Origin of the sequence: Streptomyces sp. NPDC059850 (assembly GCF_042731515.1) — a bacterium.
Taxonomy (GTDB): domain Bacteria; phylum Actinomycetota; class Actinomycetes; order Streptomycetales; family Streptomycetaceae; genus Streptomyces.
The window spans coordinates 57,023-108,017 of the sequence record NZ_JBHWJI010000029.1 but is presented as its reverse complement, the minus strand read 5'-3'; the positions used below and the strand labels follow the sequence as shown (position 1 = coordinate 108,017).

Here is a 50,995-nt window from a genome sequence, read left to right as displayed (position 1 = left end):
ACCGCGATGCGGTCGGGGCCTTCCCTCTGTGCCGTGTGGGCGCTTCGGTCAGCGGTTGCTGAGCCGGAAGGCGGTGCCGGCGGCGGCCGCCGGGGAGAGGATCATGAAGATCCAGGTGATCGCGTCGGCGTCTTCCTTCCAGCCGTCGAAGAGGTCGCCGAAGTGATCGAAGAAGATCTCGTTCGCGGACGGGACGCTGGCGGAGGACGCGGCGGCACCACCGATCTTGTCCACGTAGTTGGAGGCCGCCTCGTTCATGATCATGGCGTAGCCGTACAGCTCACCGAGGAACACGGCGGCGAGTGCCAGAACCGCGCCGACGACCCACAGCGCCACGTTGCGGCCGCCGAGCTTGAAGACCACGAAGCCGACGAGCGCGCCGAGCGCGATACCGGCGTACGCGAACTTCGTGACCTCCGGCGGGTTCGAGTCGGTGTCCGCGAGCGAGCTGAGCAGGAACGCGTACGCCAGCGCGCCGACGAGAGCGGCCACGATGGCGGCGCCGACCGCGGCGAGCGGGTTGCCCTGGCGGCCCACCTGCGGTGCGGGCGGCGGGAATCCGCCGCCGTACTGCGGCTGGGGCGCCTGCGGCTGCTGGGCCTGGCCCTGCGGGTAGCCGTAGCCGGGCTGCGGCGCGGCGGGCTGCTGCGGGTAACCGGGCTGCTGCTGCGGGTAACCGCCTTGCTGCTGCGGCTGCTGCCAGTTCTGGCTCATTCAAATCCCCCGGGGGTGCTAGTGATTCGCGTCCAGGGACAGCCGTGGCCCAGGTGCGGCGCCGACGGGAGAACGCGAACGATTCGAGCCATAAAAGTAACAGGAGTGCATGACAACCAGACAAGTCACGTCTGGGGTCCGTGACATGCCTGGGACCAGACGGAGACATGAGGTCCCGGTAAAAGCGGATATTGATCCGCTATCCGGTGACGCGCGGGTGACGCGCGGGCGGCAGTGCCGATCCGCACGGTGGAGCGAATCTTGGCGGCGACAGGACAGAATCCGGCATAAGCAATAATGTCAACTTATGGCGCAGAACAAGTCGTTCACTGGGCGAGACATGGGTATCGACCTCGGCACCGCGAATACGCTGGTGTACCTGCGGGGCAAGGGCATCGTGCTCAACGAACCGTCGGTCGTGGCGGTCAACACGGTCGACGGCAATGTGCTGTCGGTGGGTTCGGCAGCGAAGGAGACCATGGGGCGGACTCCGACGAACATTGTCGCTGTTCGACCGCTCCGGGATGGGGTCATCGCCGATTTTGAGGTCGCCGAGCGCATGCTGCGGTACTTCATCAAGAAGGTGATGGGCAGCCGTCGGCTGGCCCGGCCCCGCGTCGTCGTCTGTGTGCCGTCCGGCATCACCGGTGTCGAGCGGCGCGCGGTGATGGAGGCCGCCACGCAGGCCGGAGCGCGGCAGGTGCATCTGGTCGAGGAGCCGATCGCGGCGGCGATCGGCGCGGGGCTGCCGGTGAGCGAGCCGACCGGTTCGATGGTCGTCGACATCGGCGGCGGTACGACGGAAGTGGCCGTTGTCTCGTTGGGAGGAATCGTCACGGCGCGCTCGGTGCGCACGGCGGGCGACGCGATGGACGTGGCGATCAGCACGTACGTCAAGAAGCAGTACGCGCTGGCCATCGGGGAGCGCACCGCCGAGGAGATCAAGGTCTCCATCGGCTCCGCCTCACCGACCGGCTCCTGGTCGGCGCCGCGCGCCGGAGCGGCCGTGCGGATGACGGAGCGCAACGTCGAGGTGCTCGACAGCGGGGACAACGAGGACACCCAGGCCCTGCTGCCGCCCGACCGCTGCACCATTCGCGGCCGGGACCAGGCCACCGGGCTGCCCAAGGTCCTCGAACTCACCGCGGACGAGGTGCGGCACGCGCTCGCCGAGCCGGTGGACAGCATCGTCGCCGCCGTCCGGTCCACGCTGGACGAGACCCCGCCGGAGCTGGCGGGCGACATCATGGACCGAGGCATCGTGCTCACCGGCGGCGGCGCGCTGCTGCGCGGTCTGGACGTACGGCTCGGCCGCGAGCTGGACATCCCGGTGCTGGTCGCCGACGACCCGCTGGACTGTGTCGCGGTGGGCACCGGGCGCTGTGTCGAGGACTTCGCGTCCCTGCGCGCCGCGATGGAAGCCAGCCCGCGCCGCTCCGACACCGTGCGGGTCTGACGTCGCCGGTCCCTCACCATCGGGCCGCCCCGGCGTGCGGCCCGGGGGCCGCCGTGGTGCGCTGGTGACCGGACCGGTGCGTCGGACCGGTGCGTCAGTGCGTCAGGCGGGAGGTACGGCGGCGAGGTGACGGCAGGAGCACGGGCGTACGGGTGGACGATCGCCGTGGCGGTCGCGCTGCTCCTGCCCGGCGGGCCCGCAACCGCCGCCCCTGTCCCTGCCCCCGTCCGGGTCGCCCCTCGGAACGCGCCCGCCCCGCGCCCGTACCCCCTCGCCGTCGAACTGCGGTCGCTGAGCCCCGCCGTGGTCCGCCACGACGGCGAGATCAGGATCAGCGGCACCGTCACCAACACCTCCGGGCGGCGGATCACCGGCGCCCACATCGGCCTGCGCATCGGCGCGGCCGGGGCCGCCGACACCCGTGGCGCCCTCGCCGTCCACGCCGCGCGCACCGCCCTGACCCGCGCCGACGGCCCCGAACTCGCCGACCACACCGCCCGCCTCGCCCGGCTCGACGCCCACGCCGGGCGCCGCTTCGACCTCACCGTGCCCGTCTCCGGCCTGGGGCTGGAGGGCGCCGGCGCGTATCCGCTCACCGTGACCGCCGCCGGTGCGGACGGCACGGTGCTCGGCCTGACCCGTGGCCAGCTGCCCGTCTACCCCGACGGCAGCGGCCTGCGGCGGATGCGCACCACCGTCCTGTGGCCCCTCACCGACGTCCCGCACATGGAGGCGCTGACCCGGCGCACCGGCGACGACAGCGTGCTGCCGGTCTTCCGCGACGACGCGCTGACCGCCGCGTTCGGCCCCGGCGGGCGGCTGCGGCGGCTGGTCGAACTCGGCGAGGACGAGCCGGTGACCTGGGCGATCGACCCCGATCTGATCGTCCAGGCGCAGGCCATGGCGCGCGGCTACCGGGTGGCCCGTACGCCCGGCAGCAGCGATCCGCAGGAGGCCGGTCCCGGCCGGGGCGGCAAGGCGGCGGCCGGGTGGCTGGCCGCGCTGCGCAAGGCGGTACGCGGCCGGGACGTCGTCGTCCTGCCGTACGCGGACCCCGATCTGGCCTCGCTCGCCCGCGTCGGCGACCCCGCGCTCGTCGCGCTGCTGCGCCGCGCGTCCGCCACTGGCACCTCGGTGGTGAACCGGGCGCTGGATGTCCGCGCCCGCGACGGGCTGGCCTGGCCCGCGCGCGGCGCGCTCGACACCGGGATCGCCGGATACGCGCGGCGGCTCGGCCTGGACACGGTGCTCGCCTCCGGCCAGGGGCCCGGCCCGTACGGCGCGTCGCTCGTCGCCGGGGGCGCCACGGACGACGGGGCCGTCGCCATCGGCGGCGGGAGCACCGCGCTGACGTACGACGCGACCATCGCCTCCCTGCTGTTCGACAGCCACCCCGCCGAGGGCGCCGCCGGTGAGCCCGCCCGGCTCGCGCTGCGGCAGCGGCTGCTGGCCGAGACCCTGACGGCCGTACGGGAGCTGCCGTACGCGGCGCGCGACCTGGTCGTCGTACCGCCGCGCCGGATGCCCGCCGGGGTCGCGCGGACGCTGCTCTCGGCGCTGGCCACGGGTCAGGAGGCGGGCTGGCTGGAGCCGTCGCGGTTCGAGGTGGCGCTGCGGGATCCGGAGCCGGGGGAGTTGCGGGACGGCGGCGGCCACCCGGCCGCGCCGCACGCCTCCGAGCTGCCGCCGGAGCGGCTGGCGGCGGTCGCCCGGAACCGGCGGGCGCTGCGCGCGCTGGCGAAGGTGCTGTCCGACGCGCGGGCCACGGTGGCGTCGGTGCGCGCGGCACTGGCCCGGTCGGTGTCCACGGCGTGGCGGGGCGACGCGGCGGGGGCGCGCGCCTACCAGGAGGGCGTGGCCCGCTATCTGACCGCGTCGATCGCCTCGGTGCGGCTGGTGCCCAAGTCGCGGGTGGTGGTGACCGGGGGCTCCGCGACCATCCCGGTCACGGTCGCCAACGGGCTGCAGCAGGACCTCACCGGGGTCGAGCTGCGGGTGCTCTCCAGCCGCCCGGAGCGGGCCCGCGCGGTCGACGGCGCGGTGGCGGTACGGGCGTCGCGGGCGGTGAGCCGTACGGTACGGGTCCGGGTGAGCGCCCACGCGAACGGCCCGGTCCGGCTCACCGCCCAGCTCCACACCCGCGCCGACGGCCGCCCGTGGGGCGCGCCGATGACCTTCACCGCCGAGGTGCGCTCGGTGCCGTCGGGCGCGGTCGCGTTCGTGGCGGGCGGAGTGGCACTGATCGCCCTGGCGGCAGCCCTGCGCCTGCGGACGGCGCGGCGGCGGGACGCGAGAAGGCCGCCCGGCGGCCCCGGCGGGCGGTGACCCCTACAGCCGGTGGGCGGTGCCTGCTGGGCTGGCGCCTCGGGTGTCCAGGAGCAGCTGGGCCTTGGCCGCCAGGCCCTGGAGGTCGTACGTGCGGTGGTGCTGCAGCAGGACGGTCAGGTCGGCCTCGGCCGCCGCCTCGTACACCGCGTCCGCGCGCGGCACCGGGCGGCCGAGGACCCGCCAGCCCGGCACGTACGGATCGTGGTAGCCCAGCTGGGCGCCCAGCTCCATCAGGCGGGCGGCGATCTCGCGCGCCGGGGAGCCCTCCTCGTCCGCCACGTCCGGCTTGTAGCTGACGCCGAGCAGCAGCACGTGGGCGCCGCGCGCGGACTTGCCGTGCTCGTTGAGGAGCGCCGTACAGCGCCGGGTGACATAGCCCGGCATCCGCCCGTTGACCTGCTGCGCCAGCTCGACCATGCGCAGCGGGAGGCCGAGGCCGCGCTGCGGGTGGGTCATCCGGTCGCATTCGATGGGCGCGCCGTGGCCGCCGACGCCGGGGCCGGGGCGGAAGGACTGGAAGCCGAACGGCTTGGTCTCGGCGCAGCGCACCACGTCCCACAGGTCGACGCCGTTGTCGTGGCAGAACGCCGCCATCTCGTTGACCAGGGCGATGTTGACGTGCCGGTAGTTGGTCTCCAGGACCTTCACGGTCTCGGCCTCGCGCGGTCCGCGCGCGCGGACGACCTTCTCGGTGAGGCGGCCGTAGAACGCGGCGGCCGCCTCGGTGCAGGCGGGGGTGAGGCCGCCGATGACCTTGGGGGTGTTGGCGTAGCCGTAGACGCGGTTGCCGGGGTCGAGGCGGCCGGGGGAGTACGCGAGGTGGAAGTCGCGCCCGGCCCGCAGCCCGGACCCCTCCTCCAGCAGCGGGCGCAGGAATTCCTCGGTGGTGCCGGGGTACACGGTGGATTCCAGCAGAACAGTGGTGTGCGGGCGCAGCCGCCCCGCCAGGGTGCGGGCCGCCTCGCCGACCGCGGACAGGTCGAGCCTGCGGTCCTCGCCGAGCGGGGTGGGGGAGCAGATCACGGCGGTGCGGACCCGGCCCAGGTCGGCCGGGTCGGTGGTGGTCCGGAAGCCGCCGGAGATCATCCGGCGCAGTTCGGCGGCGGTCAGCGAACCGTCGCCCGCCCCGGTGGGCAGCCGCCCGGCCCGCAGCTCGTCGGCGGCCCGGGAGTCCGGGTCGTAGCCGACCGTACGGATTCCGGCGGCGGTGGCGGCCTGGGCGAGCGGGAGGCCGAGATGGCCGAGTCCGACGACGGCGAGATCTGCGGGCATGACTTCGAGCCGTCCTTCCCGAGACGGTTCCGGAGACGGTTCCGGATGGCGCAAAGGCAGACTAAGCGGAAATATGACTCGTATTCAGTATTGACGGAGGATGGCGACGCGGTGTTGCGGTCACCAGCAGGGCAGCGGCATGGCACGGCGAGGAGAAAGCCAGGAAAATCGGCAGGCGAGCGTCGTGACGTCGATCACTACGGGAGGCAGCGGTGAACACACCGGCACTGGGACCGGCCGAGCGCGGTCAGGCGCTGGCCCGGATGGCGGACCGTGAGCTGGACGTGCTGGTCGTGGGCGGTGGCGTGGTCGGCGCGGGCACCGCGCTCGACGCCGCGACCCGCGGCCTGGAGACCGGGCTGGTCGAGTCCAGGGACTGGGCCTCCGGCACCTCCAGCCGCTCCAGCAAACTGGTCCACGGGGGCTTGCGCTACCTGGAGATGCTCGACTTCGCCCTCGTCAGAGAGGCGCTGAAGGAGCGCGGGCTGCTGCTGGAGCGGATCGCCCCGCACCTGGTCAAGCCCGTCCCGTTCCTCTATCCGCTCAAGCACCGGGGCTGGGAGCGGGCGTACGCCGGGGCGGGCGTCGCGCTCTACGACGCCATGTCGATCTCCTCCGGGCACGGCCGCGGGCTCCCCGTCCACCGCCATCTCTCGCGCACCCGCGCGCTGCGCGTCGCCCCCTGCCTCCGTAAGGACGCGCTGGTCGGCGCGCTCCAGTACTACGACGCGCAGGTGGACGACGCGCGCTTCGTCACCTCCCTGGTGCGCACCGCCGCCCGGTACGGCGCGCAGGTCGCCAACCGGGCCCGGGTGGTCGGCTTCCTGCGCGAGGGGGCGCGCGTCGTCGGGGCCCGGGTGCACGATCTGGAGCAGGGCGGCGAGTTCGAGGTCCGGGCCCGTCAGGTGGTGAACGCCAGCGGGGTGTGGACGGACGAGACGCAGGCGCTGATCGGGGAGCGGGGCCAGTTCCACGTACGCGCGTCCAAGGGCATCCACTTGGTCGTGCCCCGGGACCGCGTCCACTCCACGACCGGGCTGATCCTGCGCACCGAGAAGAGCGTCCTGTTCGTGATCCCGTGGGGGCGGCACTGGATCATCGGCACCACCGACACCGGCTGGGACCTCGACAAGGCGCACCCGGCCGCGTCCAGCGCCGACATCGACTATCTGCTGGAGCACGTCAACGAGGTGCTCGCGGTGCCGCTGACCCGCGACGACGTCGAGGGTGTGTACGCCGGGCTGCGCCCGCTGCTGGCCGGGGAGTCGGACGCGACCAGCAAGCTCTCGCGCGAGCACACGGTCGCCCATCCGGCGCCGGGCCTGGTGGTGGTCGCGGGCGGCAAGTACACGACGTACCGGATCATGGCCAAGGACGCCGTGGACGAGGCGGTGCACGGCCTCGACCGGCGGGTCGGGCCGTGCGTCACCGAGGAGGTGCCGCTCGTCGGCGCCGTCGGCTACACGGCGCTGTGGAACGCGCGGGCGCGCATGGCCAAGCGCGCCGGGCTGCACGTCGCCCGCGTCGAACACCTGCTGAACCGGTACGGCGCGCTCGCCGAGGAGGTCCTGGAGCTGATCGCCGCCGATCCGTCGCTCGCCGAACCGCTCACCGCCGCCGACGACTACCTGCGCGCCGAGGTCGTCTACGCCGCCTCCCACGAGGGCGCCCGCCACCTGGACGACGTCCTCACCCGGCGCACCCGCATCTCCATCGAGACCTTCGACCGGGGCACCCGGGGCGCCCGCGAGGCGGCCGAGCTGATGGCGCCGGTGCTGGGCTGGGGGCCGGAGCAGATCGACAAGGAGGTCGAGCACTACGAGAAGCGGGTGCAGGCGGAGCGCGAATCGCAGCGGCAGCCGGACGACCTGACGGCGGACGCGGCCCGGCTGGGCGCCCCGGACATCGTGCCGCTGTAGGGCGGTACCCGTGGCGGGGCTAGGCGGGGCTATCGGCCCGCGCAGAACTCCGCCGTGAGCAGGGCCGTCTCGGCGTCCGGGTCCGGCGGCCCGGCGCTGTTGAGGCGGTAGACGAGGGTGCGGCGGCCGTCGCTGGTGGCCACGGCCAGCGCGTACGAGCCGTTGACCTGCCCGTTGTGCCCCCAGACCGTCGTCCCGCACGACAGCCGCACCGGGAACAGGCCCATCCCGTACCGGCCGCCGGACGCCGAGGTGTCCTCCATCCGCCGCAGTTGGGCCTGCGGCACCGCCCGGCCGCGCAGCAGCGAGCCGAGCAGCCGGGACAGATCGTCCAGCGTGGATATCATCTCGCCCGCGGCACTGGCGGACGACGGATCCAGGTCGGTGACATCGCGCCAGGCCCCGCCCCGCCGGGCGTCGTACCCGTGGCCGTGCGGGGCCGGGAGGGTGGTGCGGGTGCCGGGGAACGAGGTGTCGCGCAGCGCGAGCGGGGCGAGCACCCGGCGCCGGGCCTCGGCGGCGTACGGGCGCCCGGTGACCCGCTCGACGACCATGCCCAGCAGCACGTAGTTGGTGTTGGAGTACCGCCACGTCGCCCCGGGCGCGAAGGCGGGCCGGTGGGTGAGGGCGGTCCGTACGAGGGAGGCGGGGCTGTGGGCCGTCGCATCGGTCCTCGTGCCGTTCGCGGCCGACAGCTGACGGGCCAGCACCGGGTCCTCTGTGTAGTCGAACAGCCCGCTGGTGTGGGTGAGGAGCTGGCGCAGGGTGATTTTTCGGCCATTGTTGCCCTGGCCGCGTATCAGCCCCGGCAGATGTTTCTCGACGGGATCGGACAGGTCGAGCCTGCCCTTGGCGGCCAGCCGCAGCGTCAGCGCCGCGATGACGGTCTTGGTGACGCTGCCCGCGCGGAAGTGATCGTCCCGCTCGATGCGCCGCCCGCTCCGGGTGTCCGCGACTCCCGCCGCGGCGAACCGGGCCGCGCCCCCGTCCCGGACCAGCGCCGCGGCGCCGGGCGCCGCGCCGTCGGTCACCAGCCGCCGCAGGGCGGCTGTGAGGGTGCGGTGCTCCTGGCGCGCGGCGGACTTCCGGCGGTCACCGCTCACGCTCGCGCGGGCGTCCGTGTTCGCCGTACAGCCCGTCAGCGCGACGCCCATGGCCGCGACCAGCGCCACGGCGGTCGGCATCCGGCCTCGCCTGTGCCATCGTATGGCGGAGATGGGCATGACACGGGCCTTTCCGTTCCCTGCGGACCCTCCGATGTTCGCAGGTGCCGGGACGGCCGCCGCACCGTGCCCGCTCCGCGCCCGGACCCCGGGCTTTCCCGGGGTCGTGGATGAGAGACAATGGGGGCTCTCCCAGGGTGGGTTCAGGGTGGGTTGATTCGCAGAGGGGTCGCATGTCGGAGGCTGAGAAGACGCAGGGTTCGACTGGGCGCCTCCTCGCCGGGCGTTACCGGCTGGGGGAGATCCTCGGTCAGGGCGGCATGGGCACCGTCTGGCGCGCGAGCGACCAGACCCTCGGCCGTACGGTCGCGGTCAAGGAGCTGCGCTTCCCGTCCAGCGTCGAGGAAGACGAGAAGAGACGGCTCATCACCCGCACGCTGCGCGAGGCGAAGGCGATCGCCCGGATCCGCAGCAACGGTGCCGTCACCGTCTACGACGTGGTCGACGAGGACGACCGCCCGTGGATCGTCATGGAGCTGATCGAGGGCCGTTCGCTCGCCGATGCCGTCCGGGACGACGGGCCGCTCACCCCGCAGCGCGCCGCCGAGGTCGGGCTCGCCGTCCTCGACGTGCTGCGCGCCGCGCACCAGTCGGGCATCCTGCACCGCGACGTGAAGCCGTCCAACGTGCTGATCTCGGACGACGGCCGCGTCGTCCTCACCGACTTCGGCATCGCCCAGGTCGAGGGCGACCCGTCCGTCACCTCCACCGGCATGCTCGTCGGCGCGCCCTCCTACATCTCCCCGGAGCGGGCCCGCGGCCACAAGCCCGGCCCGCCGTCCGACCTGTGGTCGCTGGGCGGCCTGCTGTACGCGTCGGTCGAGGGCGTACCGCCGTACGACAAGAGCACGGCCATAGCGACCCTCACCGCCGTGATGACCGAGCCGGTCGAGCCGCCGAAGAACGCGGGCCCGCTGGAGGAGGTCATCTACGGCCTGCTCAACAAGGACCCCGACCAGCGGCTGGACGACGCGGGGGCGCGGGCGCTGCTGGAGCACGCGCTGAGCGCGCCGGAGGACACGGCCAAGGCGGTCCCCGCCGACGCGACCCGCACGATGACCTTGCCGCCCGCCCCCTCGGCGGAGGACGAGGTGGCTGCGGGGGGCAAGTCCGCGGCGGTCGCGGAGCGCGCCCGGGGTGCGCTGAAGTCCGTACGGAACGCGAAGGCCGACCAGAAGGCGGCCCCGGCGAAGAAGCCGGAGACGGCGAAGAAGGCCGAGTCCTCCTCGACGTCCGCCGCGTCCACGAAGTCCTCCTCTGGGGCCGCCGGGTCCTCGACGGCCGCGAAGGACGCGGAGCCCTCAGAGCCCTCGAAGCCCTCGAAGCCCTCGAAGCCTTCGCTGTCCTGGCCGACCGCTGGGTCTTCTGAGTTCTCCGGGTCCTCTGAGCCGTCCGGGTCCTCGAAGAAGGGAGCGGCCGCCGCCGGTTCGGCTGCTTCCGGTTCCGCTTCCGCCTCCTCTTCGTCCTCCGCTTCCGGTTCCGGGCAGCCCGACGGCGGGTCGAGCCCGTATCGTCCGGTGCCGCCGCGCGCCCCGATCACCGATGTGGTGTCCAAGCGGACGCTGATCATCATCGCGGTGGTCGTGGTCGTCATCGTGGGCACCGTGCTCGCCATCGCCTTCAGCGGTGACGACGGCGACAAGTCCAAGGGCGCGTCCGGTGCCAAGGCGTCGGCCTCCGCCGGTGCGTCGGACGACCGGCAGAGCGGCAAGGACGCCGGTGCGTCCGGCGGGACGAACAGCACGGCCCCGGACGGCAAGACGTCCGGCGGCTCGACGGAGCAGACCGACGCCGAGAAGTCCAAGGGCGGCGACGCGGACGACGACGGCGGCAAGGGCAAGGACGAGGGCAAGGGCGGCAGCGGGGACGACGGCGGGAGCGGCGGCAAGGAGGAGGGCAAGGGCGCCTCCGTGCCGGGCGGTTACGAGACCGTCAAAAGCTCCGACTTCCCCTTCACCATGGCGATGCCCAAGGGATGGTCGGTGCACTCGGGGAGCTACAGCGGCAGCCGAACGTACTACGGCGGCTCCAGCATCCCGCGTATTCAGATCGACTTCACCTCCTCCCCGAAGTCGGACGCGGCGGCCGAGTGGCGCAAGGGCGAGGCCTACGCGCGGAGCAGCATGTCCGGGTACAAGGGCCTCGGTATCAAGTCGGTCCAGTGGCGCGGCTACCCGACCGTCGCGGACTGGCAGTTCGAGCGTGACCAGGACGGTAAGCACGTACGGGTGCTCAACCGCGGCTTCAAGGTGGACGGCAGCCACGGCTTCTCCATCATGATCACGTGCGAGGCGAGCAAGTGGGACGAGAAGGAGTGCCGGACGCTGCGCGACACCGCCTTCAAAACCTTCGACATCACGGACTGAGCACTCCTGACGGCGAAGCGTCGCGCAGGCCCGTATCGTGAGTGCCCGTAGACCGTGCGCAGTCGCATGAACCCGCCAAAACGACCATAATTGACGGCTTGGTGCTGTGCTGATCGCATAAGGGACGTTGAACGCGCTGATCGTGCGCGAGGGGAGGCGTCGTGGACGAGTACGCGGGCCGGGTGCTGGCCGACCGGTATCGCCTGCCCGTGCCGTCCGCCGACGAGTACGAGTTCACCGAGACCCGCGCCTTCGACACCTACAGCGGACAGCCGGTTCATCTGCGGCAGATACCGCTTCCGGAGGTCGTCGACGCCGAAGTCGTCGACGACGACGGCCACCCGGGCGGGGCGCTCAACGGAGCGTCCCGTACCGCCCGGGGCGCGGGCGACCCCGCCGTACGGCGCGCCCTGGAGGCGGCGACCGCGGCGGCGCAGGTCCCCGACCACCCGGCGCTCGGCCAGGTCTTCCACGTCTTCACGGAGGCCGGAAGCCTGTGGATCGTCAGCGAACTCGTCGCCGGGCGCCCGCTCGCCGCGCTGCTCGCCGAGCAGAATCTGTCCCCGCACCGCGCCGCCGAGGTCGCCAGCGACGTCCTGACGGCGCTCCGCGCGCTCCACGCCCACGGCTGGACGCACCGCAACATCACCGCCCGCACGGTGCTGTTGTGCGACGACGGCCGGGCGATGCTGACGGGCCTGGCGGCGGGCGCGGCGGAGGAGGCGCTGTGCGGCTACGACCCGGTGCCGAGGCCGATGGACGGCGGCGCGGCCGCTGAGGCCGAGGGCTACGGCGGCGCGCCCCCCGCCGCCCCTACCCCGGCGCTGCCGCACGGCTACGAGAGCGCCCCGGCCGATCAGCGTCCGGGCGGCGAGTGGCCCGGGGGCGAGCGCCCTGGCGACGAGTGGTCCGGCGGCCAGGGCCCGGCGGCGTCGCCGGGGCCGCGTACCGGCGCGCAGGGGCCCGCCTACCGCGACCAGGGCCCGGTCTACCGCGACCAGGGCGCGGCGGGCGGCTTCGCCGCTCCGCGCGGCGCGGGCGACGGCGACCATGAGGCCGGGGCGTACGGCTATCCGGAGTCGGCCGGGTCGGCCGGACCGCATGAACACCACGGCCGCCGCCCGGACTTCAACGGACTGGGCAGCGGTACCGGCAGCGGTACCGGCTTCGGCACCGGCTTCGGCACCGCGCCAGGCGGCTGGGACGGGCCGGAACCGGAAGCCGAATGGGCCGCCGACGGGACCGGGCACATCCCGGCGCAGGGCGCCGGAGACGACGTACAGGGCGGCGCCACGGACGACGCGCAGGGGGCGGCCGCGCGCGCGGCGCGGGCGAAGGCCATCGCCGCGTACGCGGCGGGAGCCCGCGCGGCCGCCGCACGGGCCAACGCCGACGCACCCCAGCACCCCGCCTCCGCCCAGGAGCCGGGGCCGGGACCGCTCACCGGGGGCGCGCCCTGGCCCGGCACCACTGCCTCCGGTTTCGATTCCGCTTCTGGTTCCGCTGCCGCTTCGGTTTCCGCTTCCCCCACGCCGGAGGGCGCCACGGTGCCCCGGCAGCCGAACGGCGAGGGCGGCGGCGGTTCCTGGGACAGCGGCGGCACGGCGGACGGCGGCCCGCCGCGCGGTCCCGCCACCGCGCTCGCCGCCGAACGGGCCCGGCAGGCGCGGATCGTCGTGGTCGGCGCCGTCACCGAGCGCTGGGCGCCCGAGCAGGCCGGACCCGTACACGAGAACTGGCAGCTGGCGCCGCCCGTCGGCCCGGCCGCCGACCTGTGGGCGCTCGGCGTGCTGCTCTTCCGCGCCGTCCAGGGCCACGCCCCGTACCCGGAGGAGAACGCCGCCGAGCTGGTGCAGATGGTGTGCGCGGAGGCGCCCGCGTACGCGGAGGAGTGCGGTCCGCTGCGCCCCGTCGTCGAGTCGCTGATGCGCCAGGACCCCACCGAGCGGCCCGGCTTCGAGGAGCTGCGCGGCTGGCTGCGCTCGCTGATCAGGTCGGCGCCGGAGCCGGACGTCGGCAGCAGTACGGTCACCGTTCCGTCGATCGGTCCGGGCGGGGGGTCCGACCCCAGCCGGCTGCCGATCGTGCGCCGCCGTGGCTGGCTGGTGCGCAAGGGCCGGGGCCGTCCCGAGCGGGTGCGCCCGGACCGGGTGCGCCCGGAGCGGACGGCGGCCGCGCACGGGCGGCACAAGAGGGCGAAGCCCGCGCGCGAACCGGGCCCGGCCCCGCGAGCGGAGCAGCCCTCGGGCCGCAAGCCGCGCAGGCTGGGGCGGATGCTGCTCCTGCTGATACTGCTGGGCCTGGCGGCGGCGGTGCTGTACGCGATGATGTTCATGCCGCGCGCCGACGACACCGGCAGCCAGGACCGTACGGGCTCGGCGGGCGCCGGGAGCCCGGCGCCCAGCGCCCCCCACGACCCGGCGTCACCGTCGTCTGGCGCGGGCGGCGAGGCCGACCAGGGCGGCGGCACGGCGGAAACGGGCTCCGACGAGCCCCAGTCCACCGAACCGGCCGGTCTCGCCAAGGGCTTCGAGGTCCGCAAGGACCCCAAGGGCTTCACCGTCGCCGTCGACGAGGACTGGACCCGGCGCGGGGAGAACGCGCGCGGGCAGGTCCGCTACATCGGCGGCGACATCGAGCTGGTGATCGTGGCCGGGCGCGACAAGGTGTCCGACTACGGCGCCGACCCGATGGCGTACCAGCAGAACCGGGAGGCCGAACTGGCCGCCTTCCGCGACTCGGCGTGGGCGTCGTCCTCGGGGCTGAAGCGGATCGACGTCGGGCGGACGGCGATGGCCGAGGGGCAGTTCAGCTGGCGGGACAGCAGCGGCCGCGATGTGTACGCGCGCAACTCGGCGATGCTGATCGGCGGGCGCTATCACGTGGTCCTGGCGATAGGCCCGGCCGATGAGCGCCGCGCGGTGAACCAGCACTTCGAGCAGGCGACGGCCACCTACAGCACATCGGGCTGACACCCCCTAACGGACCGCGCCCCCGAACCGCTCCCGCAGCCGGTACTTCAGCACCTTCCGCAGCGTCTCGTTGCGCGGCAGCGCGTCCACCACCTCCACCCTCTCCGGCACCTTGTGCACCGACAGCCCCACGTCCCGCAGATAGGACCCGACGCCCTCCACCGTCAGCGCCGCCGCCCCCACCGGCTGCTCCACCACGGCGCACACCACCTCGCCGCGCTCCGCGTCCGGCAGGCCGATGACCGCCACGTCCCCCACATCCGGATGCCGGTACAGCAGTTGCTCGATCTCCTTCGCGGAAATGTTCTCGCCCTTGCGGATGATGATGTCCTTGGCGCGTCCCGTGAGCACGAGGTGACCGCTTGCCGTCAGCTGGCCGAGATCGCCGGTGCGGAAGAAGCCGTCCGCGTCGAACGCCTCCCGGGTCTGCGCCGCGTCCAGATATCCGGCGCACACCGCCTCGCCCCGCAGCCGCACTTCCCCGTCCACGACGCGGATCTCCATTTCCGCGGGCGGGCGGCCCTCCGTCGTCGCCAGCAGTTCGTCACCGTCGTCCGGCGACCCCATCGTGATCATGGGAACCTCGGTCATCCCGTACCCGTGGGTGAGGCGGCACCCCAGCTCCCGCACCACCTCGTAGTACAGCTCGGGCGGCTTGGGGGCGCCGCCGCCGGCCAGCAGCCGCAGCGTCGGGATGAGCTTGTGCGCGGGGTCCTTGCGCTGCTCGGCCAGGAACATGGAGTAGAAGGCGGTGCTGCCGCCCGCGACCGTCACCCCGTGCCGCCGGTACGCGGAGAGGGAGTCCGGCAGCGCGAAGTGCTCCAGCAGCACGGCGGGGAAGCCGTACAGCAGCAGCATCACCGTGTAGTCGGGCCCGGCGACATGGGCGTACGGGAACGCCATCGAGCCGACGTCGTCGGGTCGCAGCCGCAGCGCGTGGGCGAGGCACGATCCGGCGGCGATGAGGCTGCGGTCGGTGTGCAGCACGCCCTTGGGGTCGGAGGTGGTGCCCGAGGTCCAGTAGATCCAGCGGACGGCGGTCCCGTCGGTGGGCGGCGGCGGCAGCTTCGCCGCCTTCGGGTCGGCGACCGGAAGCGCGTCGTACGCCTCGAAGACGTGCGGCGGCTGCGGCAGCCGGGCGCCCAGCCGGTGTGCCATCGCCGTATGGTCGAAGCCGCGCCAGACCCCGGGGACGGCGAAGTACCGCGCGCCGGACGCCCGTAGCGCGTACCCCACCTCGCGGTCGCGGTAGTACGGGATGAGTGGGGTCTGTACGGCGCCCAGCCGGGCCAGCGCCATGGTCAGCACGACCGTCTCCAGCCGGGTGGGCAGCTGCCAGGCGACCCGGCTGCCGGGGCCCACCCCCATCGCGTACAGCCCGGCCGCCGTGCGCTCCGCGCGGGTGAGCAGGGCGCGGAAGGTCAGCCTCCGGTCGTGTCGGCCGCTGGCGGCGGCCTGGATCAGCGCGGTGGCGTCCGGGGTGAGCGCGGCGCGCCGCTCCAGCAGTTCCCACAGCGTCGCCGATGTGCCGAGGGCGTGTGCGGTGTCGGTCATCCCGGCCTCCCGTCTTGTCGGTCCAGGGGGTGCGGACTAGCCTGCCTCTGCCGCCTGATCTGACGCCTCGTCAGGAAGCCACATCAGAAAAGCACATCAGAAGGCCGCTTCAGAAGAGGGAGGACGGCCGCCGATGGATCTCGCCTTCACCGAGGACGAGGAGGACTTCCGGCACGGACTGCGCGCCTGGCTCGCGGACGTCCTCCCCACCCTGCCGGACCGCCCCGACCCCGCCGACTGGCCCGCCCGCCGCACCTACGACTGCGGCTGGCAGCGCATGCTGTACGACGCCGGATACGCCGGACTCCACTGGCCCGAGGACGCCGGGGGCCGGGGCGCCACCCCCACCCAGCACCTGATCTTCCTGGAGGAGACCGAACGCGCGGGCGCGCCCTACGTCGGCGCCAACTTCGTCGGCCTGCTGCACGCGGGCCCCACCATCGCCGCCGAGGGCACGCCCGCCCAGCGGGCCCGCTGGCTGCCGCCGATCCTCCGCGGCGACCAGGTCTGGTGCCAGGGCTTCTCCGAACCCGACGCCGGATCCGACCTCGCCGCCCTACGCACCCGGGCCGTACGGGACGGCGACAGCTACATCGTCAGCGGCAGCAAGATCTGGACCTCGCACGCCGAGATCGCCGACTGGTGCGAACTATTGGTGCGCACCACGCCCGTAAACCCCGACACGCCGAAACACCGGGGCATCACCTGGCTCGCGCTGCCGATGGACGCGCCCGGCGTGACCGTACGGCCGCTGCGCACCCTCGCCGGGACCGCCGAGTTCGCCGAGGTTTTCCTGGACGAGGTGCGGGTGCCCGTCGACCACCGGATCGGGGACGAGAACGACGGCTGGCGGGTGACCATGGTGACCCTCTCCTTCGAGCGCGGCACGGCCTTCGTCGGCGAGGTCGTCGCCTGCCGACGGGTCCTGGCGGCGCTGGCCCGTACCGCCAAGGCCAACGGGCGCTGGGACGACCCGGTACTGCGGCGGCGGCTGGGGCGGCTCGCGGCCGACTGCGCGGCGCTGTGGCGGCTCACCCAGTGGAACGTGAGCGAGGCGCAGCGCACCGGCGGGGTGCCGGGCGTCGGCGGCTCGGTCTTCAAGCTCCGCTTCTCGGAGGTACGGCAGGAGCTGTACGAGGCGGCCGCCGAGGTGCTGGGCCCGGACGCGCTGGACGCCGGGCACGCATGGGTCGCGGACCGGCTGTCATCCCTCTCGTACACCATCGCGGCCGGAACCTCGCAGATCCAGCGCAACATCGTCGCCGAGCGCATCCTCGGCCTGCCGAAGGGGCGATGACCGTGGACTTTCGGCTTGACGACGACCAGCGGGCGCTGCGGGACGGGATGCGCGAACTGCTGGAACGGCGCTTCCCCCGCGCCCGGTTACGGGCGGTGGCGGACGGCCCCGGGGCGGGCGCGGGGCCGCTGGACCGTGCCCTGTGGCGGGAGCTGGGCACGGCCGGGTTCTTCGCGCTGCGGCTGCCCGAGGCGGCGGGCGGGGTGGGGCTCGGACTGCCGGAGGCGGTGCTCGCCATGGAGGAGGCGGGCCGGGCCCTGCTCCCGGGGCCACTGGTCGCCACCCAGCTCGCGGCGGGGCTGGGCGCCGTCGACGCCGCCGAGGGGGCCGCCGTGGTCACCGCGCTGGACCGGGGTGCCGGGGATGGGTTGGTGGAGCATCTGGCCTCGGCGGACGCCGTGCTGGTGCTGAACGGCGAGGACGCCGGGGTGCGTCCGGCGGCCGCGCTCGCGGACGCGGCACGGCCGATACGTTCCGTGGACCCGGCCACACCGCTGCACCGGGTGGACGGAGTGGCCGCGAGCACGGGCGGCATCGCGGTCGGCGGGGTGGCCGCCCGGCTGCGCCGCGAGGCGGCCCTGCTGACCGCCGCCCAGCAGCTCGGCAGCGCCTCCCGTACGGTCCGGATGGCGGTCGACCACGCCACGGCGCGCTCGCAGTTCGGCCGTCCGATCGGCGCCTTCCAGGCCGTACAGCATCTGTGCGCGCGGATGCTCGTGCGCGCCGAATCAGCCAGAAGTGTGGTGTACGCCGCCGCGGTCACAGAAGAGGCGGGTGACATCGCCGCCGCCACCCTGCTCGCCGACGAGGCGGCCGTCCGTAACGCCCGCGATTGCCTTCAGGTGCACGGTGGGATGGGTTTCACCTGGGAAGCCGATGTCCATCTGCACCTCAAACGGGCCTGGGTGCGCGCCGAACAGTGGCAGACGGCGGCCGCGGCCGAGGAGGAACTCGCCGCCGGACTCCTGTTGACCGGCGAAACAGGTTTGTAACCGGGCTCCATGGATACGCCTGAATTGTTGGGATGTCGCATTCTCTGGGGGAGATCCCCCGAGGCTTTGAGGTGACCGAGCGTTGATATCGGGTTGTTTCCTAGGCGTGACTCGTCACAGGGGGGAGTCGGGCTCCGGCTCGGGTACTCTCCGTTGGGTGCGAGCGGTTTTGGGGTACAACGAACCCGGCGTGGCCCGTGGGGCGACTCCGGGCACACCGATGTGCCCCGCTCGTACGGGGCTCGCTCCGGCGAGGCCTCGCTGTTCGAGTCCCCGGGGCGTGCGTCGCACAGTATGCCCCACGCATACTCCTTGGCGCTGGAATATGACCGAAGCGCTTGTTGGGGTGACTGTACGTCAACCATGCTCTCTCGCAAGGGGGTACCTCCCGGCGGCAGCCGGGGGAGAGTCACGTTCCGTGACCTCCTGGAGGACCTCTTGGAGGTATGAGGCGATGTGTCCGCCGGTTCGGATGGTGTGAGCGGTGCAGGTGCTTCAGATGCAGATGGAGGTCCGGCCCGACCCCGCGGAGGTGAGCCGCGCCCGTCGGTGGGCGCGTTCGCGGCTCGCCGGGTCCGGTATCGGGGCCGATGAGCCGCTCGCCGAGACGTTGATCCTGCTCATCTCCGAACTCGTCACCAACGCCGTGGTGCACACCGGCTGTCCGGCCGTGCTGCGCATGCGCTTTCCCGCGCAGACCGGCACGGGTGGCGGTAGCGACGGTGAGGGCTCGGCCGAGCCCCCCACGGACAAGGGGCCCGAGGTGGGCGCGGTGCGGATCGAGGTCGCGGACGCCAGCGCCCGCGCACCGCGGCAGCGCCGCGCCGACGAGGAGGCCACCAACGGCCGCGGGCTGGAGCTGGTCGACGGCCTCGCGGACCGCTGGGGCTGGCAGCCCGAGGGCGCGGGCAAGCGCATCTGGTGCGAGATCGACCGCGATCGGCGGGACGAGTGCGCGGACGGCGCGGAGCGCGCCGAGCGCGACGATCACGGGGCGCGCGATAAGCCCCTTCTGACGGGGCATGGCGCCTCCCGCGCTCCCTCACATCTGGGTCGGACCCCACAAAGTCCAGACCAGGTGTTGACGTGACGTGGCCGAGTGATCACTCTAGGATCAGCGATTCGTCGCGAGGGGACGCCGAGGGCTATGTGGTCTGTGTGAACCATGTGTTCACGCGGCCGTACCTTGGCGAGTGCGGGTCGCGGCCCGGCGCCTGATCAGGGCTCGGCGCCGGAGCCGGGTGGCGGTGCGCGATGCCGTGCTCGGGGTGTGCATGAGCGCACCGCCGCCCGATAGGCCCAGCCCGCCCGTCCGCCCCCGCCCGTCCCCTCGCTGATCTCAGAGGATCGCCACGGGCGCGACCGGGGCGCCGGTCCCGCCGGTGAACGGCTCGGGCGTGGCCGACAGCAGGAAGGTGTAGCGGCCCTCCTCGGCGCAGGCCGCCGACAGCTCCTCCAGGTTCCAGTTCTGGCCCTGCGGCATGCCCATCTCGACCAGGTCGAGGGCGTGGACGGGCAGCCACAGGTTCTCGATCTCCGGTGGGTAGATCTCGAAGGCGAGCGTGTCGTTGGCGACCGCGGCCACGTCACGGGCGTGGAACCACTCGGGCGTGCGGATCGACAGACCCGGCGACGGAAACGCGTACGCCTCCCGCTCGCCCGCCAGATAGCGCCGCATGTGCCCGGTCCGTACGAGCGCGATGTCGCCGGGCCGGACCGTGACCCGGGCCAGTTCCTCGGCGGCGGCGAGGTCTTCGGGGGTGACGGCGTGCGCCTCGGGCAGCCGGTCCGCTCCCCGGGCGCGCGCGACATCGAGCAGCACCCCGCGCGAGACGATGTGCCGCGCCGTGTCGATGCCGCTGAAGGCCGCGCGGCCATGGGCGGTGACGGAGGCGGCGGGGCGGCCGTTGTAGATCCGGCCGGAGTGCGAGACATGGGCGAGACCGTCCCAGTGGGTACCGGCCTGCAGCCCCATCGTCACGGCGTCGTCGCTGGTGGCGACCGTATCCGGGCCGAACATCTCGGCGTTCACGGCGACCATGGTGTGCAGCGGGTTGACCCGTCCGGGGATCAGCCCGGTCTGGATGCCGTCCTGGCGCAGCGGAACCGCGAGCGGGACGCGGCGGCCGGTGCGCACCGTCGCGGCGGCGTCCCGGACCACCGCGTCGGTGATCAGGTTGAGCGTGCCGATCTCATCGTCGGCGCCCCAGCGCCCCCAGTTGTTGACGCGCTGGGCGATGTCGTGGAACTCGGGCGGCAGCGGCATGACGCCTCCTCGGGAGGATCCGTTCGGTCGGTTCCGTTCCAGGGCTTGTACTCGGGGCGGGTCTGCTCAAAAATCTAACGGTCCGTCAGAAACTCCGGGAGGGGACGCGACGTGGCCAACTTCTTGGACGGCAAGGTGATCGCCGTCACCGGGGCCGGGCGCGGCATCGGACGCGCCGTGGCCCTCGCCTGCGCGGCCGAGGGCGCGAAGGTCGTCGTCAACGACTACGGGGTCTCGATCGAAGGCGGCGAACCCACCAGCGAGATCGCCGAAGCGGTGGTCAAGGAGATCGCGGCGGCGGGCGCGGAGGCGGTCGCGGTCGCCGACGACGTCTCCACCATGGCCGGTGGCCAGCGCATCGTGGACACCGCCGTCGACCGGTTCGGACGGCTCGACGGTGTGGTGTGCGTGGCCGGAATCCTGCGCGAGCGGATGCTCTTCAACATGACCGAGGAGGAGTGGGACCCGGTCGTCGCCACCCACCTCAAGGGCACCTTCACCGTCTTCCGCGCCGCGTCCGCGGTGATGCGGCGGCAGCGCTCCGGCACCCTGATCGGCTTCACCAGCGGCAACCACCAGGGCAGCGTCGCGCAGGCCAACTACGCCTCGGCCAAGGGCGGCATCATCTCGCTGGTCCGCAGCGCGGCCCTCGGCCTGCACAAATACGGCGTCACCGCCAACTGCGTCGCCCCGGTCGCCCGTACCCGCATGTCCGCCAACGTGCCGATGGAACTGAAGGAGATCGGCGAACCGGAGGACGTCGCCGCCCTGGTCGTCTACCTGCTGAGCGAACAGGCCCGCGCGGAGCAGATCACCGGACAGGTCTATACGATCGCGGGCCCCAAGATCGCGGTCTGGGCCCAGCCCAGGGAACTGCGCGCCGGGTACGCCGAGGGCGCCTGGACCCCGGAGAAGATCGCCGACTTCCTGCCCGGCACGGTCGGCACCGACCCCATGCCGCTGCTGGCCCAGCTCGAAGCCATGGCCCGGGCCGCCGCGGCCGACCAGCGCCCCAACGCGTGATCCGCGCGCCCACCGTGCGATGTGAGGAAGGGGAGAGGCCGTGGACTTCGCCTTCGGGCCCGGTGACGAAGACTTCCGAGACGAGGCCCGCGCCTGGCTCGACGCCCAGCTGACCGGCCGCGTCACCGAACCCGCGAACGCCGCAGCCGCCCCCGCTGATGTCGCCGCCGACGCCACCGCCCAGCGCGCCTGGGAACGCGAACTGGGCGACGGCGGCTGGATCGGGCTCGGCTGGGACCGCACCCACGGCACCTACGGAAACCGGGCCGCCACCCTCACCCAACAGGTCGTCTGGGCCGAGGAATACGCCCGCGCCGGAGCCCCCGCCCGGCTCGGCCACATCGGCGAGAACCTGCTCGCCCCCACCCTGCTCGCCCACGGCGACCCCGCCCAGCGCGCCCGCTTCCTGCCCCCCATCGCCCGCGGCGAGGAACTCTGGTGCCAGGGCTACAGCGAACCCGACGCGGGCTCCGACCTCGCCGGACTGCGCACCCGCGCCGTCCGCGACCCGGGCGACGGAACCTACCGCGTCACCGGCCAGAAGATCTGGACCTCCCACGCCCGCGAAGCCGACTGGTGCTTCGTCCTGGCCCGCACCGAGGAGGGCTCACAACGCCACCACGGCCTCTCCTTCCTGCTGGTGCCGATGGACCAGCCAGGGCGCATCGAGGTCCGGCCGATCCGGCAGCTCACCGGCACCGCGGAGTTCAACGAGGTGTTCTTCGACGGCGCCCTCGCCCACCCCGACCACCTCGTCGGCGGCCCGGGCCGGGGCTGGAGCGTGGCCATGAGCCTGCTCGCCGTGGAACGCGGAGTCTCCACCCTGGTCCAGCAGATCGGCTTCGCCCAGGAACTCGACCGCGTCATACGGCAGGCCCTGGACACCGGCGCCGCCCGCGAACCCGTCCTGCGCGACCAGCTGATCCAGCAGTGGGCCGAGCTGAAGGTCATGCGCTGGAACGCGCTGCGCACGCTGGGCGCCGCCCGGAATCCCACCCCCGGGGGCCCCACCCCCACCCCCTCCCCTCCCACCTCCTCCGCCTGCCCTCCCCATCGATCCACGCCGCACCGGCCCGCGCCGCATGACGCCGGGGCGCCCAGTGTGGCCAAGCTGCTGTGGGGCGGCTGGCACCGGCGGCTCGGCGAGCTGGCCGTACGGGTGCGGGGCACCGCGGCCGCGCTCGGGCCGCTGCGCTGGACCGAGGGGCGGCCGTATGAACTCGACGCCGCGCAGCGCCTCTTCCTCTTCTCCCGCGCCGACACCATCTACGGCGGCTCGGACGAGATCCAGCGCAACATCATCGCCGAGCGCGTACTCCACCTCCCGAGGGAGCCCCGATGACAACGTACGAGCGGAAGACGTACGGGCACTGGATCGGCGGCTCCTGGCGGGCGCCCGGGGCCGGGCACTACGCGGTCGTCAACCCGGCCACCGAGGAGACCGTCGGCCGGGCGCCCGAGGCCGACGAGGCCGACGCCGACGCCGCGGTGCGGGCCGCGCGGGCCGCGTACGACGGCTGGTCGCGCACCGCCCCCCGGGAGCGCGCCGCCGTACTCGACCGCGCGGCCGACCTGCTCGCCGAGCGCGCCCCCGACCTGGTGCCCCTCGTCCAGGCGGAGACGGGCGCGACACTGCGGGTCACCGCGGCCCTCCAAGTGCCCCCCGCGGCCGACCGCTTCCGCCGCTACGCGCGCGGCGCCATGGAACCGGACACCATCCCGCTCGCCCCGCTGCCGGTCGCCGCCAGCCCGCTGGCGCCCGGCGGGCTGATCGGCGCGGCGGCGGTCCGCCGTCCGGTGGGTGTCGTCGCCTGTATCACCTCCTACAACTTTCCCCTCGCCAATCTCGCGGGCAAGGTCGCCCCGGCGCTCGCCATGGGCAATACGGTCGTCGCCAAACCGGCCCCGCAGGACCCGCTGGCCTGTCTCGAACTCGGCCCGCTGCTGGCCGAGGCCGGTCTCCCGGACGGTGTCTTCAATGTCGTCACCGGCTCGCGCGCGGCCGTCGGCGAGGCGCTGGTAGCGCACCCCGGTGTCGACATGGTCAGCTTCACCGGATCCACCGCCGTGGGGAAGAAGATCGCCGAATCCGCAGGCCACTCGATGAAACGCACCCTGATGGAACTGGGGGGCAAGGGTGCGGCCATCGTCCTTGGGGACGCCGACAAGCGAGTGATCGCGTCGGCGGTCGGGGCGGTCGGTTCGACCTTCTCCTTCCACAGCGGGCAGATCTGCACGGCGCCGACTCGGGTGCTCGTACATCGATCGCTGTACGAGCGGGTGGTCGCCGCACTCACAGATTACGCAAAGTCACTGACCGTGGGGGACCCTGTGGATAACTCCACGGTGGTGGGTCCGCTGATCTCCGCGGCGCAGCGCGACCGGGTCGAGGCGTACCTCGCGGGGGCCCGTGAGCAGGGCGCCCGCATCGTCACCGGCGGTGAACGCCCCGCCGTCAAGCCCGGGTTCTACGTCGCGCCGACCCTCGTCGCCGACGCCGAGCCCGGCATGGCCGTGGCCCGCGAGGAGCTGTTCGGCCCCGTCGTCGTGGCCCTGCCCTTCGACGACGAGGACGAGGCGGTGCGGATCGCCAATGGCACCTCGTACGGCCTCTACGACTACGTCTTCAGCGCCGACGCGGGCCGCGCCTGGGCCCTGGCCGCCCGGCTGCGCAGCGGAAACGTCGGCATCAACACCGTTCAGCGCCACCCCGAAACCCCGTTCGGCGGCTTCAAGCACAGCGGAGTCGGCCGCGACGGCGGCTCGTTCGGGCTGCACGCGTACAGCGAACTCCAGTCGGTGGTCTGGGCCTCCTGACCGAACCAACAAGGCCCGAGTGTCCGAGTACCCGAGTGCCCGAGTGATGAGGGAGAGGGAGAGGGGGAGGGCGGCATGCGAGGTGTCGTGTTCGACGGCGTGGGGCCACGGGTGGTCGATGACCTGGAGGTACGCGACCCGGGGCCGGGCGAGGTGCTGGTGGCCGTGGCCGCCGCCGGGCTGTGCCACAGCGATCTGTCCGTCATCGACGGCACCATTCCGTTTCCCGTGCCGGTGGTGCTCGGCCACGAGGGCGCGGGCGTGGTCGAGGCGGTCGGGCCCGGCGTCGCCCATGTCGCCCCCGGCGACCACGTCGCCCTCTCCACCCTCGCCAACTGCGGTACCTGCGCCGACTGCGACCGAGGCCGCCCCACCATGTGCCGTGCCGCGATCGGCAGACCGGGCCGCCCCTTCCGCCGTGAAGGCGGCGAGCGGCTGTTCAACTTCGCCTCCAACTCGGCGTTCGCGCAGCGCACCCTGGTCACGGCCGTCCAGGCGGTGAAGATCCCGGACGAGATCCCGCTCACCTCGGCCGCCCTCATCGGCTGCGGCGTCCTCACAGGCGTCGGCGCCGTCCTCAACCGGGCCCGGGTGGACCGCGGCGAGTCGGTCGTCGTCATCGGCACCGGCGGCATCGGACTCAACGTCCTCCAAGGGGCCCGGATCGCCGGGGCGACCACCATCGTCGCCGTCGACAACAACCCGGCCAAGGAGCCGCTGGCCCGGCGCTTCGGCGCCACCCACTTCGCCGGTGACCCCGACGCCGTACGGGAGATCCTGCCCACCGGCGCCGACCACGCCTTCGAATGCGTCGGCTCCACCCGGCTCATCCGGCAGGCCGTCGACCTTCTCGACCGGCACGGCCAGGCGGTGCTGCTCGGGGTTCCGCCCGCAGACGCCGAGGCGGCCTTCCGGGTCTCCACCCTCTATCTGGACAAGTCCATACTGGGCTGCCGCTACGGATCCTCCCGCCCACAGCGCGACATCGCCCTGTACGCGGAGCTGTACCAGCAAGGCAGGCTGCTGCTGGACGAACTCGTCACCCGCGTCTACCCGGTGGAGGACTTCCCCAAGGCCGTGGACGACGCACGCGGCGGACGGGTGGCGCGTGCCGTGCTCACGTTCTGAACGGGCCCGCCCTCCGGCTGAACGGGCCCGTCCCCCGAGCCGGAGGCGGAAGCGCAGGTCCGGAAGGTGCGCCGGTACGCGGTGGGGGAGACCCCGAGCGCGGTCTGCAGATGCTGCCGCATCGACGCGGGCGTGCCGAAGCCCGCGTCCCGCGCGACCTGGTCCACCGACAGATCCGTGTCCTCCAGCAGCTGCCGGGCCCGCTCCACCCGCTGCTGGGCCAGCCACTGGCCGGGGCTGACGCCGACCTCCTCGCGGAAGCGGCGGGTGAAGGTGCGCACGCTCATCGACTCCTGTGCGGCCAGGTCGCGCAGGGTGAGGGGACGGTCGAGGCGGCCCAGCGCCCAGGCGCGGGCGGCGGTGGTGGTGGCCTGATGGGGCGCGGGCACCGGACGCCGGATGTACTGGGCCTGGCCGCCGTCGCGGTGCGGCGGCACCAGGCTGTTCCGGGCGACCTCGTTGGCGACGGCGGTGCCGTGGTCGCGCCGTACGAGGTGCAGACACAGGTCGATGCCCGAGGCGACTCCGGCCGAGGTGAGGACGTCGCCGTCGTCGACGAACAGCACATCCGGGTCGACCGCGATGGCCGGAAAGAGCCGCTGGAAGTGGTCGGCGGAGGACCAGTGGGTGGTGGCGGGGCGGCCGTCGAGCAGTCCGGCGGCGGCGAGCACGTACGAGCCGGTGCAGATGGACACCCAGCGGACGCCGGGGCGGGCGTGGGCCAGGGCGGCGGCGAGGGGTGCGGTCAGTCGGCCGTCCTCCTTCACCGGCCCGAGCCCGTACGAGGCGGGCACCACGATGGTGTCCGCCTCTGCCAGGGCTTCCGGGCCCCGCTCGACCAGGATCGGGAAGTCGGCCTCGGTGGCCAGGGGGCCGGGTTCAGCGGTGCAGGTCGCCACCTCGTACAGCGGTCGTCCGGCGGTGGAACGGGCCTTGCCGAAGATCCGGTAGGGGATGCCCAGTTCGAAGGGGATCACGCCGGGCAGGGCGAGCACGACGACACGGTGGAGCTTTTCGGTCATCCCCAGCGGGGTCATGGATCCGGCCTCCCGTCGCAGCGGTGTGGCCCGATCCTAGCGAACACTGTCCCACGGGCCACTCGCCTGGGGAAAACCGCCGCCCGATGCTGGTCAGGTGACGCAGACAACCACATCTCTCCAAGCCCCCGGACAGGACGAGAAGCCGCGGACCCGCCGACGCCGTCCGCACCGGGCCTGGCTGGTCGCCGCCGTCACCTTCGTGACGATCGTCGCGGCGGGCGGATTCGCCTCCCTGCCCGGACTGCTGATCGACCCGCTCCATGAGGAGTTCGGCTGGTCGCGCGGCACCATCGGGTTCGCCGTCTCCGTCAACCTCGCGCTCTACGGGCTCACCGCGCCGTTCGCCGCCGCCCTGATGGACCGTTTCGGCGTCCGCAAGGTCGTCGTCGCCGCGCTGATGGTCATCGCGATCGGTGGCGGTCTCACCGTCTTCATGACCGCCCCCTGGCAGCTCATCCTGTGCTGGGGCGTGCTCGTCGGCCTCGGCAGCGGGTCCATGGCGTTCGCCTTCGCCGCGACCGTCACCAACCGGTGGTTCACCGCCCGGCGCGGCCTGGTCACCGGCATCCTCACCGCGGGCGGGGCGTCCGGGCAGCTCGTCTTCCTGCCGCTGCTCTCATGGATCATCGAGCGGCAGCACGACTGGCGGCCCGCCGCCATGACCGTCACGCTCGCCGCGCTCGCCATCGTGCCCTGCGTATGGCTGCTCCTGCGCGACTACCCGTCCGACGTGGGGCTCGCCGCGTACGGGGCCGACGGCCCGCCCGCGCCCCGGCCCGCTCCGCACCGCGGCGCCGCCCGGCGCGCGGTGACGGCCCTCGTCTCGGCCTCCAGGACCGGTACGTTCTGGCTACTCGCGGGGACGTTCGCGGTCTGCGGCGCCTCGACGAACGGCCTGGTCAAGACCCATTTCGTACCCGCCGCGCACGACCACGGCATGGCGGTGACGGCGGCCGCGGGCCTGCTCGCCGTGATCGGCGTCTTCGACATCGTGGGGACGATCGCCTCCGGCTGGTTCACCGACCGCTTCGACGCGCGGCGGCTGCTGGCCCTGTACTACGCGCTGCGCGGGCTGTCCCTGATGGTTCTGCCGCTGCTGCTGGACGACACGGTGCACCCGCCGATGATCTTCTTCATCGTCTTCTACGGGCTCGACTGGGTCGCCACGGTGCCGCCGACGATCGCGCTGTGCCGGGAGTGGTACGGCGAGGACAGCGCCATCGTGTTCGGCTGGGTCCTGGCGTCGCACCAGGTGGGCGCGGGGCTCGTGGCGTTCGTCGGGGGCCTGGCGCGGGACGCCTTCGGCTCGTACGACCTCGTCTGGATCGGGGCGGGCGGACTGTGCGCGGTCGCGGCGCTCATGTCGCTGATGATCCGGCGGGGTGCCGCTAAAGACCCGGCGCCAGCCCTGTGAACGCGCCCCGGTGGAAGAGCAGCGGACCGTCGGCCGCCGCCCGCTCGTCGGTGTCCAGGGCGCACACCCGGCCCACCACCACCAGATGGTCGCCGCCGGTGTGGACCGTGTGGACGGTGCAGTCGATCCAGGCGGGGGCGCCCGTGAGGCGGGGCGAACCGGTCACCGGGCACGCGGTATAGGGGACACCGGCGAACTTGTCCGGGCGCTCGGCCGAGCTGACCGCGAAGGACCGGCACAGCCCGGCCTGCGCCGCGCCCAGGACGCTGACGCAGAAGACGCCGCTGCGGGCGATGCGCGGCCAGGTCGTGGACGTACGGGCCACCATGAAGGCGATCAGCGGCGGGTCGAGGGACAGCGAGGTGAACGACTGGCAGGCGAAGCCGGTCGGGCCCGCCTCGTCGGTGGTCGCGATCACGGTGACGCCGCTCGCGAAGTGGCCCAGCACCCGGCGGAATTCCCCCGGGGACAGCGGCGGGCGCTCATCCTCCTGTACGGCGCGCAGTGCGCGGCGCGCGCTGGGCGGGGGCGGTGGCGGTGGCCCGGCGGTGGTGGGCGAGCCCGCCGAGCGCAGATAGCGGACGGCGGTGGCGGCCATTCCGGCGTGTCCCATCATGGTTCCGCGTCTCTCCTGTTCGTGGGGTGTGGTGTGGTCAGCGGCCCCGGTAGACCGGGGTGCGGCGTTCGACGAAGGCACGGACGCCCTCGTTCGCGTCGGCCGTGGTCATGTTGGTCTCCTGCGCGGCCGCCTCGGCGGCGAAGGCCGCCGCCCGGCCGGACTCCAGCGAGGCGTTGACCAGCGCCTTGGTGGCGGCGAGTGCGCGCGTGGGGCCCGCGGCCAGGCGTTCGGCCCAGGCGCGGGCGGTCTTCGCGAGTTCGCCGTCCGGTACGACGCGGTTGACCAGCCCCAGCCGCTCGGCGTCGGCGGCGGGCAGCGCGTCGCCGAAGAACAGCAGCTCCTTCGCCCGCTGGGGGCCGATCAGCCGGGGGAGGAGGTAGGCGCCGCCGCCGTCGGGGACGAGTCCTCGGCGTACGAAGACCTCGGTGAAGGTGGCCGATTCGGCGGCCAGGACCAGATCGCAGGCGAGCGCGAGATGCGCGCCGAGCCCGGCGGCGGTGCCGTTGACGGCGGCGATGACGGGCTTCTCGCAGTCGAGTACGGCGGTGATGAGCCGCTGCGCTCCGCCGCGGATCAGCCGCGCGACATCGCCCGCGATCCGCTCGGCGGGGGCGGCGGGGGTGCCGCGCAGATCGGCGCCCGCGCAGAAGCCCTTGCCGGTGGCGGTGAGCACGACGGCCCGCACGGCCGGGTCGGCGGAGGCCTGATCGAGCCGGAAAATCAGGCGTTCCCGCTGGTCAGGGGTGAGGGCGTTGAGCGCGGAGGGCCGGTCGAGGGTGATCCAGGCGACCCCGTTGTCAGTGGCGTGCCGTACAACGGAATCGAGCACTTCTTCGGGGGAGGGAGACGTCATGGGAAGGCTCCTCAGGGTCCTCGGGCTGCTCGGGCTGCTCGGGCCGCTCTGGCTGTGGGCGCGGCGTCGGGGGCGCGGCGGCGGTGCGCGAGGCGTGCGCTCAGCGGCAGATGGCCAGCGCGTCCAGGGCCACGGCGCCCTGGCCACGGGGCAGCACCATCAGGGGGTTGACGTCGAGTTCGGCGAGCTGGTCGCCGAGTTCCAGGGCCATGCGCTGCACCCGCAGTACGACTTCGACCAGGGCGTCCACGTCGGACGGCGGCGCGCCGCGTACGCCGTCGAGGAGGGCGTGGCCGCGCAGTTCGCCGAGCATGGCGCGGGCCTGGTCCTCACCGAACGGGGGGACGCGGACGGCGGTGTCGCGCAGCACCTCGACGAGCACGCCGCCGAGGCCGACGGTCACGGTGGGCCCGAAGAGGCTGTCGTGGGTGACGCCGACGACCATCTCGACGCCGCGCTCGACCATCTGGCACACCAGGACGCCGTCCAGTTCGACGCCTTCGTAGCGGGCGATGTCGGTGAGTTCGCGGTAGGTGTCGCGGACCTGGCTGGCGGAGGTGAGGCCGAGGCGGACCAGGCCGAGTTCGGTCTTGTGGGCGAGCTGGGGCGCGGACGCCTTCATGACGACGGGGTAGCCGACCAGCCCGGCGGCGCGGACGGCCGCGGCGGCGCTGGTGACGAGCTGTTCGCGCGGCACCCGGATGCCGTAGGCGCGCAGCAGCTGCTTGGCGGCGTGTTCGCTGAGGCGCTGGCCGGGGCGGAGCAGCCCGCTCGCCTTGCGCATCGACGGGGAGGGGGTGCGCGGGGCGTCGTCGAAGGGGGAGCGGTAGGCGGCGGTGAAGCGGTGGTGGCCCAGATAGGCGCGGACGGCGGTGAGGCAGTTGCCGACGGTGCGGAAGGTGGCGACGCGGGAGGAGCCGAGGAGGGTGGTGCGGTAGGCGTCCTCGGTGCCGACGGGCGAGCCCCACACCACGCAGACGAGTTTGTCGGTGCGTTCCGCCGCGTCGACCAGGTCGTGGGCGAGCTTGTCGCTCATCGGCGGGAAGGGGCCCGTGATGGGACAGATCAGGACGCCCACGGCCGGATCGGCGAGGATCGCGTCGATGATCTTCGGGCCGCGCCAGTCGCCCACGGGGTGGCCGCCGTTGTCGACCGGGTTGGCGACGGAGAGGTCGCCGGGTATCCACTGGTGGAGTTCGGCCTGCTTCTCGGCGGAGAGGGCGGGCATCGGGAGCCCGGCCGCGGTGGCGAGGTCGGCGACGTGGGCGCCGGTGCCCCCGGAGATCGAATACACGACGACGCCCTCGGCGCGCGGGGGCCGGGCGCGGGCGAGCAGGGCGGCCGTGTCCTGGAGTTCGTCCAGGCCGTCCACGCGGATCACGCCGAACTGGCGCATGGCCGCGTCCACGACCGTATCCGCGCCGGTCAGTTTGCCGGTGTGGGAGGCGGCGGTGCGGGCGCCGGTCTCGGTGCGGCCGACCTTGACGGCGACGACGGGCACCTTGGCGCGGGCGGCCCGGTCGGCGGCGAGGAGGAAGCCGCGGCCGTCCTTGAGCCCCTCCGCGTACAGGGCGATGGCACCGACCTCGGGGCGGGTGGCGAAGTAGGAGAGGAAGTCGGCGCTCTCCAGGTCGGCCTCGTTGCCGGTGGGAGCCCAGTGGCTGAGCCGGATGCCCAGTTCCTGGAGGGTGTAGAGGGGGCGTCCCTGGTGGCCTGACTGGGTGATGAGGGCGATGGCGGGCCCTTCGAGGTCGTCGCGGAACTCCTCGAAGGCGTTGAGGTTGGTGTTGGGGCCGAGCAGCCGCAGCCCGGCGCGGCGGGCCGCGGCGGTCAGCCGGGCCTGGGCGGCGGCGCCCTCGTCGCCGGTCTCGGCGAAGCCGGAGGCGAAGACGACGGCGAACTTGACCTTGATCTGGGCGAGTTCCTCGATGACCGGGAGGGGGTCGCGGACGAGGAGGACGGCGAGGTCGACGGGTTCGGGCAGCTCGGCGACGGACGGGACGCACGGGAGGCCGAACACGGCCGGACGGGAGGGGTGCACGGGGTGCAGCCGGGCGCCGACGCGCTCCGCCCAGGCGAGGAGCTGCCGGGTGATGCCGGTGCCGGGGCGGCCCTCGGTGTCGGAGGCGCCGATGAGGGCCACCGCCTCGGGGCGGAAGAAGCGGTCCAGGTCGGGGACGTCGGCGTGCAGCGGGCGGCCGCTGACGTCCAGGTCCTCGGTGTCGCCGAGGGCCGAGGTGCTGCTGTGGACCTGGACGGCGGGCCCGGGGGGCTGCCCGCAGGCGACGGCGCGGGCGTGACGGGAGTTGGTGGTGAGGGTGCCGTGAGTCGATCCAAGCATTGGGTATCCGCCACTCCTGCTCGTTGGCCAATAACCAGGTAACTGACGCCCAGTCACATTACTGAGTAGTCAGGCTACAGAGCTGACGGGCTGTCAGGAATGCTCGGTGCGCGGAGAACACGCAGGGTGACGGCGCGCCGTTACCGGCGGTACGGCGCGACGGCAACAAGAGAGTGCCCGCGCGGTGGCGTGCTCACGCCGCCGCGCGGGCGGCGAAATCAAGCCGTCGTGCGGGACACCATCGCGGCGATCTTCCTCGCGTCGAGGGCCAGCTCGCGCAGCATGCCGCTGATCGGGTTCGTGTAGCCCGTGAAGTACAGGCCCGGTGCGCTGGGCAGGGTCCGCCTGCCGTGGGCGAGCGGGTGCCCCCGGCCGTCCAGCACGTCCAGATGCCCGACCAGGTCCTCCAGCCCGCGCCGGTAGCCGGTCGCCGCTATCACCGCCTCGGGGCCGATGCGCGAGCCGTCGGCCAGCGCCACCTTGTCGCCGTCCAGCGACGCGACCGCGGCGACCACCTCCACCCGCCCCGTCCGTACCGCGTCGACCAGCCCCACGTCCTGCACGGGGATCGCGCCCTCCCGTACCCGGGTGTAGAGCCCGGCCTCCGGCCACGGCAGCCCCCGCTCGGACAGGTCCGGCATGCTCACCCGGCACATCACCCGCGCCGCCCGGTCCACCGCGCCCCGTGGCAGCCGCCGCACCAGGATGCCGGTGCGCTGGGCGGGCCAGCCCGCCGTCGAACGGCGCAGGATGTGCGGCGCCGTACGGACCGCCAGCCGCACCCGCGCCGCGCCGCCCTCGACCAGGTCGACCGCGATCTCCGCGCCCGTGTTGCCGACCCCGACCACCAGCACGTCCCGGCCCTCGTACGGCCGGGCACTGCGGTAGCGGTGGGCGTGCAGCAGCTCACCGGTGTAGGTGTCCCGGCCCGGCCAGTCCGGTAGTCGCGGGGTGTGGTTGTAGCCGGTCGCGACGACGGCCACCGGCGAGAACAGTTCGCGTCCGCCACCGGCCCGCAGCACCCAGCCGGTGTCGTCGCCGGACCGGTCGATCCGGGTCACCTCCACGCCCGTGGCGATCTCCAGACGGTGGTGCTCGGCGTAGCGCTCCAGGTAGCGCACCACGTCGTCCCGGGCGACCCAGCGCCCGTACGCGCGCGGGATCGGCAGCCCGGGCAGCGCGGAGAGACGGCGGGTGGTGTGCAGGTGCAGCCGGTCGTAGTGGCCCCGCCAGGAGGCGGCGACCGTGTCGGACTTCTCCAGGACGACGGCGTGAATGCCGCGCTTGCCCAGTGCGGCGGCGGTGGCGAGCCCGCCCGGTCCGCCGCCGATCACATAGACGGGTGAAGGGGATCTCGCAGGGAGACTATCGGCCATGGTGGCGAGCGTAGTCCGCTGCTTGACGGGTTTCGGTCAAAGGAATTCCGAATCGGTTGCGGATCGGTCACGGGGGTCTCCGGGCGCCCCTTGCGCGCCTCCGCCCGACCCCCGAAACTGATGTGTCGTCAGGAAAGGCGGGCCGGAAGGGAGCGTGCCCATGAGCGGCCCCGACACCTCCGGCGCCCCCGAGGCGCCCCGCTTCGACCTGCCCGAGCCCGACCCGTTCACCCGCCCCTACTGGGACGCCGCCGCCCAGGGCAGGCTGCTGATCCGCCGCTGCGGCTCCTGCGGCCGGGCCCATCACTACCCCCGCGAGTTCTGCCCGCACTGCTGGAGCGAGGACGTCGCCTGGGAGGAGGCGAGCGGTGACGCCGCCCTCTACGCCTGGTCCGAGGTGCACCGCAACGACCTCCCGCCCTTCGGCGCCCAGGTCCCGTACACCGCGGCCGTCGTGGACCTGGCCGAGGGGCCGCGGATGATGACCCGGATCGTCGACCACCCCGCGCACGGGCTGCGCGCCGGGATGCGGCTGAGTGTCGTCTTCCGCGTGCTGGGGGAGGGCGCCCCGGCCGTTCCCGTCTTCCGGCCGCTGCTCGCGTGACGCCGCCCGCGTGGCGCCGCCCACGTGACGCTGCCCGCGTGACGGTGCCCGCATGCGCCCGCATGACGGCGTCCGATTGATCAGGCCGAATTCGCATCCCGCCGACGAAGAAATTCGATGATCAATCTTGAACAATCACTCGGCCGGATGCCTAGACTGACCGCCTAACTTCCGCCTTTTACCGAGGACTTACTCTTCCGAGCTAGACCCAAGGGCGCCCGGCGGCTGTTGCCCGCTCGACCCCGGCCGCGAGGAATCGATGACTCCGATACACCCCGATCAGCGTCAGCGGTCGCGCGCCCGCCGGTGGGACTCCCCCGCCAAGCGGGCCTTCCTCGGCCTCCTGGCGACCGTCCCCGTGCTCGGCATCGCCGGTTGGGCGGCGGCGGCAGCCGCCCCCGGAGCGGCGAGACCCGCGGTGATCGGGTGCGCGGTCGTGGCCGGGGCGCTGGTGAGCGCCGCCGTCGCGGCCGCCGCCCACCGCGGCGCGGCCCTCGCGCGCGCCCAATCGGCCGTACGGGCGCTGGAGTTCCGGGCCGCGCAGGCCGATGCCCGGGCCGCCGAGGCCGGGGCCATCGCCGAAACGAACCGGCTGACCGCCGAGCGCGCCGAAGCCGAGGTCCGCGAGCTGAGGGACCAGGTCGCCGCCACCGAGCAGCGGGTCGCGGCCGCGGAGCGGCGGGCCGCCGCCAGCGAGCAGCGCGCCGCCGACGCGGCACGGGACCTCGACCACACCGTCGGCACCGCGTTACCCGCCCTCGTCGGGCAGCTGCGCGGCCGGGTCCCGGTCGATCAGGCCCTTGCCGGGACCGAGCGGCCCGCGACCGGCCCGCTGCGCGCCCTGCTGGAGACCGTGGGCGGTGAGCTGTCCCGGGAGCGGCAGAAACGCACCGAGATGGTGGCCGCGTTCCGCAGCATCGCCGGTCGCCTCCAGGCGCTGGTCGCGGGCAACCTCGCCCGGCTGCGGGAGATGCAGGACCGCTACGAGGCCGATGCCCTCGACGACCTCTTCCAGCTCGACAGCACCGCCTCGCAGACCGGCCGGATGGCCGACCGCGTCGCCGTCCTCACCGGCGCGCTGTCCGGTAAGCACTGGCCCCGGCCCATCGTCATCTGGCGGGTGCTGCGGGCGGCCACCTCCCGTATCGAGGGGCTGGAGCGGGTGGAGATCCGCTGCTCCAGCGAACAGGCCGTGGTCGGCGCCGCGGCCGAGAAGGTGATCACGCTCCTCGCCGAGCTGATCGACAACGCCGTGAGCTTCTCGCCGCCGTCCACCGCCGTGAACGTCTACGTCCAGGAGGTCCCGCGCGGGATCGCCGTGGAGATCGCGGACAGCGGCCTGGCCATGCAGCCCGACATGCTCGCCCGGGCGCAGCAGGCGGTCACCGACGACCCGTCGAGCATGCTGAAGCTGTCCGGCACCCGGCAGGGGCTGCTGGTGGTGGGCATGATCGCCCGTAAGTTCGGGCTGCGCGTCACGTATCAGTCGTCCGCGACGGGCGGTACGGCGGTCACCGTACTGATCCCGCAGCAGCTGCTCACCGAGCCCCGAGCCGAGCCCCGAGCCGAGCCCCGAGCCGAGCCCCGAGCCGAGCAGCACGCACCGGGCCACCACGCACCGGCCCACCGCGCACCGGTCTCCCACACTCCGGAACGCCGCACCGCCGCGCCCGTGCTCCCCTCCCGCCGACCGCCGCGGGAGGAGCCGCCCGAGGAGCGGTCCGGCGACCATCCGCTCACCCCCGAGGGGCTGCCCAGGCGACGCCGTAAGCAGGTCGAGACCGGCGCCGAGCGGGGTGCCGCGCCAACGGCGCCGCCGCCTCCCGTACGGAAGAAGCCCGCGGAGGCGGGGAACCGGTTCGGTTCGTTCCACACCGCCGTCAAGCAGGACCGCACTCGCACGACACCACGCTCGGAAGGCACGACCTCATGAACCCGCATGACCTCGACTGGAAGCTCGACGCGCTGCTGGCGAAGACCCCGGGGGCGCGGCACGCGCTCGCGGTGTCCAACGACGGGCTGGTGATCACCCACTCCTCCGATCTGACCCAGTCGGAGGCGGAGACGCTGGCCGCCATCGCCTCCGGCATCCAGAGCCTGGCCAGAACGGTGTCGACCAAGTTCGGTGACGGCACCGGCAGCGTGGAGCACTCCCTGGTCGCGGTCGGCGGCGCGGTGCTGATGACCGTCGAGGCGGGCGAGGGCGCCCATCTCGCGGTGCTCGCCCGGGAGGACGCCGACCCGGGGATCGTCGGCAACAGCATGTCCGTGCTGGTCGACGGGCTTCTCTCGTACCTCACCTCGCCGCAGCGCATGCCCGGGGAGGAGGGCGGCGCGACGGCATGATGCGCTGGGACGTCCATGAAGAGCCGGACCGGCTGTTCGCCGCGACGGGAGGACGTAGCCGCGCGTATACGGAATTCGATCTGGTGTCACTGGTCGTCAGCGAGTCCGAACCGGCCGCGGGCATGGCCCCGGAGACGGTTCAGATTCTGAGGCTGTGCCGCCATCCGATGGCGCTGGTGGAGGTCTCCGCGCGGTTACGCATGCCTGTGGGCGTCGTCGCGATCCTGCTGTCCGATCTGCTCGCCGAGGGCCGGATCTCGGTCCGTCACCCCAGCAGCGGGGCGGCCCCTCGGGAGGCATCCCCCCGGGCGGCGTCCTCTCGGGGAGCGGACGCCGCCCCGGAACCCGCCCCGGCGCGGCTGCCCGATACCGGCCTGGTCCGAGAGGTTCTCGTTGCACTCAAAAATCTCTGAGAAGGCCGAGGCCCCCTTGGCCGACGTCGAGGCGCCGTTGAGCGATACGGCCCGGGACGCGGTGAAGATCGTGATCTCCGGCGGCTTCGGCGTCGGCAAGACGACGTTCGTGCGGGCCGTCAGCGAGATCGACCCGCTGACGACCGAGGCCGTGATGACCGAGACGGGCGTGGGCGTCGACGACGTGGGCGGGGTGGAGGGCAAGTCGGCCACCACGGTCGCCTTCGACTTCGGCCGGATCAGCGTCACGGAGCGGATCGTGACGTATCTGTTCGGCGCCCCCGGGCAGAGCCGCTTCCGGTTCCTGTGGGACAACCTGTTCGTCGGCGCCTGGGGCGCGGTGGTCCTGGTGGACACCCGGCGGCTGGCGGACTCGTTCCCCGTCATCGACCACCTGGAGCGCAAGGGGATGCCGTTCGTCGTCGCCCACAACCGCTTCGACGACAGTCCGGACCACAGCCTCGACGCCATACGCGGCGCGCTCGACCTCGCGGACGGCATACCGCTGGTCGCCTGCGACGCCCGCTCCCACACCTCGGGCAAGGACGTCCTGGTGGCGCTGCTCGACCATCTCCACACCCTGTCCGCCGCCCAGGAGGCCGCTTCGTGACCCAGCCGACCTCACCGTCCGACGAACCCGCCGCACCAGACGGGCCGGGTTTACGCGACGAACCCGGCGCCCCCTTCGCACCACAGGCCGCGCCCATCGAGCAGCCCGCGTCCCACCACGACGCCCCCGAGCTGTTCGGCCCGCGCTTCCAGGACACGCCCGCCGAGGTGTACCGGGAGCTGCGGAACACCTACGGCCCCGTCGCCCCCGTGCTGCTCCCCGGCGGCGTCCCCGCCTGGCTCGTCCTCGGCTACCGCGAACTGCTGCGCGTCACCGAGAACACCAAGGTGTTCGGGCGCGGTTCGGCCCGCTGGAAGCTGTGGCCGCAGATCCCGCCGGACTGGCCGCTGCGCCCCATGGTCGAGGACAACGGGTCGCTGCTCTACCGGGAGGGCGATGAACACCGCAGGCGCGCCGGAGCGGTCGGGTCCTCCCTCGAAACGGTCGACCTCAATCAGATACAGGACGCGACCCAGACCTTCGCGCAGGGTCTGATCGAGAAGCTGAGCGAGGGCAGCCGGGCCGACCTGATCGCCGACTACGCCCATCCGCTGCCCGTGCTCGCCCTCAGCCGCGTCCTCGGCCTGTCCGACTCCGAGGGCGTCGCCCTGGTGAAGCCCATCAACGACATGGTCGACGGCGGCCCCGACGCCCTGAGCGGGCAGATCGAGGTGCGCGGCACCATGGAGCGGCTGGTGGCCCGTAAACGGAAGACGCCGGGCCCGGACGCCACCTCCCGGATGCTCGCCGACCGCGCCGGTCTCACCGACCAGGAGGTGGTCGAGGACCTGATGGTCCTCACCCTCGCCGGACACCAGCCCTGCATGGACTGGATCGGCATGACCCTGTGGCTGCTGCTCACCGACCACGACTACGCCGCCGACATGGGCGGCGGCCGCCGCTCGGTCCGCCAGGCCATGCACCAGGTGCTGCGCGACCACACCCCGGTGCAGATCTTCGCGGGCCGGTTCACCACCCAGGACACCGTCCTCGGCGCGACCCGCATCCCGGCCGGGGACCTGGTGCTGCTCGGGCTCGCGGGCGCCAACACCGACCCGTACGTACGCCCCCAGGCGGCCGGGATGGCCGGGATGGCCGGGATGGCCGGGGCGGCCGGGCCGGAGGGCCACAACGCCTATATGTCGTACAGCCACGGCGAGCACCGGTGCCCGTACGCGGGCCAGTGGATCGCCGAGGTCGTCGCCCACACCGCCGTCGAGACGCTGCTGGAGCACCTGCCGGACGTGGAACTGGCCGTGCCCGCCGACGCGTTGCGGTGGCGCCCCTCGCCGTGGCTGCGCGGCCTGACCTCGCTGCCCGTCACCTATACGCCCGCCCACTCATACACCGGAGGCTTCGGTTGGGACTGACAGAGGACCTGACAGAAAAACTGACAGGGGAACGGCCCTTCCTGCTCGACCCGACGATCCGTACGTCCGCCGAGGAGAGCGAACTCCTCTACGAAGCCGGGCCCGTGGTCCGGGTGGAGCTGCCGGGCGGGGTGCCCGCCTGGGCCGTCACCCATGACGCGCCCGCCCGCGAGGTGATGCGCGACAGCCGCTTCGTGAAGGACATCGGCCAGTGGGGCGCCTGGACGCGCGGGGAGATCCCCCCGGACTGGCCGCTGATCGGCTTGGTCGACCTGGGGCCCTCCATGGTCAGCACGGACGGCCCCGAGCACCGGCGGCTGCGCCGCCCGGTCGCCCGGGAGTTCACCCCGCAGCGGGTGGAGGCGCTGCGCGGCCGCGTCGAGGAGATCACCCGTGAGCTGCTCGACCGCACGGCGGAGGCCGCCTCGGCCGAGGGGGCGGGCGGGGTGGTGGACCTCAAGGACACGTTCGCGTTCCCGCTGCCCATCACCGTGGTCGGCGAGCTGTTCGGCATGCCGACCGAATGGCACCGGCCGCTGCGGAAGCTGTACGACAGCTTCTTCGACGACAAGGCAGCCCCCGAGACCGTCCTCGCCACCATCCAGGCGCTGTACGACTACATCGCGCGGCTCGTCCAGCTCAAGCGCGACGAGCCCGGCGCCGACCTCACCAGCGCGCTGCTCTCCGAACTCGGCGACGAACCGTCACAGGAGGCCGTCGAGGAGCTGATCGCCACCATCCAGGTGATGATCACGGCCGGGCACGAGACCAGCGTCCATGTGATCGTGAACGCCGTACGGGCGCTGCTGGACGACCCCGCGCAGCTCGACCTCATCCGCACCGGCCGCTACAGCTGGGACGACGTGGTCGAGGAGAGCCTGCGGCTGGACGCCCCGGCGCTGAACTTCCTGTTCCGCTTCGCCACCGAGGACATCGACGTCGCCGGAACCCTCGTGCGCGCGGGGGAGGGCGTGGTCATCTCTTACGGGGGCATGGGCCGCGACCGCGTCCAGCACGGCGCGGACGCCGACCGCTTCGACATCGCGCGCCGCCCCCGGCACTCCTCGTTCGGCCATGGCCCGCACAGCTGCCCGGGCTCCTCGCTCGCCCGCCTGGAGACCACGATCGCGCTGCGCGAACTCTTCGCCCGCTTCCCCGGTCTGCGGCTCGCCGACCCGGACGGGCCGCTGGAGCGCTCCCCGTCGGTCATCGTCAATGGCCACCGGGCGCTGCCGGTGCGGCTGAGCTGACCTCAGGCGGTACGAGGGGCCCTACGGCCAGAGCAGTTCGCGCCGCCAGCCGCCGCGTTCCTCCGGGGCGCGGCGGTAGCGGAGCCGTACGTGCCGCCGCCGCGCCTCCTCCTGGTAGAACTCCACCTCGTCCGGCTCCAGGGCGTACAGCGTCCAGGTGGGGGCGGTGGCGTCCGGTTCGCGCCCGGCCCGCTCGTACGCGTCCGCGAAGGCCGTCTCCAGCTCCTCGGACGAACCGAGCACCGCGCTCTGCCGCCCCGACCCGGCCAGCGCGGCCGCCAGAGCGGCGGGGGAGCGGCCGCGCAGGTCCGCCGCGCTCTCCTCGGGCGGGGCCTGCGTGACGCGGCCGCTGATGCGGACCTGGCGTCCGGCGCGCATCCAGTGGAAGCCCAGCGACGCGTACGGGTGCTCGGCCAGCTCGCTCCCCTTGCGGCTGGTGCGATGGGTGCCGAAGTGCCAGCCGTGGGCGTCGGCGCCGCGCAGCATCACGGTGCGCAGGGACGGGCGGCCGTCCGCTCCGGCCGTGGCGAGCATCATCGTGTGCGGGCCCGGTTCGCCGCCCTCGGCGGCCTCGCGCAGCCACCGCCGGAACAGCGGAAGCGGCGCGTCCGGGGCCTGGGCGGGTTCGAATACGGGCAGTTCGGCCGCGTGCGGGACGCGCAGGCCCCGCAGCAGCTCCCGGAAGGCCTCGTCGTCGTGTGCGTCGCTCATGGGAGCACCATCCGATCACCCGGCGCCGGGCAGGGCAAGCGGATCAGCCGCGCCCGAGCACGACCGTCCCCGACGAGCAGAACCAGCCGCCCGTCCCCGACGCCACGGCCAGCTCCGGCAGCCGCCCGCCCGCCTTGCGCACCTGCCGTTCACCCGCCTCGCCGCGCAGCTGCCGTACCGCCTCGACCAGCAGGAACAGCCCGCGCATCCCGGGGTGGCAGGCGGACAGGCCGCCGCCGTCGGTGTTGACCGGGAGCGCGCCGCCGAGCGTCAGCCGCCCGTCCGCCGCGAACGCGCCGCCCTCGCCCTTGGCGCAGAAGCCGAGGTCCTCCAGGGTCACCAGCGTCATATAGGTGAACGCGTCGTACAGCTCCGCCACATCGATCTCCGACGGCCGCACCCCCGCCCGCGCGAAGGCCGCCCGGCCGGAGGCCGCAGCGGGCGAGACGGTGAAGTCGTCCCACTCCGACATGGCGGAGTGCGAGACGGCGGTGCCCGAGCCCAGCACCCACACCGGCGGCCGGGCCGTGTCCGCCACCAGTTCCCCGTCCGCGAGCAGCACCGCGCAGCCGCCGTCCGAGCGGATGCAGCAGTGCAGTTTGGTGAACGGGTCGGCGATCATCGGCCCGCTCAGTACGTCGTCGACCGTGATCGGATCCCGGAACATCGCGTCCGGATTGTGCGCGGCGTTGGCGCGTGCCTGAACGGCGATGTCCGCGAGCTGTTCGAGCGTGGTGCCGTACTCGTACATATGGCGGCGCGCGGCCATCGCGTACTTGGCGATCAGGGTGTGGCCGTACGCCACCTCGAACTGGAGTGGTCCGCGCGCCCCGAAGGAGAGGTTCGCGGTCCGGCGGCCCGCCCGGATGTCGGCGCGGGCGGTCGAGCCGTAGACGAGGAGGACGGCGCGGGCGTGCCCGGCGGCGATGGCGTCCGCCGCGTGCGCCGCCATGACCTCCCAGGTGGCGCCGCCGACGGCCGTCGAGTCGGTCCAGCCGGGCCGCAGCCCCAGGTACTCGGCCACCTCCACGGGGGCGAGGGTGCCGAGCCCCGCCGAGGCGAAGCCGTCCACCACGGACCGGTCGAGACCGGAGTCGGCGAGCGCGCGGCGGGCGGCCTGGGCGTGCAGGGCGAAGGGGGTGGGGCCGTCGACGCGCCCGCAGTCGGCGAGGGCGACGCCGACGACGGCGACCTTGCGGGGAGCAGGCGTCATGCATCTGACGGTACATCAGATCTGACGCTATTATGACGGGTCGTCAGCAACGGGAGGTCCGATGGATGCCGCGCTCAGCGAGGAGCAGGAGGAGATCCGGCGCACCCTGCGCGAGCTGCTGCGGGGGCGGTGCGGCGGCGACGAGGTCAGGGCCGCCGTCCGCACCGCCGCCGGATACGACGAGGCGCTGTGGGGCGCTCTCGCCAGGCGGCTGGGCCTGCCCGGGCTCGCCCTGCCCACCGCGTACGGCGGCGTCGGCTGCGGTCCCGTCGAGCTGGCGCTCGCCTGCGAGGAGACCGGGCGCGCGCTGCTGCCCTCGCCGCTGCTGGCCACCGCCGTGTTCGCCGCGCCCCTGCTCGCCGCCCTCGGGACCGCCGCCCAGCGCGCCGAACTGCTGCCGCGCATCGCGGACGGCGCCCTGACGGCGGCCCTCGCGGTCCCGGGCCGGGCGCTGCCCGCGGTGCTGGGGCTGGTCCACGGGGTGGCGCCGGACCAGCCCGTGGCGTCAGGGGAAGCGTGCGGTAGCCGGGGGAGCACGCCGGGCGTCGCCGTCCCGGCGGGGCCCTGGGGAGCGGCCCTGGACGCGGCGGAGTGGGCGGGTGGCGGGCGCGCGGGGGGTGTCCAGGCCCGGGTCCGGGATGGCGGCTGGCGGCTGTACGGGCAGGTGGAGCAGGTGCTCGACGGGCACAGCGCGCGGCTGCTGCTGGTCGCCGCCCGCACCGGGGGCTATACGCGCGGCCGCGTCCTGGTCTTCGCCGTACGGGGGAACGCGCCCGGGCTGGTCCGCACCCGGCTGACCGCGCTGGACGAGACCCGGCCGCAGGCCCGTATCGAGCTGCGGGACGTCCCGGCCGAGCTGCTGGGCGAAGACAGCGCCGACGTGGCGGGCGCGCTGGCCGCGCTGGGCGGACCGGCGGCGGCCGCCCTCGCCGCCGAGGCGGTGGGCGCGGCGGACGCGGCCCTCGCCCGTACGGTCGACCACGTGCGGACCCGGGAGCAGTTCGGCCGCCCGATCGGCTCCTTCCAGGCGGTCAAGCACCGGCTGGCCGATGTGTACGTGATGGTCCAGTCGGCCCGCTCGGCGGCGTACTACGCGGCGTGGGCGGCCGACGGGCAGGAGGGCCGGGTCGCGGGCCCGCTGGCGCTCGCGGCGGCCCTGGAGGCGCAGCGGGCGGCCGCGGGCGAGGCCGTGCAGCTGCACGGCGGCATCGGCATCACCTGGGAGCACGACGCGCAGCTGTACCTCAAGCGGGCCGCCTCCGACGAGCTGCTGTTCGGCCCCGCGCACCGGCTGCGGGCGCGGGCGGCCGACCGGGACGGGCTCTTCGCCACGGCGGTGACGGCCTGATGCGGATGACGCGGCTCGTCCAGAAGGTGTCCTCGGGGCGCACCTTCGCGCGGCTCGCCCCGCACGTCGTCCCGGCCCTCGACCGCGCCGTCCACCGGCTGACCCGGGGCCGGGTGCTGCCGAGCGCGCGGATGCTGCCGGGGGTGATCCTCACGGCGCGCGGCGCGAAGTCCGGGCTGCCCCGCCGTACGCCGCTGGCGTGCATGCCGCAGGAGGACGGCGGCTGGCTCCTGGTCGGCAGCAACTTCGGCCGCCCCGGCCATCCGGCCTGGACCGCCAACCTGCTGCGCCACCCGGACGCGGAGATCAGCTGGCAGGGCCGCGACATCCGCGTCCGGGCCCGCCTGCTGGAGGGCCCGGAGCGCGACCGGGCCTGGTCGGCGGTGGTGGCCTTCTGGCCGCCGTACGCGAGCTACCAGGCCCGCGTATCCCGCCAGATCCGCCTCTTCCGCCTGGAACCGGCGCCCGGGCGGGAGCCGTAGGTTTCGCCGCCGGGTGCGGGCCGGTGGCCGGGTTGTGCCCACCCGTTCCTCCCCCAGCTACCGCTGGGAGGTGCCCCCGGCGGAACGATTGCCCACAAACGGGTGGGGGCGGGGCCACCGGGGTGCAGACGCCGACGATGCGCAGGGGTGGGGTCGCAGGGGTGGGGTCCTGGACACCACGTGTATTTGTGGCGCCGTGGACTTCCGGCCCACCCAACGCTCCACGGCTCCGGCGCCGTAAATAGACGGTCCAGGGCCCTGCCCCGGAGGCCCCGCCCCGGCACCACCCACCGGACGAACCGCGCACCCGCACCCCGTTCCGGGTACGCGAAACCAAGCCCCTCCGGCGATTGAGGAGCGGGGTCCGGGGCGGAGCCCCGGCAGCGGCGAGCGCCCGCGCGGAAACGGCCACGGCGGACCACTCGGGTCGAGTGGTCCGCCGTGACATGACAGGACGTGCTGGCCCGCCGACCGGGCCCGGCCGGCGTCGGCGCGCGGATGCGCGCGGGGGCGCGTACGGGCACGGGGGCGCCGTGGTGAGCGCCGAGGCGCTACTTCGGTGGCTTGCGACCGGTGATCCCCAGGTGCACCAGCAGGGCCAGGCTCGGCTTCAGGTCGGCCTGCTTGACCCCCCAGCTCTGGAACCCCTTCTGGTGGGCGGAGACCGCCGCCAGCATCGCGACGAGCGAGCCCGCCACGGCGGCCGGCTGGACGTCCTTGTCGTACCGGCCCTTGGACTGAAGCTCCTTGATCGCGTCCGTCAGGGAGTTGGTGACGGCGTTGAGGATCTTCATGCGGATCTTGTAGAACCGCTTGTCTCCCTCGGCCGCGCCGAGGTCGACCACGCGCAGGATGGCGTCGTGTTTGCGCCAGAAGGAGAGGAAGCCGTCGACCAGCTCGTCGGCGGCCGTGGCGCCGGACTTGCCCGCCCAGGAGCGCCCGGCGACCAGATCGGTCAGGCCCGCGCCCTCCTTCGCCATCTCCTCGGCGATCTCGAGGACGGCGCCCTCCACATCGGGGAAGTACTGGTAGAACGTCGCCGGTGAGGTGCCTGCCTTGCGGGCGACATCGATGACTTTGACGTCTCGGTACGGGGATGTGCTGAGCATCTCGCCGAGGCAGTCGAGCAGCTTCTGCCGCGTCGCCTGCCCGCGACGACCGGCCACCCGACCGTCGACGGTGCGTACTTGTCCTGTCATGCCGTCAGCTTACCGAGGGGTGATCGAAGCGCGATTCGACTGCGTGCAAATGGGGTTCGTGCGGGATGAGGGGGTTTGTGAGCCCTCCGCCGCAGCTCGGAATGGCTGATTCCGGCCCCATCCGAGGGCCGCTCGGAGGCCGTCAAGCCGTCAATCACCGCTCAGCCATGCGGGTGAATCGTGTTATCAACAGGCTGTGGATAAGAAGCGTGGATGACCCGGTCGGAGCCTGGCGGAAACGGCCAAGGATTGGCCAAATATTTCGACTTTCGGAGCGGGCAGACGGGGCGATCCCCCGTTAGCGTGGCAAATGCGGCAAAGGCCGCGCATACGCGGGACGCGGGAGGACTCGGGCCATGGTCGCTTGCGCGGAAGGCGTGCCCTGCTGGGCGGATGTGATGCTGCCGGACCTCGCGGCGGGCCGCCGCTTCTACGGCGAGCTGTTCGGCTGGACCTTCACCGAGGGCACCGCGGGCTACCGCCCGTACACCTGGGCCCGGCTCGGCGGGAAGGACGTCGCGGCGCTGGTCCCCAAGTCCGACGGCCGGATGCCCACCGTCTGGAACGTCTACCTCGCCACCGGGGACGCCGCCGAGGCCACCGCCCGGATCCGGGAGGCGGGCGGCCGGGTGATCGTCGCGCCCCGGTGGATCGACGACCTGGGCGTGATGGCCACGGCCGCCGACCCGGGCGGCGCGGTCTTCGGGCTCTGGCAGACCGGCAGCCACCCCGGCTTCGCCCGCCGGGACGAACCCGGCGCGTACGGCTGGACCGAGGTCCACACCCGGGAGCCGCGGGTGGTGGACGCCTTCTACCGGACGGTCTTCGAGTACGAGGCGACTCCGGTGCCCGGCGTCGGCGTGCTGTGGTCGCCGCGCGGCGAGCCCGCCGACCCCGGTCACGCCGTCGCCGCACGGGTCGTGATGGGTGAAGGGCACCCGGCCGAACTGCCCGCGCACTTCCTGACGTACTTTGTGGTGGCGGACTGCGATCATGTGTCGCGTACGGCCCAACGGCTGGGCGGGCGGGTCCTCAATGGGCCCGAAGATACGCCGTACGGGCGTTTCGCGGTCCTAGCGGACAATCAGGGCGCGGTTTTCGCGGTCATCGACACCTCGTCGGCGGACTCCGGAACAACGGAGAACGGGGCGGGGCGGGGCTGAGAGCGGTCCGGCGGCCGGTCGGTCGAACCGGATGGGCTCCGGCTCCGTATCGCCCGATGACACGACGAATCGCCCCCGGGTTCGCAACCGCCGCCTTCGCCAGAGAGAATGCAGGATGCGTGCCGCCGGTTGGTTTGTCGGTGAGACGCTGCACGGGGCTGTATTTTTTGGGGCCCCCACGGGGAGGTGGCAGGCAAGTGGTGGAGCAGCTGACGCAGCACGATCCGAGGCGGATCGGTCCCTTCGAGGTGCTGGGCCGGCTTGGCGCGGGCGGCATGGGGCTCGTCTATCTGGCACGTTCGGCGTCCGGCCGACGGGTCGCGATCAAGACGGTCCGGACCGAGCTGGCCGAGGACCAGCTGTTCCGCGTCCGTTTCACCCGTGAGGTGGAGGCGGCCCGCGCGGTCAGCGGCTTCTATACGGCCGCCGTCGTGGACGCCGATCCGCGCGCCGCGGTGCCCTGGCTGGCCACGGCCTACGTCCCCGCGCCGTCCCTTGAGGAAATAGTCAATGAGTGCGGGCCGATGCCCGCCCAGGCGGTGCGCTGGCTGGCGGCCGGGGTCGCCGAGGCGCTGCAGTCCATCCATGGCGCGGGCCTGGTCCACCGGGATCTGAAGCCGTCGAACGTGCTGGTCGTCGAGGACGGCCCGCGCGTCATCGACTTCGGTATCGCCTCGGGCGTCTCCAACACCCGGCTGACGATGACCAACGTCGCCGTGGGCACGCCCGCCTATATGTCGCCCGAGCAGGCGCGCGACTCGCGCAGTGTGACGGGCGCCAGCGACATCTTCTCGCTCGGCTCGACCCTGACCTTCGCGGCCACCGGGCACGCCCCCTTCCACGGCGCGAACCCGGTTGAGACCGTGTTCATGCTGCTGCGCGAGGGTCCGGACCTGCTCGGGCTGCCGGACGAGCTGCGGCCGCTCATCGAGTCGTGCATGCAGATGGAGGCCGACCGGCGGCCGTCCCCGGCGGATTTGCAGTCGCAGCTGGCCCCGCATCTCTTCGCGTCCAACGCCGACGACAGCGGTACGGCCTCGGCCTGGCTGCCGGGCGGCGCGGTCGCGCTCATCGAGCGCAAGCGCAGCGGACGCAACCAGGTGGCCCGTGGTGCGCGGCCGCCGTCCGGCTCCTCCCGCCCCGCCGGGAGCGGCGGGGCCGGGAGCCGCCCGTCCGTGCCGCTGCCGCCCGAGCGGCCGCCCACACCGCCCTCGTACGCCCCTGCCGGGGCCGACGGGCGCGGCGGCGGTCGGCACGGTGCGCCCGCCGGAGCGGGCGGCTGGGAGCCGGTGGGCGCGGGCGATCCGCGCGGCGGCCTGCGCGCGGACCAGGCGGCCGGTCCGTCGAACGCGCTGGGCGCCATCGGCCCCGGGCGGCACGCGGCGCCGCCCGCGCAGCCGTCCTCGCCCGGCCCGTCCGCACCTGTGCCTTCCGCTCCGGTGCCTTCCGCACCCGCGCCCGCTCCGGCGCCCGGGCCCATGCCCACCGGGACCGACGGGCCGGTCCGGCTGCACAACTCCCAGGTGGCCATCGGTCCCGGGCTGCACGCGTCCGTCACGCGCGACCCGCAGCCGAGGCACGACACCGGCCCGGCCACGGGCTGGGTGCGGCCGCCGACCGGTCTGACGACCGGTGGGGTGAGCGGTGGCGAGGCCGCGGGCGCTGTCCCGCCGCCCTCCCACTCCCCGGCCACCGACGCGGCCGAGCAGCCGGGCGCGGCGGGCCACGGCCGCTGGCGGCCCTGGCGGTTCCGTATGTCGAACGACGTGTGGGGCACCCCGGCCGTCGCCGGGGACCTGCTCTACGTCACCTCGTTCGAGGTGCACGCGCTCGATGTGGCCACCGGTCGGCGGCAGTTCAAGACCCGCGACGTGGCGTGGGCGATGGCCGTCGAGGGCGGCCGTATCCATGCCTCCGACGGCCCCACCCTGTACGCGCTGGACGCGACGGACGGCTCCGAGCGGTGGCGGCTGTCCACGGACGGCTGGGTCTACTCGCTCAAGGTCGACCGGGGCACGGTCGTCACCGGCACCCGTGGCGGCGGCGTCCAGGCCTGGGAGGCGGCCAACGGCGAGCTGCTGTGGGAGATGCAGGGCATCCAGACCGACTTCGAGACGCCCGAGTCCGGTCCGGCCGTCCACGACGGCACGGTCTACGTGTGGCAGGACGCCCGGCTGCGCGCCCTGGAGGCGCGTACGGGCCATGAGCGCTGGTCGTACCCGGTCGGCGACACGGCGTCCTGCGGCGGCGTGCCGCTGCGGCTGCTCCCGGCGCCCGACGGGGTCGTGTACGTCTCGGCCGGTACCCGGGTGCTGGCGATCGACATCGCGCGCGGGGAGGTGCGGTGGCGTTTCGAGGCGCCCGCCGTCTTCCTGAGCCCCCCGGCGTACGCGCCGGGGCCCGCGGTGACCGGCGGCGGTATCTACGTCGCCGACTACCTGGGCACGGTCTACGCCCTCGACGCGTCGAACGGCCGCGACCGCTGGCGCATCGCCACCGAGGCGCGCGGCTCGGTCGAACCGGTCCTGGTGGCCGATGGCTCCGTCCATCTGGGCAGCGGCAGCGCCCTGTACACCCTCGACGCGGTCACGGGCACCCCCAAGTGGCGCTTCGCGGCGGGCGGCGAGGTCATCGGCTCCCCGGTGGTCGCGGACGGCCGCGTCCACTTCGGCTCTGCCGACCACTGCCTGTACACGGTCGACGCGGCGGGCGGCCAGCTCCGCTGGAAGCTGGCCACGGGCGGCGAGATCACCGGCTCGCCGGTGGCGGCGGGCGGTGTGGTGTACGCGTGCAGCAAGGACCGCTGTGTCTACGCCCTGGACGCGGTCAAGGGCACCGGCCAGTCCCGCCCCTCGGCGCGCCCATAACGGCGGTGTCCCTGACAACCCCTGCTACGGTGATCCGCGTTCACTGACACGGGGGAAGTGGTTCGTCATGCGGAGAGGTCTGCGGCTCACGGCCGTGCTCATGGTGGTGCTGGTGGCGCTCACCGGGTTCAAGGGCAAGTCGCGCGGAAGCCGGGGGAGCGGCGGGGGCGGCGGAGGCGGCTGCTCCAGTTCCAGCTCGCATCAGTCCGGTTCCGGTTCGAACTCCGGCGGCTACTCCGACTCCGATTCCGACTCTGACTACGGTTCCGGTTCCGGCGGCACCCGCTACCGCGACACCAACCGCTACGGCTCCACCCCGTCCGCCGGTGGTACGGCGAGCGCGTCGCCCAAGGAGCCGGAGACGACCGTCGTCACCTGCGCCGGGCGGGACAAGGACGGCGACCCGGCCGCCACGGTCAAGGTGCGCAACCGCTCGGGCTCGTCCGAGCTGTACATCGTCGACATGACCTTCCTCGACAAGAACGGTGCCGAGGTGACCCGGGGCAGCGAGAACGTACGCGTCCCCGCAGGGCGGACCGAGGCCGTCCGGGTACCGCTCGACGATCCGCTGGAGGCCCGGAACGTCGTGCGGTGCGAGGTCGCGTCCGTCTACTGAGTCACGATCCGCCGAGGTGACTTTGGGGTAGGGGCACCCGTTGGCTAGGGTGGCGTGCACTTGTCAATCCATCGCGGATTGGCTTGATTACAGCTTTTCCACGGGGGTAATTCCATGCAAAGCCGTTCCTCACGCCTGCTCGCCGTCTCCCTGGTCGGGCTTCTCGCGCTCACCGGATCGCTCACCGGATGCGGAAAGAAGAAGAGCAGCGGCCTCGGCGGTGGCGACAACGGATTCGTCTCCGGTGGTACGAGCGGCGGCAACGAGCCCGCGTCCGACCCCAGTGGCGTGTCCACCGACATCCCCACCGATCTGCCGAGCGGGCCCTCGGACCTGCCGTCCTACGGCGCCCCGACGCCCTCGGACTCGTACACCTACTCCGCGCCGCCCACCTACAACCCGGACGCGACCAGCGAGACGAGCGGCACCAACTGCCGCTACGACCAGTCGACCAGCCAGTTCAAGTACGACATCACGGTCACCAACACCGACACCACCCGCAGCTTCCGCTACTCGGTCAGCACCAAGTGGAACGAGTACGGGAGCGACGGGCTGCTCGGCTACGACAGCCAGGACGTGACCGTGCTGCCCGGCCAGAGCGAGACGTTCACGGCCACCGCGAGCTACACCATCACCAAGCGCACCCAGTACACCTGCCAGATCAGCCTCTCCTCCAAGTACACGACCTGACTCGGCGGGCGGCGACTCACCGGGCGCCGACTCACCGCGTACGGAAGCCGGGCGTGCGGGCCGCGAAGAGCGCGGCCTGCGCGTCCGGCGGCAGGTTCCCCAGGGTGATCAGCTCCGGGGCCCGGGCGAGCGCCTGGGACAGCGCCGCCTCCTTGGCCGCCCACAGCGCCCGTACGGTGCCCTGGACCGCCTCCGTGGGGTATGCCGCGATGACCGCTGCGGCCCGTACCGCCGCGGCCACCGCCTCGCCCGGCGGCACCACCTCGCTGACCAGCCCCGTCTCATAGGCCCGCCCGGCCGAGACCCGCTCGGCGGTCCCCATCAGCGCCATCCGCGCGACCTCCCCGGCGGGCATGCGCTGCGCCATGTAGACGGCCTCGTACGCGCTGACCATCCCGTAGGAGGTGTGCGGGTCGAAGAAGGTGGCGGTCTCGTCGGCGACGATGAACTCGGCCTCGCCCAGCAGATAGAACGCCCCGCCGCACGCCATCCCGCCCACCGCCGCCACGACCGGCTTCCACAGGTCGTTCGCCTTGGGCCCGATGTCCCGCAGGGGATCGTCCATCGCGTACGGGGACGGCGGCTGCGGGACGGTCACCGTGCGGTCGATCCCGGTGCAGAACGCCCGCTCGCCCGCCCCGGTGAGCACCACCGCCCGCACCGACTCGTCCCGGCGCAGCTCCCGCCATACGGAGGCCAGTTCGGCGGCGGTCGCCAGGTCGATGGCGTTGTGGCGCTCGGGCCGGTCCAGGGTGACGACCGCGACCCCGTCGTCCCGGATCTCCTTCGTGACCGTCATGGCCGCTCCAGCAGCCAGCGCACCACCGTGGGCCCGCCCGGAAGGGGGTGGAAGACGGCCCGTACGGGCGCGCCGATGCGTATCCGCGCCGGGTCGACGGAGTTGAGCGCGGCGCCGGGGGAGTCGACCAGGTTGCCCACCAGCCGGATCCGGGGGGCCTCGGCCAGCTCGACGAGGATCACGTTGTACGGGGCCTGGGCCGCGTAGGCGGGCAGCAGGGGCGGATGCGGCAGGACGTACGACCAGATCCGGCCACGCCCGCTCGTCCTCGTCCACAGGCTGTCGAAGGACTGGCAGTGCGGGCAGCAGGGCCGGGGCGGGAAGCGCGGTTCGCCGCAGCCGGT

41 protein-coding genes (1 of these 41 only partly in view) are annotated in these 50,995 nt (G+C 73.4%); 26 read left to right on the top strand and 15 right to left on the bottom strand.

Annotation, left to right across the window (positions count from 1 at the left end):
- Positions 1–48: 48 nt before the first annotated feature.
- Positions 49–714 carry a hypothetical protein gene (locus tag ACFV9T_RS24065; RefSeq protein WP_385443709.1) on the bottom strand — a complete coding sequence of 222 codons (666 nt, stop codon included), beginning with the start codon at positions 712–714 and terminating at the stop codon, positions 49–51.
- Between the two features lie 307 nt (positions 715–1,021).
- Here ACFV9T_RS24065 and ACFV9T_RS24060 point away from each other — a divergent pair, with 307 nt between their 5' ends.
- Together ACFV9T_RS24060 and ACFV9T_RS24055 are read left to right on the top strand one after the other, a co-directional pair.
- Positions 1,022–2,170, top strand: coding sequence for a rod shape-determining protein (locus tag ACFV9T_RS24060; RefSeq protein ID WP_385443708.1), 1,149 nt, complete (start codon positions 1,022–1,024; stop codon positions 2,168–2,170).
- Between the two features lie 126 nt (positions 2,171–2,296).
- Positions 2,297–4,495 (top strand): DUF6049 family protein, encoded by a 2,199-nt coding sequence (locus ACFV9T_RS24055; protein ID WP_385443706.1) that lies wholly within the window; start codon positions 2,297–2,299, stop codon positions 4,493–4,495.
- A 3-nt stretch (positions 4,496–4,498) separates the two neighbouring features.
- Here the strand turns inward: ACFV9T_RS24055 and ACFV9T_RS24050 are convergent, their stop codons facing one another.
- Positions 4,499–5,770: a nucleotide sugar dehydrogenase gene (locus ACFV9T_RS24050; protein ID WP_385443704.1), complete on the bottom strand. Its 1,272-nt coding sequence runs from the start codon at positions 5,768–5,770 to the stop codon at positions 4,499–4,501.
- Positions 5,771–5,982: 212 nt separating this feature from the next.
- Between ACFV9T_RS24050 and ACFV9T_RS24045 the strand changes: the two genes are divergently transcribed.
- Entirely contained in the window at positions 5,983–7,689 is a 1,707-nt protein-coding gene (locus ACFV9T_RS24045) for a glycerol-3-phosphate dehydrogenase/oxidase (protein WP_385443703.1), read from the top strand.
- Between the two features lie 29 nt (positions 7,690–7,718).
- On the opposite strand, the gene ACFV9T_RS24040 is transcribed toward ACFV9T_RS24045, so the two are convergent.
- Positions 7,719–8,873: a serine hydrolase domain-containing protein gene (locus tag ACFV9T_RS24040; RefSeq protein WP_385443700.1), complete on the bottom strand. Its 1,155-nt coding sequence runs from the start codon at positions 8,871–8,873 to the stop codon at positions 7,719–7,721.
- A 212-nt stretch (positions 8,874–9,085) separates the two neighbouring features.
- Between ACFV9T_RS24040 and ACFV9T_RS24035 the strand changes: the two genes are divergently transcribed.
- Together ACFV9T_RS24035 and ACFV9T_RS24030 are read left to right on the top strand one after the other, a co-directional pair.
- Positions 9,086–11,278, top strand: a complete 2,193-nt coding sequence (locus tag ACFV9T_RS24035) for a serine/threonine-protein kinase (RefSeq protein WP_385443698.1) — start codon at positions 9,086–9,088, stop codon at positions 11,276–11,278.
- 161 nt (positions 11,279–11,439) lie between these two features.
- The gene (locus tag ACFV9T_RS24030; RefSeq protein WP_385443697.1) at positions 11,440–14,250 is read left to right on the top strand and encodes a protein kinase; all 2,811 of its coding nucleotides are present in this window, start codon (positions 11,440–11,442) and stop codon (positions 14,248–14,250) included.
- 6 nt (positions 14,251–14,256) lie between these two features.
- Here the strand turns inward: ACFV9T_RS24030 and ACFV9T_RS24025 are convergent, their stop codons facing one another.
- Positions 14,257–15,804 (bottom strand): class I adenylate-forming enzyme family protein, encoded by a 1,548-nt coding sequence (locus ACFV9T_RS24025; RefSeq protein ID WP_385443695.1) that lies wholly within the window; start codon positions 15,802–15,804, stop codon positions 14,257–14,259.
- Between the two features lie 133 nt (positions 15,805–15,937).
- On the opposite strand from ACFV9T_RS24025, the gene ACFV9T_RS24020 reads away from it, so the two are divergent.
- The 3 genes from ACFV9T_RS24020 to ACFV9T_RS24010 all read left to right on the top strand — a co-directional run bounded on the left by ACFV9T_RS24020 (position 15,938) and on the right by ACFV9T_RS24010 (position 19,183).
- Complete coding sequence (locus ACFV9T_RS24020; RefSeq protein ID WP_385443693.1) at positions 15,938–17,101, top strand: acyl-CoA dehydrogenase family protein; 1,164 nt, start codon at positions 15,938–15,940, stop codon at positions 17,099–17,101.
- Between the two features lie 2 nt (positions 17,102–17,103).
- Positions 17,104–18,093, top strand: coding sequence for an acyl-CoA dehydrogenase family protein (locus ACFV9T_RS24015; protein ID WP_385443692.1), 990 nt, complete (start codon positions 17,104–17,106; stop codon positions 18,091–18,093).
- Between the two features lie 484 nt (positions 18,094–18,577).
- The gene (locus tag ACFV9T_RS24010) at positions 18,578–19,183 is read left to right on the top strand and encodes an ATP-binding protein (RefSeq protein ID WP_385443690.1); all 606 of its coding nucleotides are present in this window, start codon (positions 18,578–18,580) and stop codon (positions 19,181–19,183) included.
- Positions 19,184–19,432: 249 nt separating this feature from the next.
- Here ACFV9T_RS24010 and ACFV9T_RS24005 read toward each other — a convergent pair whose 3' ends face one another.
- Positions 19,433–20,359: a cyclase family protein gene (locus ACFV9T_RS24005; RefSeq protein ID WP_385443688.1), complete on the bottom strand. Its 927-nt coding sequence runs from the start codon at positions 20,357–20,359 to the stop codon at positions 19,433–19,435.
- Between the two features lie 111 nt (positions 20,360–20,470).
- Between ACFV9T_RS24005 and ACFV9T_RS24000 the strand changes: the two genes are divergently transcribed.
- The 4 genes from ACFV9T_RS24000 to ACFV9T_RS23985 all read left to right on the top strand — a co-directional run bounded on the left by ACFV9T_RS24000 (position 20,471) and on the right by ACFV9T_RS23985 (position 25,327).
- The gene (locus ACFV9T_RS24000) at positions 20,471–21,382 is read left to right on the top strand and encodes an SDR family oxidoreductase (RefSeq protein ID WP_385443687.1); all 912 of its coding nucleotides are present in this window, start codon (positions 20,471–20,473) and stop codon (positions 21,380–21,382) included.
- Between the two features lie 40 nt (positions 21,383–21,422).
- Positions 21,423–22,724: an acyl-CoA dehydrogenase family protein gene (locus tag ACFV9T_RS23995; RefSeq protein ID WP_385443685.1), complete on the top strand. Its 1,302-nt coding sequence runs from the start codon at positions 21,423–21,425 to the stop codon at positions 22,722–22,724.
- Entirely contained in the window at positions 22,721–24,199 is a 1,479-nt protein-coding gene (locus ACFV9T_RS23990) for an aldehyde dehydrogenase family protein (protein WP_385443683.1), read from the top strand. The genes ACFV9T_RS23995 and ACFV9T_RS23990 overlap by 4 nt, the downstream gene beginning before the upstream one ends.
- 75 nt (positions 24,200–24,274) lie before the next feature.
- Complete coding sequence (locus ACFV9T_RS23985; RefSeq protein WP_385443682.1) at positions 24,275–25,327, top strand: Zn-dependent alcohol dehydrogenase; 1,053 nt, start codon at positions 24,275–24,277, stop codon at positions 25,325–25,327.
- Here ACFV9T_RS23985 and ACFV9T_RS23980 read toward each other — a convergent pair.
- Positions 25,249–26,364 carry a GlxA family transcriptional regulator gene (locus ACFV9T_RS23980; RefSeq protein WP_385443680.1) on the bottom strand — a complete coding sequence of 372 codons (1,116 nt, stop codon included), beginning with the start codon at positions 26,362–26,364 and terminating at the stop codon, positions 25,249–25,251. The genes ACFV9T_RS23985 and ACFV9T_RS23980 overlap by 79 nt on opposite strands.
- 97 nt (positions 26,365–26,461) lie before the next feature.
- Here ACFV9T_RS23980 and ACFV9T_RS23975 point away from each other — a divergent pair, with 97 nt between their 5' ends.
- Entirely contained in the window at positions 26,462–27,781 is a 1,320-nt protein-coding gene (locus tag ACFV9T_RS23975) for an MFS transporter (protein ID WP_385443679.1), read from the top strand.
- Here ACFV9T_RS23975 and ACFV9T_RS23970 read toward each other — a convergent pair.
- The 4 genes from ACFV9T_RS23970 to ACFV9T_RS23955 all read right to left on the bottom strand — a co-directional run bounded on the left by ACFV9T_RS23970 (position 27,756) and on the right by ACFV9T_RS23955 (position 32,970).
- Positions 27,756–28,379, bottom strand: coding sequence for a flavin reductase family protein (locus ACFV9T_RS23970; protein WP_385443716.1), 624 nt, complete (start codon positions 28,377–28,379; stop codon positions 27,756–27,758). The two genes, ACFV9T_RS23975 and ACFV9T_RS23970, sit on opposite strands and share 26 nt — an antisense overlap.
- Before the next feature lie 55 nt (positions 28,380–28,434).
- Positions 28,435–29,253: an enoyl-CoA hydratase/isomerase family protein gene (locus ACFV9T_RS23965; RefSeq protein ID WP_385443677.1), complete on the bottom strand. Its 819-nt coding sequence runs from the start codon at positions 29,251–29,253 to the stop codon at positions 28,435–28,437.
- A 100-nt stretch (positions 29,254–29,353) separates the two neighbouring features.
- The gene (locus ACFV9T_RS23960) at positions 29,354–31,594 is read right to left on the bottom strand and encodes an acetate--CoA ligase family protein (RefSeq protein WP_385443675.1); all 2,241 of its coding nucleotides are present in this window, start codon (positions 31,592–31,594) and stop codon (positions 29,354–29,356) included.
- Between the two features lie 218 nt (positions 31,595–31,812).
- The gene (locus ACFV9T_RS23955) at positions 31,813–32,970 is read right to left on the bottom strand and encodes a flavin-containing monooxygenase (RefSeq protein ID WP_385443672.1); all 1,158 of its coding nucleotides are present in this window, start codon (positions 32,968–32,970) and stop codon (positions 31,813–31,815) included.
- Between the two features lie 160 nt (positions 32,971–33,130).
- On the opposite strand from ACFV9T_RS23955, the gene ACFV9T_RS23950 reads away from it, so the two are divergent.
- From ACFV9T_RS23950 to ACFV9T_RS23920, 7 genes are all read left to right on the top strand, one after another.
- Positions 33,131–33,574: a Zn-ribbon domain-containing OB-fold protein gene (locus tag ACFV9T_RS23950; protein WP_385443671.1), complete on the top strand. Its 444-nt coding sequence runs from the start codon at positions 33,131–33,133 to the stop codon at positions 33,572–33,574.
- 259 nt (positions 33,575–33,833) lie between these two features.
- Positions 33,834–35,507: a sensor histidine kinase gene (locus ACFV9T_RS23945; protein ID WP_385443669.1), complete on the top strand. Its 1,674-nt coding sequence runs from the start codon at positions 33,834–33,836 to the stop codon at positions 35,505–35,507.
- Positions 35,504–35,920, top strand: a complete 417-nt coding sequence (locus ACFV9T_RS23940) for a roadblock/LC7 domain-containing protein (RefSeq protein WP_385443668.1) — start codon at positions 35,504–35,506, stop codon at positions 35,918–35,920. Before ACFV9T_RS23945 ends, ACFV9T_RS23940 begins: the two co-directional genes overlap by 4 nt.
- Positions 35,917–36,333, top strand: coding sequence for a DUF742 domain-containing protein (locus ACFV9T_RS23935; protein ID WP_385443666.1), 417 nt, complete (start codon positions 35,917–35,919; stop codon positions 36,331–36,333). Before ACFV9T_RS23940 ends, ACFV9T_RS23935 begins: the two co-directional genes overlap by 4 nt.
- A gap of 16 nt (positions 36,334–36,349) precedes the next feature.
- Positions 36,350–36,943, top strand: a complete 594-nt coding sequence (locus ACFV9T_RS23930; RefSeq protein WP_385443663.1) for an ATP/GTP-binding protein — start codon at positions 36,350–36,352, stop codon at positions 36,941–36,943.
- Positions 36,940–38,313: a cytochrome P450 gene (locus ACFV9T_RS23925; protein WP_385443660.1), complete on the top strand. Its 1,374-nt coding sequence runs from the start codon at positions 36,940–36,942 to the stop codon at positions 38,311–38,313. The genes ACFV9T_RS23930 and ACFV9T_RS23925 overlap by 4 nt, the downstream gene beginning before the upstream one ends.
- Positions 38,304–39,563, top strand: a complete 1,260-nt coding sequence (locus ACFV9T_RS23920) for a cytochrome P450 (protein ID WP_385443658.1) — start codon at positions 38,304–38,306, stop codon at positions 39,561–39,563. The genes ACFV9T_RS23925 and ACFV9T_RS23920 overlap by 10 nt, the downstream gene beginning before the upstream one ends.
- A 21-nt stretch (positions 39,564–39,584) precedes the next feature.
- On the opposite strand, the gene ACFV9T_RS23915 is transcribed toward ACFV9T_RS23920, so the two are convergent.
- Complete coding sequence (locus ACFV9T_RS23915) at positions 39,585–40,274, bottom strand: pyridoxal 5'-phosphate synthase (RefSeq protein ID WP_385443655.1); 690 nt, start codon at positions 40,272–40,274, stop codon at positions 39,585–39,587.
- 43 nt (positions 40,275–40,317) lie between these two features.
- On the bottom strand, positions 40,318–41,487 hold the full coding sequence (locus ACFV9T_RS23910) for an acetyl-CoA acetyltransferase (RefSeq protein ID WP_385443654.1): 1,170 nt from the start codon (positions 41,485–41,487) through the stop codon (positions 40,318–40,320).
- A gap of 61 nt (positions 41,488–41,548) precedes the next feature.
- On the opposite strand from ACFV9T_RS23910, the gene ACFV9T_RS23905 reads away from it, so the two are divergent.
- Positions 41,549–42,835 carry an acyl-CoA dehydrogenase family protein gene (locus ACFV9T_RS23905; RefSeq protein WP_385443652.1) on the top strand — a complete coding sequence of 429 codons (1,287 nt, stop codon included), beginning with the start codon at positions 41,549–41,551 and terminating at the stop codon, positions 42,833–42,835.
- Between the two features lie 5 nt (positions 42,836–42,840).
- On the top strand, positions 42,841–43,317 hold the full coding sequence (locus tag ACFV9T_RS23900) for a nitroreductase family deazaflavin-dependent oxidoreductase (RefSeq protein WP_385443714.1): 477 nt from the start codon (positions 42,841–42,843) through the stop codon (positions 43,315–43,317).
- Between the two features lie 551 nt (positions 43,318–43,868).
- Here ACFV9T_RS23900 and ACFV9T_RS23895 read toward each other — a convergent pair.
- Positions 43,869–44,516: a TetR family transcriptional regulator gene (locus tag ACFV9T_RS23895; protein ID WP_385443651.1), complete on the bottom strand. Its 648-nt coding sequence runs from the start codon at positions 44,514–44,516 to the stop codon at positions 43,869–43,871.
- A 356-nt stretch (positions 44,517–44,872) separates the two neighbouring features.
- Here ACFV9T_RS23895 and ACFV9T_RS23890 point away from each other — a divergent pair, with 356 nt between their 5' ends.
- From ACFV9T_RS23890 to ACFV9T_RS23875, 4 genes are all read left to right on the top strand, one after another.
- Positions 44,873–45,679, top strand: coding sequence for a VOC family protein (locus tag ACFV9T_RS23890; protein ID WP_385443648.1), 807 nt, complete (start codon positions 44,873–44,875; stop codon positions 45,677–45,679).
- A 197-nt stretch (positions 45,680–45,876) separates the two neighbouring features.
- Positions 45,877–48,546: a PQQ-binding-like beta-propeller repeat protein gene (locus ACFV9T_RS23885; protein ID WP_385443647.1), complete on the top strand. Its 2,670-nt coding sequence runs from the start codon at positions 45,877–45,879 to the stop codon at positions 48,544–48,546.
- Between the two features lie 67 nt (positions 48,547–48,613).
- Positions 48,614–49,162 carry a hypothetical protein gene (locus ACFV9T_RS23880; protein ID WP_385443645.1) on the top strand — a complete coding sequence of 183 codons (549 nt, stop codon included), beginning with the start codon at positions 48,614–48,616 and terminating at the stop codon, positions 49,160–49,162.
- 114 nt (positions 49,163–49,276) lie between these two features.
- Positions 49,277–49,852, top strand: a complete 576-nt coding sequence (locus tag ACFV9T_RS23875) for a hypothetical protein (protein WP_385443642.1) — start codon at positions 49,277–49,279, stop codon at positions 49,850–49,852.
- A 31-nt stretch (positions 49,853–49,883) separates the two neighbouring features.
- Here ACFV9T_RS23875 and ACFV9T_RS23870 read toward each other — a convergent pair whose 3' ends face one another.
- Together ACFV9T_RS23870 and ACFV9T_RS23865 are read right to left on the bottom strand one after the other, a co-directional pair.
- Positions 49,884–50,651, bottom strand: coding sequence for an enoyl-CoA hydratase/isomerase family protein (locus tag ACFV9T_RS23870; protein WP_385443641.1), 768 nt, complete (start codon positions 50,649–50,651; stop codon positions 49,884–49,886).
- Positions 50,648–50,995, bottom strand: partial view of a Zn-ribbon domain-containing OB-fold protein gene (locus ACFV9T_RS23865; RefSeq protein ID WP_385443639.1) — the 3' portion only. 105 nt of this gene lie beyond the right edge of the window; only the last 348 of its 453 coding nucleotides appear in the window; its start codon lies off the right edge, out of view — the gene reads right to left on this strand; it ends in the stop codon at positions 50,648–50,650. The genes ACFV9T_RS23870 and ACFV9T_RS23865 overlap by 4 nt, the downstream gene beginning before the upstream one ends.

Bases quoted from the DNA above. Each gene is read 5' to 3' on its own strand.
- ACFV9T_RS24065 (WP_385443709.1), bottom strand. From the start codon at position 714: ATGAGCCAGAACTGGCAGCAGCCGCAGCAGCAAGGCGGTTACCCGCAG.
- ACFV9T_RS24060 (WP_385443708.1), top strand. From the start codon at position 1,022: ATGGCGCAGAACAAGTCGTTCACTGGGCGAGACATGGGTATCGACCTC.
- ACFV9T_RS24050 (WP_385443704.1), bottom strand. From the start codon at position 5,770: ATGCCCGCAGATCTCGCCGTCGTCGGACTCGGCCATCTCGGCCTCCCG.
- ACFV9T_RS24040 (WP_385443700.1), bottom strand. From the start codon at position 8,873: ATGCCGACCGCCGTGGCGCTGGTCGCGGCCATGGGCGTCGCGCTGACG.
- ACFV9T_RS24035 (WP_385443698.1), top strand. From the start codon at position 9,086: ATGTCGGAGGCTGAGAAGACGCAGGGTTCGACTGGGCGCCTCCTCGCC.
- ACFV9T_RS24025 (WP_385443695.1), bottom strand. From the start codon at position 15,804: ATGACCGACACCGCACACGCCCTCGGCACATCGGCGACGCTGTGGGAA.
- ACFV9T_RS24020 (WP_385443693.1), top strand. From the start codon at position 15,938: ATGGATCTCGCCTTCACCGAGGACGAGGAGGACTTCCGGCACGGACTG.
- ACFV9T_RS24005 (WP_385443688.1), bottom strand. From the start codon at position 20,359: ATGCCGCTGCCGCCCGAGTTCCACGACATCGCCCAGCGCGTCAACAAC.
- ACFV9T_RS23990 (WP_385443683.1), top strand. From the start codon at position 22,721: ATGACAACGTACGAGCGGAAGACGTACGGGCACTGGATCGGCGGCTCC.
- ACFV9T_RS23985 (WP_385443682.1), top strand. From the start codon at position 24,275: ATGCGAGGTGTCGTGTTCGACGGCGTGGGGCCACGGGTGGTCGATGAC.
- ACFV9T_RS23980 (WP_385443680.1), bottom strand. From the start codon at position 26,364: ATGACCCCGCTGGGGATGACCGAAAAGCTCCACCGTGTCGTCGTGCTC.
- ACFV9T_RS23970 (WP_385443716.1), bottom strand. From the start codon at position 28,379: ATGGCCGCCACCGCCGTCCGCTATCTGCGCTCGGCGGGCTCGCCCACC.
- ACFV9T_RS23965 (WP_385443677.1), bottom strand. From the start codon at position 29,253: ATGACGTCTCCCTCCCCCGAAGAAGTGCTCGATTCCGTTGTACGGCAC.
- ACFV9T_RS23960 (WP_385443675.1), bottom strand. From the start codon at position 31,594: ATGCTTGGATCGACTCACGGCACCCTCACCACCAACTCCCGTCACGCC.
- ACFV9T_RS23955 (WP_385443672.1), bottom strand. From the start codon at position 32,970: ATGGCCGATAGTCTCCCTGCGAGATCCCCTTCACCCGTCTATGTGATC.
- ACFV9T_RS23950 (WP_385443671.1), top strand. From the start codon at position 33,131: ATGAGCGGCCCCGACACCTCCGGCGCCCCCGAGGCGCCCCGCTTCGAC.
- ACFV9T_RS23945 (WP_385443669.1), top strand. From the start codon at position 33,834: ATGACTCCGATACACCCCGATCAGCGTCAGCGGTCGCGCGCCCGCCGG.
- ACFV9T_RS23940 (WP_385443668.1), top strand. From the start codon at position 35,504: ATGAACCCGCATGACCTCGACTGGAAGCTCGACGCGCTGCTGGCGAAG.
- ACFV9T_RS23935 (WP_385443666.1), top strand. From the start codon at position 35,917: ATGATGCGCTGGGACGTCCATGAAGAGCCGGACCGGCTGTTCGCCGCG.
- ACFV9T_RS23915 (WP_385443655.1), bottom strand. From the start codon at position 40,274: ATGAGCGACGCACACGACGACGAGGCCTTCCGGGAGCTGCTGCGGGGC.
- ACFV9T_RS23910 (WP_385443654.1), bottom strand. From the start codon at position 41,487: ATGACGCCTGCTCCCCGCAAGGTCGCCGTCGTCGGCGTCGCCCTCGCC.
- ACFV9T_RS23905 (WP_385443652.1), top strand. From the start codon at position 41,549: ATGGATGCCGCGCTCAGCGAGGAGCAGGAGGAGATCCGGCGCACCCTG.
- ACFV9T_RS23900 (WP_385443714.1), top strand. From the start codon at position 42,841: ATGACGCGGCTCGTCCAGAAGGTGTCCTCGGGGCGCACCTTCGCGCGG.
- ACFV9T_RS23895 (WP_385443651.1), bottom strand. From the start codon at position 44,516: ATGACAGGACAAGTACGCACCGTCGACGGTCGGGTGGCCGGTCGTCGC.
- ACFV9T_RS23890 (WP_385443648.1), top strand. From the start codon at position 44,873: ATGGTCGCTTGCGCGGAAGGCGTGCCCTGCTGGGCGGATGTGATGCTG.
- ACFV9T_RS23880 (WP_385443645.1), top strand. From the start codon at position 48,614: ATGCGGAGAGGTCTGCGGCTCACGGCCGTGCTCATGGTGGTGCTGGTG.
- ACFV9T_RS23875 (WP_385443642.1), top strand. From the start codon at position 49,277: ATGCAAAGCCGTTCCTCACGCCTGCTCGCCGTCTCCCTGGTCGGGCTT.
- ACFV9T_RS23870 (WP_385443641.1), bottom strand. From the start codon at position 50,651: ATGACGGTCACGAAGGAGATCCGGGACGACGGGGTCGCGGTCGTCACC.